The sequence below is a fragment of the Pseudomonas sp. NPDC089741 genome (assembly GCF_044748825.1).
In the GTDB taxonomy this organism is placed as follows: Bacteria; Pseudomonadota; Gammaproteobacteria; order Pseudomonadales; family Pseudomonadaceae; genus Aquipseudomonas; species Aquipseudomonas helmanticensis.
In genome coordinates this window covers 1-56,373 of record NZ_JBIVGT010000014.1, presented here as the reverse complement: position 1 = coordinate 56,373, position 56,373 = coordinate 1, and the positions used below count along the sequence as shown (strand labels likewise).

Genomic DNA, 56,373 nt, shown 5'->3' with positions numbered 1-56,373 from the left:
TGACGGCGATCTTCGCCAAAGTCGGCATCGAAAACGTCAATTCCGACTTCGCCACGCTGTTGCGCACCATCGTGGTACTGGTCAGCCTGGCCTTGATTTTGTACGCCACGGGCCAATATCAGTCATTGGGATCGATCTCCGCCAAGAGCTACCTGTTCCTGTTGTTGTCCGGACTGGGCACGGGCGCGTCGTGGCTGTGCTATTTCCGCGCGCTGAAAGTCGGCCCTGCTTCGCTGGTCGCACCGGTAGACAAGCTCAGCGTGGTGCTGGTGGCGGTGCTTGGCGTGATCCTGCTGGGTGAGAAACTCGACCTGCGGCAATGGGGCGGCATCGGCCTGATCACGGCCGGTGTGGTGATGCTGGCGTTTCGTCGCTAAGGCGAATTCGCACTGAACCTGTCCCACTTTCCTACAGCCAAAAGTACACAGCCTTATTGCCTCGACGAAGCTGAACGCAACCTGTCAGGCAAAAGCCCGAAACACTCTCTCGCTAGCCAGTAACACTTCAGCTGTGCAACATGGCGCGCGTGTCTCCACAAACGGGAATTCCCTTTATGAAACGTTTTCTTAGCATCGCCATGGCGTTGTGCATCGGCCTGACGATGAGCCTCGACGCCAACGCCAAGCGCTTTGGTGGTGGCAAAAGCGCCGGCGCTGCGCCGACGCACCAGACCAGCCAGATGGCTCCTTCCTCTCCAGGCATGGGCGGCGCTGCTGCGACCGCTGGTGCTGCCGGTGCCGCAGGCGCTGCGGCCAAGGCCGGCGGTGCTTCGAAATGGCTCGGCCCTCTGGCCGGCATCGCCGCTGGTGGCCTGCTTGCTTCGATGTTCATGGGCGGCGGCTTCCAGGGCATGCAGATCTTCGACATCCTGATCATGGCCGTGATCGCGTTCGTGATCTTCCGCTTCATCGCCGCTCGTCGACGCAAGCAGCAGGAGCAGTTCGCTCCGGCCGGCGCGCCGATGCAGCGTGAAGTGTTCGAGCAGAAGCCTGCGGCCATGGGTTCGATCTTCGGTGGTTCGGCGGCACCTGTTGCCGCCCGTCCGGTGATCAACGCACCGGCCTGGTTCAACGAGCAGAGCTTCCTTGAAGCCGCACGCAGCCACTTCCAGTCGCTGCAGCAGCACTGGGACGCCAACGAAATGGACAAGATCGCCGAGTTCGTCACCCCGCAAATGCTCGAGTTCCTCAAGCGTGAGCGTGCGGATCTGGGCGACGCGTTCCAATCGACCTACATCGACAACCTCCAGGTGCAACTGGATGGCGTCGATGACCGTGCCGACAAGACCATTGCCACCCTGACCTTCAACGGTGTGTCGAAGTCCTCGCGCTTCGACCAGGGCGAAGCGTTCAGCGAAAGCTGGAACATGGAACGTCCGCAGGGCGAGAACCAGCCTTGGCTGGTCGCCGGTATCCGCCAGAACGGCTGATCCCCTCGCGCGCTTAACTTGCTGTAATAAAAACCCCAGCCTCGGCTGGGGTTTTCTATTTCGCGGTTGCATCTATAGCGAGCTACTGTATAAACCGGCCCATATAAACCGCGCCATTCAAGCAAGAGGATCCCGGACGTGGAAGAAATCATCGAACAACTGCGTGAAGCCAACGAACCCGTGCCGGTTCCTTTGGAATTGCCTGACGAAGACCAACTGGTGGAAGTCGAAGAAGAACTCTTCATCAACATCCCGTTCGTCTTCAAAGAGTTTTTGCTGACCGTCAGCGACGTGGTTTACGGCAGCCTGGAGCCGGTGACCGTCACCGACCCGCAATCGCACACCTATCTGCCCGATGTCGCGGCCAATGCCTGGGACATCGGTGTACCGCGTGATCTGATTCCGATCTGTCAGGACGGCGAGAACTACTACTGCGTCGAAGAAGACGGCACCGTGGTGCTGTGGTCGGGCGAAGAAGAGCTGATCACCGAAGAATCCTGGGAATCGGTCTGGCACTGGGCGCGGGACGTCTGGCTGGAAAGCTGATCAGCCAGCCGCCCCGGCCGGTCAATGCCCCGACGACTCCTTGTGGTTGTCGAGGGTTTCCAGCAGCGCCACCTGCATCCGCGTGTGCACGCGGATGAACCAGCGCCAGAGCAGCGCCGCCACGGCGGCCGCCACCACGGCGATCAGCACCAGCAACTTGTTGGTCGGCAGAATACTGGCCGACAAGGCTGCCAGCAGCAGGAAAATCACCAGCAGCGAGAGAATCGGGATCACTTCGGAGATCACCCGACGCACTCGCTGCGTGTGCCGCCCGGCCATCTCCGGCTTCACGCCCATCTCTGCCAAGAGCATCGACAGCGCCTTGAGCTTTCGATAAGCGGCAATCAGGAACGGCAACGACAACAGCAACGCCCCGCCCCAGATCAACGCCTTCTGCCAGCTCGGATCGCTGATCCAGTCCTGCAGCCACAGCGAGATGCGTTCAGCGAAATAGGCCCCGGCGAAGAAGATCGCGATCACCAGCGCCAGGTTGACCCCGACCTGCAACAAGATCTTGCGGATGATCGACGCGAGCATCGCACCCTCGCCTTGCGGCTGAATGCTGCGCAGCCATTCGCCATACATGCCGAACACGCGACCGAGAGGCTTGGGCACGGCCGCTGACAACCTGATCGACAGCGGATCCGCCGCGCGAATCAGGTACGGCGTCAGCAGCGTGGTGATCACCGACACGGCCACGGCGACCGGATAAAGAAAGTTGCTGGTGACCTGCAGGGTCATGCCCAACGCGGCGATGATGAAGGAAAATTCGCCAATCTGTGACAGCCCCATCCCCACGCGCAGTGAGGTGCGTCCGTCATTGCCGGCGATAAAGGCCCCGAGGCCGCAGGACAACATCTTGCCGAGCACCACGGCGACGGTGATCACCGCGATCGGCCACGCGTATTCAAGAAGAATCATCGGGTCGAGCATCAGGCCGATGGCCACGAAGAAGATCGCACTGAACAGGTCGCGAACCGGCTCGATCAGCCGCTCGATTTTCAGCAACTGCCGCGACTCGGCCATGATCGCGCCGATCAGGAAGGCACCGAGAACCATGCTGTATTCGAGTTTGACCACCAGCAGGCAGAAGCCGAAACACAGGCCGAGCACGGTGATCAGCAGCATTTCGTTACTTTCGAATTTGGCCACGTAAGCCAACAAGCGCGGCACCAGCAGAATGCCGATGACCAGCGCGACGATCATGAACAGCGACAGCTTGCCGACCGTGGAAAATACCTCGCCGGAGCTGACCGTGCCGCTGACGGCGATGCTCGAGAGTAGCGCGATGATGCCGATGCCGAGGATGTCTTCGACGATCAGCACGCCGAAGATCAACTGCGCAAAGCGCTCATTTTTCATCTTCAGGTCATTGAGTGCTTTGACGATGATGGTGGTCGAGGAGATCGCCAGAATCGCGCCGAGGAACAGCGAGTCCATGGTGTTCCAGTCGAACCAGCGGCCAATTTCGTAGCCGATCCAGATCATCAGGACGATCTCGAGGAACGCCGCGATAAACGCCGTGGCGCCGACTTTGAACAGCTTGCGCAGGCTGAACTCAAGGCCCAGGCAGAACATCAGGAAAATCACCCCCAGCTCGGCGAGGGTCTTGATGGTTTCTTCGTCGTGGATCAAGCCGAACGGCGGTGTGTGCGGGCCGATGATGAAGCCGGCGACGATATAGCCGAGCACTACTGGCTGCTTGAAACGGTGAAACAACACGGTCACCACGCCTGCGACCAACATGATCACTGCCAGGTCCTGAATAAAACTGATGGCATGCATGGCGTGGGCTCCTTGAATGACGAGGCTCGCAGTCAGACGTCAGAAAAGTCTGAGCGAGCGAAGTAAAAATCCGCTTTTCGTGTGGGAATTGCCCTTGGGAGGGGCTTTTGCAGGTTAACACCGCGACTTGTGGCTGGAAGGCGGTGCAATATATGGAAACAGATCGATCGAGGCGTGACGGCGGCCAGTCGCCCGGCGTCCCGATAACGGTACTTTTGAAAAGTGACCAGGCACCCGCAGAGGTGCTTCCAGAAATCAGCCTTGATCCGTGAGAACGTTATGGAACCCGGAAACGCCCAGCTGTCGATGACGGTACTGATGACCCCCGACATGGCCAACTTCTCTGGCAATGTCCACGGCGGCACCCTGCTCAAATACCTCGACGAAGTGGCCTACGCCTGCGCGAGCCGTTATGCCGGCCGTTACGTGGTGACCCTGTCGGTGGATCAGGTGATTTTCCGCGAGCCGATCCATGTCGGCGAACTGGTGACTTTCCTCGCGTCGGTCAACTACACCGGCAATACCTCAATGGAAGTCGGCATCAAAGTCGTCACCGAAAATATCCGCGAACGCTCGGTGCGCCACACCAACAGCTGTTTCTTCACGATGGTGGCGGTAGATGACCAGCGCAAGCCGGCCGCCGTGCCGCCGCTGCAGCCGCAGAACAGTGAGGACAAGCGTCGCTATATGCAGGCGCAGCAACGTCGGCAGATTCGCCAAGAGCTGGAGAAGCGCTATCAGGAGATCAAGGGCGACGCCTGAGATCAAAAGCGAAAGATCGCAGCCTTCGGCAGCTCCTACAGGATTTTGCATTCCCATGCAGGAGCTGCCGCAGGCTGCGATCTTTTTTGAACGATAACGCGATTACAGACTTATCGCTGTAGCCTCGAACTTCACCCGCGGATGCGCAATCCGGTCCTGCGCGCGCACCAGCTGCAACTCATAACTGGCGCACGCCTGAGTCTCCAGCAGCACTTCATGCACCGCCGCCGCAGTGAATTCGAACGCCGCCACCAGGCTATCGCCCAGCAACACCCGCGCCAGGAACAGGCCGGACGTCAGATCGCCCACGCCCACCGGCTGACGCGGAAATGCCAGCAGCGGACGGCGCAGATGCCAGCTGCCTTCAGCCGTCACCAACAACATCTCGAAGCCATCCGCCGGTTTGCCCGGGTAATCCAGATGTTTGACCAACACCGCTTTCGGCCCACGCGCCAGCAACGCCCGCGCCATGGCCAGGCAATCGAACAACGACTGCGGCTTGCGTCCGGAAAAGCTGTCCAGCTCCAACTGGTTCGGACACATGATGTCCGCCACGGCCGCCGCCTCTTCCAGGAGGAAATCGCTGACCTCGGTCGGCACGCTGCAACCCTTCTCCGGATGGCCCATCACCGGATCACACAGATACAAGGCTTTCGGATTGACCGACTTGATGCGCGCGACGCCACTGAGAATCGCCCGGCCCTGCGCCGCGCTGCCAAGGTAACCGGACAGCACCGCATCGCAGTTGCCCAGCTCGCCAATCGCCGCGATGCCTTCGACCAGTTCGGGAATCTGCTGGGGCGCCAACACTTCGCCGGCCCACTGACCGTACTGCGTGTGATTAGAAAACTGCACGGTGTTCAGCGGCCAGACGTTGACCCCGACCCGCTGCATCGGAAAAACCGCAGCGCTGTTGCCGGCGTGGCCGAACACGACGTGGGACTGAATGGCGAGCAGATGAGGCGTACGTTTCATTCGGGACATTCCGTAAAACGATTGAAATTCAAGCCGCGCAGTATGCGACGAAACGCAGCCTGTACGACAGACCGGCGACGCAGTTAAGCTGGCACTATCTTTTGGAGTTTGATGTTGATGCTGACCCTCGAAAACATCTTCGTGCTGATGCTGTTCGCCGCTGCCGGGGCGTGGCTATGGCACAACCACGGCTTGCGCGAGCGAGCGCTGGAGCGGGTCAAACAGCATTGCCTGAACGTGCGTGTCGAGCTGCTCGATGGCAACGTTGCACTGAAGAAGATCGGTTTCATCAAGGACGCCAACGGGCGCCGACGACTGGCACGGGTGTACAACTTCGAATTCACCGTGACCGGCGAAACCCGGCATAACGGCACCATCACCCAGTTCGGCGCACACAGTGCGCAGATCGAGCTGGCGCCCTACCCGGCGCCGTTCGACGATACGCCACCGGTGGTTGAGGTGCACAGGCCACGGGCGGAAGTCATCGAGTTGAGTCAGTGGCGGCAGGAACATACGAAGTGGAAGCCCTGAAAAAGCAAAAGATCGCAGCCTTCGGCAGCTCCCACAGGGAATCCCATGTAGGAGCTGCCGCAGGCTGCGATCTTTTGATCTAATCCTCCCGACACCCCGACAACCCCCGCTGCAACTCATCGATGTTTTGCGCATCGACAAAGATCAGCTCGATCCGAGAATCCTTTCGCCATTCACTGGCCAGCCAAACCAACTCCGCACTATCCAGCGCATTCGCCGAAACCCAGCCATCCACGCTGTGTATAACCAGCTTCGCCCGCTGCCAAGTGAGGCTGCTCAGCCAGTCAGCAATGCGCTGCTTGTCGAACCTTTGCCCCGGATGCCAACGCCAACCAATGCTCCAGCCACCCTCCTGCGCCTGATTCAAGCAAATCGGCAACGTCGGATCACTCCAGACGGCTGGCATTTGTCCCAACCCTTTGGGCACAACCAGGTTATCCACACCGTTGAGCGCTATTGCAGCCAGACCCGGGAGTTCGCTCAGGGGTAGTTGCGCCTGCTGCGTCCAGATCAGTCGGACTGGAGGCAACCGACTGGTGATGTTTTGTCGAGCCTCTTCGTCAAGGTGTTCCGCCTTGTTCAGCAGCAGCAAACCTGCACTGAGCAACGCTTCCTGCTGCGCTGCCGGCAACGCTTTCCCCGCTGCAAGAGCCTGAGCATCCAGCACCAGCACACACGGCTGCACTGCTAACACACCCAACCACGGCGCCTCATTCAACTGTTTCAGCAATTGCGCCGGGTGCCCAAGCCCGGACGGCTCGATGAACAGCCGATCAGGCCTGGCCTTGCGCAACAAACGCCCGAGGCCAATCTGAAACGGTGCGCCATTGACGCAGCACAAACAGCCGCCGGCCACTTCGCCCAGTGCGATACCATCGGCATCGCTGGTCAGCAGCGCGGCGTCGAGGCCGATCTGACCGAACTCGTTGATCAGCACCGCCCAGCGCTCGCCGTCCGGTCGCTGCGCCATGAGCTGGCGAATCAGGCTGGTCTTGCCGGCGCCCAAAGGGCCAGCAATGACATGGGTAGGAATGTTCTGCAACATGGCCAGGAGCTTTCTTGGGAGATTCAAAGATGCGTTGGTTGGGATGGTCGTTGCTGTTGGCTTCGCTGTCGAGTGAAGTGTGGGCTCAGGCCTGCGTGGTGCACAGTCAGGGTGAACGGCTCGACGTAAAAGTCTGCCAGCAGAACCGCAATATCCCGCAGAAACTGTTCAGCGACGGTTTCTGCCAGCCGACCCTGGCCGGACAAAAAGTTGAGGTGCAGTACGTCGATCAGTGCCCGAGCGGTGCATTTGGCGTGTGCAGCAACGCGCAAGTCGCCAATATGCCTTATCGCCAGGACATCCACTATTACGGCGTCGCCACCGACGCGGCGTATTTGAAGCCGTATTGCGAAGGCCAGAGCCAAGGTTCGTGGCTCAAGCCTTGAGACGTCTATAGGCGTTAGCCGAGCCAGTCCAGGGTGAGTATCAGTCGACGTTCGCCTGCCGCCGGTTGCGGCGAGCGATGGATCAGACCGAAGCCTTCATTACCATGCCATTTCTCGCCTTTCAATAGAGCGACGTCGCCACTGTCGAGTTGCTCGATTTTCGCATACGGCTCGGCGTTGGCCTGCCCCAATTGCTGGCGGTCCATCGCACCTTCCTTGAGCCATTGGCTGCCAACGCCGGCGTACGTGGTGATCAGCCGCACCGGCACATGATCGACGTGAAAACGCGGGCACATGGCCTTATCGAGCACTCGCAGACGCAGGCCGATTCGCTTGGCTCCGAGTAAGCAGGCGAAGGCGCTGACCAGCCATTTCAAGTCGGCGATAAAACCTTCATAACCCGCGAGATCTCTGAACCCGCAAGCCAACCCGGTCAGATCAGGCTCGGCGTCTTCCTCCGGCAACTCCAGACACAATGATTCTGCCAAAGGCTCGTTCAGCGACAGCAGCAACTTGGCGAAATCGCTGATGTGCAATGGCAGTTGACGCTGCCAGACAGCCAGGTTGGTGTCGTCATGCAGAATTCGTGTCAGCGCTTTCGGCGTAGGGCCTTGATGCTGATGACGGGTGCGGTTTTGCTGCAGTTTGAGGGCGAGCATCAGGCAGCCTCTTCATGCCAAGGGCCGAACGGATCCGGCAGCGATCGCCAGCCCTCGACACCCTGGGTCATTTCGTCATCGGTGAGCAGGCAGGCATCCAGTTCATTGGAAAGTTGTAGGAAATCGATGTTCTGCCCGATGAATACCAACTCCTGACGACAATCTCCTACGCTCGGCGCCCAGTTTTCCATGATGGCCGCGGTGCTTTCCTGATCCTCTGGCCACTGGTTTTTCGGCACGAAACGCCACCAGCGACCAGCAAAACCGTGACGCATCAAACCGCCGGCCTGCGACCAGCTACCGGCGTCTGTAGGTTTGCTCGCCAACCAGAAAAAACCTTTGGAGCGGAGCAATTTGCCGTTCAGCCACGGACGGTCGATGAAGTTGAAGAAGCGTTGCGGGTGAAACGGTCGGCGCGCGCGATAGGCCGTCGATGCGATGCCGTATTCGTCGGTTTCCGGCACATGTTCACCGCGTAACTCTTGCAGCCAGCCCGGTGCCTGGGCGGCTTTATCGAAGTCGAATCGCCCGGTGTTAAGGATCTTCTCCAATGGCACCTCGCCCATCACCATCGGGATGATTTCGGCGTGGGCATTAAGGCGTTTGAGGATGGCGATCAACTCCTCACGTTCGGGCTGGCTAATCAGGTCGATCTTGCTGATCAACAGTACGTCAGCGAACTCGATTTGTTCGATCAACAGATCGGTGATCGAACGTTCGTCTTCCTCGCCGAGGATTTCGCCACGGGACGCGAGGCTTTCGGCCGCCTGGTAGTCCGGTAGAAAATTCACCCCGTCGACCACAGTGACCATGGTGTCGAGCCGAGCGATGTCAGAGAGACTCTGCCCGTGCTCATCGCGGAAGGTGAAGGTTTCTGCGACCGGTAGCGGCTCGGAGATTCCGGTGGACTCGATCAGCAAATAATCGAAGCGGCCCTCTCGAGCGAGTTTGCTGACTTCCTCAAGCAAGTCTTCACGTAACGTACAGCAGATACAGCCGTTGCTCATCTCGACAATTTTTTCTTCTGCGCGATTAAGGCTGACATCACGCTGGACTTCGCTGCCATCGATGTTGATCTCGCTCATATCATTGACGATGACTGCTACGCGCAAACCCTTGCGATTACGTAGTACGTAATTTAAAAGCGTACTTTTTCCAGCACCAAGAAATCCTGAAAGTACGGTGACGGGCAATTCGGCTGACATTGGATAATCCTCATGGAACGCAGCCGATTGACGCTTTTGTCAGCGCATGGCGTTTTGGTGCTTCATGCGAGGGGTTCGCTGAAGATAAACGCTTGAAATCGGCCCGCTTAGGCTCAGTTTCTATTTATGTTATAGTATAACAATATAAATAGACCAGCCCCACTCTTGTCCTGAGCGACAAAGAGCAGGAAGCTGACTTTCTGCAATACTTGGAAAACCCCATGAGAAACGCGTTGAAATGCACGTTGTTGAGCCTTGGTTTTTTGGTCGTCGGGCATGCCTCAGCGCAGTTACCAGCGCTCGCGAGCTGCACTCGTAGTGCGAATCTGCTGGCGTGCGTCGATGCCGATGGCAACGCTTACAGCGTCAACACTGTCGGCAGCACGCTGTATCTGCGTGGATTTGAAAGAAATGGCCAGCGTTATTGGGCACAGACCAACAGCCGTTTCGGGCAGCTGACGTTTTTCACTGGCATCGCTTCTGATGGAGAAGCCTGGGTGGGATACACCCGGCGTGTCGGCTGGACGACCATCAATCGCTTCTCCAGCTCTGGTGGAAGCAGTGCAAAGTTCACTTGCAGCCGGATTACTGGCTGCTAGACCTGCGCTTTGCGCTGTTCTTGCTGCCAGGCAAGGTAGCTGTCGATCGGCGGATTCTTTTCAAAGTAGCGCTTTAAACCTTCGAATAAACCGTTCGCTACCGCTTGTTGATGTCGCGCCGTCACTAGCCGCTGACTGTCGCGCGCATTGGAAATGAAGCCTGTTTCCACCAGGATCGAGGGCACATCTGGCGATTTCAGCACTGCAAAACCCGCCTGTTCCACGCGCTTCTGATGCAGCGTGGTGATGCCGGCAAGGCTGCCCAGCACCGTGCTGCCGAGCTGCAAACTGGCGGCAATCGTCGCATTCATCGACATGTCGAGAATCACCCCGGCGAGCATCGGATCCTTATCCTTCAGATTAAGCAGACTGGTGGCGCCGAGCAGATCCGCACCATTCTCTCGCTGCGCCATGAAACGAGCCGTCGCCGAGGTTGCACCACCTTCAGACAGGCAATACACCGAGGCGCCAGAAGCCGTCAGCCGTGGTGCCGCATCGGCATGCACCGAGATAAACATGTCGGCTTTGTGCTGACGGGCGATCTCTACGCGCTTGCGTAATGGAACGAAAAAATCGTCGTTACGCACCAGCTTCACATCAAAGCCGTTCTCTTTTTTCAGGCGTTTGGCGAGTAATTGAGCGATGGACAGCACCACATCTTTTTCACGCTCACCCTTGGCGCCGACTGCTCCGGGATCCTTTCCGCCATGCCCTGGATCCACTACTACGATGATGTCGCGTTTCGGATGCGTGCTAATTTTGGGTGTTTCACGTGGAACCATTGGCACCATTGACGCCGTTTTCGCACTGACCAAATCCATCACCAGACGATGACTCTGGCCATCTTGAGGCGCTAAAAGAAAGCTGTTCAGCAGTACCGGGCCGTTCAGATCGAGAACGATACGCGTATCACCTCGACCAAAAAGTCCGGATCGAATCGAACGGATCACCGTTCCACTCAACGCCAATTGGCTGAAGTCACCGCTCAAATCTGCACCCGCCACATCAATAATCAGTCGATCTGGAGCACTGAGAGCGAAGGTTTTGTAGCGCACCGGCCCACTTAAATCGAAGACCAATCGCAGCTTCTCATCAGACCGCCAGAGTCGCGCGCTGCGAATCTGCGTGGCCGAAGCACTGAAAGGAAGGGCGAAGGCCGCGCTGGCCAGAATCAGATTAAGCAGATGGCGTCTGTGCATATGAAAGCCTGTTCATGAAAAAGGCGTCGTGATTTGTATTGTTATAATGTAACATCTAATTTAATCAACACGATGGTTCCGAACATGAATTCGCTGACACTTCCGGATATCGCCGCGCAGTCGGCTCGCCAAGCCTTGCCACTCGAATGGGTGGGGATGCGCGGCATCGCTTTACCAATCTTGTTGGAAGGTCAACGCTTGAGTGCGAAGGCGGATGCCGGGGTGAGTCTTGATGACGGCGAGGCTCGTGGGATTCATATGTCGCGGCTCTATCTGGCTCTGGAAGCGCTCGAACAAGAGAGCCTTTCTCCTGCCCTGATGCACCAGGTTCTAACGCGTTTTCTGCAAAGCCACGAAGGGTTGTCCAACCGGGCCTATCTGAATATCCACACCGATTTGCTGTTGAAACGTCCCGCGCTGATCAGTCCATTGGCCGGTTGGAAGTCCTATCCGGCAACGATTTCAGCAAGCCTGAAGAACAAGATGTTCCACGTGGAACTTAAAATTGAAGTGCCCTACTCCTCAACATGCCCCTGCTCCGCAGCGTTAGCACGACAGTTGATCCAGCAACAATTCATCGACGACTTCGCCAACAAAGCCCTCCAGCACGCAGACGTTTTGGCATGGCTCGGCTCCAGCCAAGGCATCGTCGCCACACCGCACAGCCAACGCAGCACGGCACAACTGCATCTTCACCTCGACGAGTTCGTTGATGAATTGCCCCTTAGTGTCATCATCAACGACGCCGAAACCGCCCTCGGTACCGCCGTGCAAACCGCAGTAAAACGTGCAGACGAACAAGCCTTTGCCCTCGCCAACGGCCAAAACCTGATGTTTTGTGAAGACGCCGCGCGCCGACTGAATCTCGCTCTTCGCCGAACACCTGGCGTTAACCAGTTCCACCTCCGCGTGATTCACGCTGAAAGTTTGCATGCCCATGACGCCGTCGCCGAAAGCCACTGGCAGCGTGAGCAAGCATGATCCGCTGCCAATCCCTGAGTTGGGGCGCTCCCGGCCAACCGCTGACCGCACCGCTGAATCTAGAACTTGATAACGGCAGCCTGACAGCGATCATCGGTGCCAACGGCTGTGGCAAGAGCAGCCTGCTAAAAGTCATTGCCGGATTGCAGAAGCCTTTGGCGGGTAACGTCGCCCTCAGTGTTCCACGTCAAAGCGGACTGTCCTTCCTCCCCCAACAACAGCACCTCGACCGTCAGTTCCCCATCAGCCTGGAAGAACTGATCGCGGCAGGATTTTGGGGCCGCCGACTTTCAACCCAGCTGCGCGCGCAACGCCTCAAAGATGCACTGGAAAACTGGCACCTGAGCGGACTGGAAAAGCGTCCACTCATGGCCCTCTCTGGCGGTGAATTACAGCGCGCCCTACTCGCCCGATTGAGCCTGACCGACGCCCCCGTCCTACTCCTCGACGAACCCCACGCCGCGCTCGATGAACTGGGTCAACAGCTACTTTGGCAACACCTGCATGCCTGGCATGGCGAAGGTCGAACGCTGGTCGTGGTTTGCCATGACCTCGCCGCCGTACGCCAGCACATCCCGCAGACTTTGCTGATCAAAAACAGCCAGTGCGTATTCGGCACCAGCGCTGAGCTGATCCAGCAAACACCTCATACACAGGTGGCCTGATGCTCACCGTCGCCCACTTATGGCAACCGTTCAATGAGTTCGTGTTCATGCGCAGGGCCTTGCTCGGCGGTCTGGTATTGGCCTGCAGCACAGCACCACTCGGTGTGTTTTTGATCCTGCGACGGATGAGTCTGATCGGTGACGCGGTGGCCCACGGCATCCTCCCCGGCGCGGCTTTAGGCTTCTGGTTTGCTGGGCTGAGTTTGCCCGCACTGACACTGGGAGGTTTGGGCGCGGGTCTGAGCATGGCCGGCCTCGCGGCCTGGATTACCCGTCGTACCGGCCTGCGCGAGGACGCCAGCCTCGCCGCGATTTATCCAATCTCGCTCGCCAGTGGCGTGCTGATTCTCGGCGTCGCCGGCAAACGCCTCGATTTGCTTCACCTGTTGTTCGGCTCGGCTTTGGCGGTCGACGGCCCGACCCTCACCGGCATGTTGTGGGTCTCTGGATTCAGCCTGATCGCCATGGCGTTGATCTACCAACCGCTGTTGCTCGACACCCTCGACCCGCTGTTCCTGAGAACCGTCAGTCGTCTCGGACCACTCGCCCACGGCGTATTCCTGACCCTGGTGGTGCTCAACCTGGTGATCGGCTTTCAGGCCATCGGTGCGCTGATGGTGGTCGGACTGATGATGCTCCCCGCCGCAGCGTCGCGATTCTGGAGTCGCCGTCTGCCGATCCTGATTGCCACCGCCGCCGTGATCGGCTGCCTCTCGGTGTGGTTCGGTTTGTTGCTGTCGTTCTATTACTCGCTGCCAAGCGGCCCGGCCATCGTGCTGGTCGCAGGCGTCGGTTACCTGTTGTCGGTGGTGTTCGGGCCGGTTCACGGTCTGCTACGCCGCCCGCCTTTGCTCACATCCCAATGAGGTGTCTCCCGATGCGCGCTCTACTCGTGTTGTTCAGCTTGCTGCTGTCGATGTCGTTATCGGCAGCGGAGAAATTGCCGGTGGTGACCAGTTTCAGCATCCTCGCCGACATGGTCCATCAGGTCGGTGGCGAGCATATCCAGATCACCAACATGGTCGGCCCCGACGCCGATGCACACACCTACGAGCCGACACCGGATGACGCCAAAGCGCTACTCAACGCCAAGTTGATCATCAAGAACGGCCTCGGTTTCGAGCCGTGGCTGGATCGACTGGTGACCAGCACCGAGACCAAAGCGACCGTCATCAGTGCCAGTCACGGCGTGATTCCGCGCTCGCTGGATGAAGACGGCGAAACCGTTCCCGATCCGCACGCCTGGCACAATCTGGCGAACACCGAGTTGTACATCGCCAACATCACCAAGGCGTTGATCGCTGCCGACCCGGCGAACAAAACCGACTACGAACGCAACAGCAAAACCTATTTGAAGCAGATCTACGCCCTGCTCACCGAAGCCAAAACCAAACTCGGTTCACTGCCACCGGGCAATCGCAAGATCGTTACCAGCCACGATGCTTTCGGTTATCTCGGTCAGGCCTACGGCATCGACTTTATGGCGCCACAGGGTTTGTCCACTGAGCGCGAGCCGTCGGCCGCCGAAGTTGCCGCGCTGATTACCCAGATCCGTCAGGCCAAGGTCAAAGCGGTGTTCATGGAAAACATCAAGGATGCGCGCTTGCTCAAGCAGATCGCCGACGAAAGCGGCGCGCACATCGGTGGCACGTTGTACTCCGATGCCCTCGCTGCGAGCGGCGCGGCCAGCACTTTCACCGGCCTGTTCGAATACAACCTCAACACCCTTTACGACGCGCTGAGCCGACCATGATCCGCAAAAATCCTTCAGGTGATTTACCGCAGATCGCCGAGTCGGCCTACGTCGATAAAACGGCAATCATCTGCGGCAAAGTGGTGATCGGCGAGAACGTCTTCGTTGGTCCTTATGCGGTGATCCGTGCCGACGAAGTGGACGCCTCGGGTGAGATGGAGCCGATCACCATCGGCGCCAATTCGAACATCCAGGACGGCGTGGTGATCCACTCGAAATCCGGCGCGGCGGTGACCATCGGCGAATTCAGTTCCATCGCCCACCGCTCGATCGTGCATGGCCCGTGCATGGTTGGCGACCGCGTATTCATCGGTTTCAACAGCGTGTTGTTTAACTGCGTGGTCGGCAACGGCTGCGTGGTGCGGCACAACTCGGTGGTCGATGGGCGGGATTTGCCCGACGCCTTCTACGTGCCCTCCACCACGCGCATCGGCCCGAATACCGACCTCTCGTTATTTCCGCCAGTGAGCGTCAGCGCCTCGGAGTTTTCCGAGGATGTGGCGCGCACCAACGTCGATCTGGTGCGCGGCTACAAAGCCTTGCAGAACGAGTTCTGAACCATGAGCAGCGTGCTGATTCGCAACGCCAGACTGGTTAACGAGGGACGCGAGTTTGATGCTGATCTGTTGGTCGGCAACGGCCGCATCGTCAAGATTGCGCGCAGCATCGACGACGAAAACGCCACGGTAGAAATCGACGCGAACGGCCAGTGGCTGCTACCGGGAATGATCGATGATCAGGTGCACTTCCGTGAACCCGGTGCGCCGACCAAGGGTAGTCTCTATACCGAGTCTCGCGCGGCTGTCGCCGGCGGCATCACCAGCTTCATGGACATGCCCAACACCAATCCGGCCACCCTCACCCTCGAAGCGCTGGCAGATAAAAAGCGTCGGGCGGCGCTCACCTCGGTGGCCAATTATGGTTTTCACTTTGGCGTGAGCCGGGACAATCTCGACACGGTCGCCGCACTCAATCCGTCTGAAGTGGCAGGAGTGAAAGTGTTCATGGGCGCGTCCACCGGCAACATGCTGGTCGATGATCCGCTGATCCTCGAGCGACTGTTCGCCGAGGTGCCGACGATCCTGTTGGCCCACTGCGAACACACGCCAAGTATCGACGCCAATGCGGCCAACTTGCGTGAACTGTTCGGGGAGCAAATCCCGCCCGCCGCTCACCCCCTTATTCGCAATGCCGAGGCGTGTTATCGATCCTCTTCACTGGCGGTGGAACTGGCGAAACGTCACGGTACACGTCTGCATGTTTTGCACCTGACCACGGCGCGTGAACTGGCGTTGTTCGAGGACAAACTGTTAGCGCAGAAACGCATCACCGCTGAAGTCTGTCTGCATCATTTGTTGTTCGATGATCAGGATTACCCAAGCCTCGGCAACCTGATCAAGTGCAACCCGGCGATCAAGACCCAGGCCGATCGCGATGCGTTACGCGAAGCAGTGAACAGCAATCGGCTCGACGTGATCGGCAGCGATCACGCGCCGCACACGTGGGCAGAAAAACAGCAGCCTTACGCGCGGGCTCCTTCGGGATTGCCATTGGTGCAGCATGCGTTTCCGGCATTGATGGAACTGGTCGCGGATGGCGTTCTGCCGATATCCACGCTGGTGGCGAAGACCAGCCATCGCGTCGCGGATCTGTTCGCGATTCCGGATCGTGGGTATTTACGAGAGGGGTATTGGGCGGATCTGGTATTGGTTAAGCCGCAGGCACTGGCAGTAAATCGGCAACCGATTCTGTCGCAGTGCGGATGGACGCCGTTTGCCGGGCGCAGCTTTCGCCATCAAGTGAGTACGACGATTGTCTCGGGGCAGATTGCCTGGCGCGAGGGACGGGTGAACGAGGGATGTCGGGGTCTGGCGCTACGATTCATGCGCTGATTCAAAAACCCTATAGGAGCCGACGAGTGAAACGAGGCTGCGATCTTTTGATCTTGTTTTTGACAATCAAGATCAAAGGATCGCAGCGTGCCGCAGCTCCTACAGGGGTCGCATTAAGCGCGGGGTTTCACAGCGCCGCAATCCTGGCCCAGCCACACCGCGCGGGTTTCCAGGCTGCCCTTCTGGTTGATCCCGATCGCGTTGAATGTGCCGTTGGCCACCGTGGTGAACTCGCGATCACTGAGGAACGTCGCCACACCGGTGCCCTGCGCTTTCGGGCAACTGAAGCGGAATTTCCACTGGTTGCCAGTGCGGTCGGTGATCTGCTGCTTGCAGCCCGACTGCGGGTCAGCCAGCGGAATATCATTGGTCGCGACCTGCTCCGGGGTCAGGCAGGCACGAATGCCTTTGCCGCCGATGTTGATCCCGTTCTTCTCCAGCGCTGCGCGCTGTTGCGGCGTCATCTGCCCTTGCAGCTGGCCGAGGATCGATTGCACATCCATCGGCTGGTCATCGACCTTGACGTTGCTCGATGTCATTTCCCACAGCCCCGGCTGCAGCATCTGCGCCTGCGCAACCACCGGCAATGCCAAACCCAGGCCCAGCGCCAAACCCAGCAGACGAACGTTCATCGAAAAACTCCTGATCAGTAGTGGCCGTTAGACGTCGGCCGATTGCTTCGGTTCATGCACCAATTAAATAGCGACATTCACCACAGAACATGGTCTTTTAAGCATTGAATCTTCCGGAGCAAGGCTGCCCCATGGATTATTTTGGACCGCACATTTTCGGTTATCTGATCGCCTTGATACACACCCTCGGTTTGATCGCCGCGATTCACGCGGTGCTCACCGTGCGCACGGCTCAAGGCTCGATCGCCTGGGCATTGTCGCTGATCTTCATTCCCTACCTCACGCTTATTCCGTATCTGGTGTTCGGCCGCAGCACCTTCGATGGTTACATCAAGGCGCGGCGTCAGGCCAACGAACAGATGCGCCAGGCGATCTCCGAACTGAACTGGCGCCCATGGGTGGAAGAAGCACTGACGGCACGGGCGTCGAACGCCTACGCGTCATTGCGGGCGATGCCCAAACTCGGTCGCATGCCGTGCCTGGCGAACAATGAAGTGCAGTTGCTGGTAAACGGTACAGCCACTTTCGACTCGATCTTTGATGCTATCGATCAGGCCAAAGAGGCCGTGCTGATCCAGTTTTTCATCATCCACGATGACCGGCTCGGCCAGCGCCTGCGCGATCTGCTGCTAAAGAAAGCCGCCGAAGGCGTGGCGATTCACCTGCTTTACGATCGCATCGGTAGCCACGCTCTGCCCCACAGTTACGTACAGGCGCTGCGCGATGCTGGTGTCGAGGTCAAAGCCTTCGCCACGCGCAGCGGCTGGCTCAATCGCTTTCAGGTCAACTTCCGTAACCACCGCAAAATCGTTGTTGTCGATGGCGTGGTCGGGTTCGTCGGCGGGCACAACGTTGGCGATGAATACATGGGCGAAAAACCACCCCTGGCGCCGTGGCGCGATACCCACGTCAAAGTACGCGGCCCGGTGGTGGCGTGCATGCAGGAATCCTTTGCCGAAGACTGGTTCTGGGCCGCACGCACCCTGCCGCCGCTGATCCTGCCGGATGAATACCCCGAAGACGGCGTGCTCTGCCAACTGCTCGCCAGCGGCCCGGCCGATGCCTACGAAACCTGCTCGCTGTTCTTCGTCGAAGCGATCCATGCGGCGACCGAACGGGTGTGGATCACCAGTCCGTATTTCATTCCCGATGAAGCGGTTTTCGCAGCGTTAAGACTAGCGGTGTTGCGCGGTGTCGATGTGCGTTTGCTGCTGCCTTCGCGCCCCGATCACCGCATCGTCTACGCCGCTTCCAGCCTGTATGCCTTTGAAGCCGTCCGCGCCGGCGTGCGGGTGTTCCGCTACCGGCCCGGTTTCCTGCATCAGAAAGTCGTGTTGATCGACAGCGAGATCAGCGCGATCGGCAGCGCCAATCTGGACAACCGCTCGTTCCGGCTGAATTTCGAAGTGATGTTGCTGACCGTCGACAGTGCCTTTGCCGCTACCGTGGAACAGATGCTCAACGATGACTTTGCGCTGGCCGACGAAGTCGCCAAAGAAGAAAGCCGGGAGATCCACCGCCTGCAACAAGTCGGCATGCGGATCGCCCGGCTGATTTCGCCGATCCTATGAATCCCTCTCTCAAAGGAGAGGGAATAGGTTCAAGGGTTATAGATGTCGTCGCGCGTCCATGGCAGTTCATGACTGCCATCCGGATGCGTTTTCACAGCAAGAATCTGGTGCAGATTGATCCAGCCGCGCGCAAACGCATAAGCACAACCGGCCAGATACAGACGCCAGATACGCAGCGCTTGATCCGGGACCAGCTTGCCCGCCGCCTCAAGGTTGTCCTCAAGCCGCTCGCTCCAGTGATCGAGCGTGCGAGCGTAATGCAGGCGCAGGCTTTCGACGTCGACAACCTCCAGCCCTGCTTCGCTGATCTCGGCGGAGATCATCGCCAGGTGCGGCAACTCGCCATTGGGGAACACGTACTTTTCGATAAAGTCGCCAGCACCGCGTCCCACCGGACGGCCATCGGTGTGTTTGGCGGTGATGCCGTGGTTCATCACCAGACCGCCCTCCTTCACCGCGCCGAACAGGGTTTTGCAGTACTCGGCCAGATTGGCGTGGCCGACGTGCTCGAACATGCCAACGCTGACCACTTTGTCGAAACGCCCGTCCTGGGGCAGATCGCGGTAGTCGAGCAGTTGCAGTTCGATCTGATGCTCCAGGCCCTCGGCCTTCACGCGCTCGCGCGCCAGTTCCAGTTGTTCTTTGCTCAGCGTGATGCCAAAGACTTTCGCGCCGAATTCGCGTGCGGCAAAACGTGCCAGACCACCCCAGCCGCAGCCGACATCCAGCAAGTATTCGCCCGGCTGCAAACGCAGCTTGCGGCATAAATGGCGGAATTTGGCTTGCTGCGCCTGCTCCAGGGTTTCGCTACCCGTTTCGAAATACGCGCAGGAATACGCCATGTCGCTGTCCAGCCAGAGCTGGTAAAACGCGTTGGACAGGTCGTAGTGGTAGGAGATGGCTTTGGCGTCGGTTTCCTTGTCGTGCAAGGTGCGCACAGGATGACTGTCGTCATCGTCGCCGAGCAACGCATTACTCAATTCGTCGCAGACCCGGATGACCTCGCTGATCGAGCCCTCCAGTTCGAGCTTGCCTTCAACGAATGCCGCTCCCAGCGCATCAAGGCTTGGGTGGGTGAACTGGGTAACCATCAGCGGGTCCTTGACCACGATGGTGACGCTGGGCGCCGGCCCCAGATTGAACTCATGGCCGTCCCAGAGCCGCAGTCGAAGCGGTAGCTGCAGATTCTGTAAGGCCGGTGGAAGTTGCGCGAGCATGGAAAATCCCCCTTGTTTCAGACCGTCAGATCTGAGGGTAGACCATCCTTGAAAAATAGCAGGCTATCGATTTAATTAGCCAAATCTATCGTTGCAGACGCTCCAGCAAGCCTTCCTCAACCCACTGTTTCAGCCAGGTAACAGCTTGAAGTGGTGCGCCCTCACCATAAATGACTGCCAGCGCAGCGCACAGTTCGGAGAATTTCCAGCCGTCGTGCAACAAGCCACTCAGCGCGTCGGCTTCCGCAGGTTCAAGGCTTCGGTAGTTGCAGATCAGGTTGTTACGCCAGATCAGGCAGACCTGAGGGATTTCCAGCGTGGTACTGCCAGGAAATTCAGATTGCTCTTTCAGCGACCGCCACAGAGAAAGGCTATTGAAGCGGCACATCTGCCACTGCAACGATGGGCTCGGTTTGACTTGTAGCTCGGGCCACTCTTCAGGGGCGAGTGTCGCCATTGTTGCAATCGTCAGCGGTTCACCGGCGGGCGCATCAAAGGCCAGGGTGAATGCCCATTCCATCGCTGCCAATTCGGCCAAGGGGGCACTCTGCTGCGGGATCAAATGCTCGCGGATAAAACTTTCGAAGCCTCTACCCAGCCAGCGCAGGCTGTAATGAGTTGAAGGGTTTTCGCGGATGTACGCGGTGGCGAGCCGCTCGAATTCTTCATCGCCCATCCAGTGCAGGATGCTCGGAAAGTCATCACGCAGCACTTCCAGCAACCGCGCCTTGTAGGCGTTGTGATAGATCGCCAGCCCAGTGTCGATATCCAGTGTCGGGCCACCGATCAGGCTGTCACTCAACGCCATATTGGCATTGGCACCGTCATCGAGCAGAAACGCTTCGAACGCCAGTTGCCATTCTTTCAGGCGCATTGTTGCCTCCTGGCCAGGACCTGGTCGCCCAGTTCACGCGCGGTGTGCAATTCATCGAGCAATTCTTCGAAGGGCGGAAAATGATCATCGCGCTCGAGCAACGTGGCCACCGGGCCGAAGTGTTCTAAGGTGCGTCGATACAGCGCCCAGACCGGATCGCTCACCGGATGGTCATGGGTGTCGATCACGTAGTCGCCATAGTCGCTGTGCCCGGCGAGGTGCAACTGGCGGACTTTATCGACAGGCAGATGCTCGATGAAGGCCCACGGATCGAAACCGTGATTGCGTGAACTGACGTAGACGTTGTTCACGTCCAGCAGCAACTCGCAGCCGCTCTCCCGGCTCAGAGCGGCAAGAAATTCCCACTCGGTGAAATCATCCGACGCGGCGCGCACATAACTGGAGACGTTCTCCAGCACCAGTGGCCGCTGTAACACGTCCTGCACTTGCGCGACTCGCCCGGCGATGTACACAAGGCTTTCGGCGGTGTACGGCAGTGGCAGCAGATCATGCAACTGATGCGCGTTGCCACGGCTCCAGCACAAGTGGTCGGAGATCCATGCCGGTTTGACCCGGTCAGCAAGTTGCTTGAGTTGTTTGAGATAGTCCGGATCGAGGGCATGCGGCCCACCGATGGACAAGGACACTCCGTGCATCACCAACGGATAGCGCTCGGCGATGGCGTCGAGGTAATACAGGGCCTTGCCGCCCTGCACCATGAAATTTTCCGAGACCACTTCAAACCAGTCGACGTGCGGCGACTGTTCGAGGATCTGCTGGTAATAGGCACTACGCAAGCCGAGGCCGTAACCAAGGAAAGGATGAACAGCAGGCATGAGCGGACTCCTGATAAAAGTGGCCGCAGTGGCGTTAACCACTGCGGCGGCACTTGCCGGTCAGTTATTCGCCGACCTTGCCACCTGCTTTGTCGCAAGCCGTCTGAGTCATCGCCTTGAAGCCCTGGCCTTTGCACGAACCCATGCCTTTGCAGGCGTGGTCTTTGGTCTTGCAGTCGTTCTGGCCTTTGCAGGCATTCACGCCGTAGCAGTGAACATTGGCATCGGCAGCCATTGCGTTGGTCGCGACACCGGCAAACATCGTGGCGGCGGCCAAAGCGAGAGCGGCACCAGCAGCAGCGGTCTTGATAGTCATTTTTCTTATCCTCGGTAATCGTCAGGGGGTGTCGGCTGGAAGGTTGTTCAGTCCCGACATAGCACTAGAGAGGGCGACCCTGACGGCGTTACAGAAGTGTGAAAAATAGTTTCAGGTTTCTTCCTTGAGCTTCAACAGCGGCTCCTGAAAACGCAGCAAACGTCCGGCGTTGCCGAGTACCAGCAAGGTGCTGAGGTTATGCAGCAACGCAGCAATCATCGCCCCGGCAGCGCCGAGCCAGCCGAATGCAGCGAACACCACGATCACCAGCGTCCAGCCCAGACCGATGATCACGTTGACCTGCAAGGTTCGCCGGCATTGACGACTCAGCCGCACACAGGTGCCGAGTCGGCGCAGGTCACTGCCGATCAGCACGATGTCGGCCGAGGCCAGTGCGATGTCGGCACCGCCAACGCCCATCGCCACGCCGACCACACCGGCCTTGAGTGCCAGCGAATCGTTGATGCCATCGCCGACCACCATTGGCCGGAAACCATTGTCGATTTCCTTGAGCACGCGATTGAGTTTGTCCTCGGGCAAGGCTTGCGCTTCAACCTCGTGCAAGCCGACATCTCGCGCCAGGGCCTGGGCCACGCTCTGACGATCACCGGTCAGCAACAGTTGCCGTCCGAGCCCCAGTTCACGCAACTCATTGAGGGCAAAGCGGGCTTCCGGTTTGACGCTGTCGGCGAGCAACAGCCAGGCGAGGAATTCACCGTTCAGCGCCAGGCCGGCAATCGGACCGTCGTGCTCAGGCACGGCTGTCGTGGCGATGCCCAGGTGGCCAAACAACTCCGGTCGGCCCAATGCCGCCTCGCCCTGCTCGGTCATGGCGACCACACCCAGGCCTTGGCGCTCATGAATATCCTTGAGTGACCAACACGCGTCCTGACTGACCAGCCCCGCCAGAGCCCGGCTGACCGGGTGACTGCTCGCCGCGCCGAGACTGGCCGCCAACGCCATGACCGTCGATGAATCGGCGCACGGACTGTTGATCGACTGCAAACGCAAGGTGCCATATGTCAAAGTGCCGGTCTTGTCGACCACCAGCGAGGTGAGGTCGGCCAGTTCTTCGAGGAATGCCGAACTGCGGATAAGAATGCCGTGCCGCGCCGCCACCGCCACACCGGCAATCGCCGTCGCCGGGGCGGACAACACCAATGCGCACGGACAGGCCGCGACCAACACGGCAAGCATCGCTTGCGCATCATTGGTGATAAACCAGGTCACTGCCGCGAGCAGCAACACCAACACCATGTAACTGCCGGCATAACGCTCGAGCAAACGGGTAATTGGCGGCTTCGAACGTTCGGCGTTTTGCATCAGGGCAATGACTTTGCCCAGTGTCGATTCATCGCCCGTGCGGGTCACTTCGATGCGCAGCAGACCATCGAGGTTGATTGCACCACCGAACACTGTCATGCCGACGCCCGCTTCCACCGGCACCGATTCACCGGTAATCGAGGCCGTATCGAGGCTGGCCTGTCCGGACAGTACCCGACCGTCCGCCGGCACCCGATCTCCGGCTCGCACCTCAACCCTGTCGCCGGATTTCAGCGTGCCATTATCCACTTCGATGATCGAACCATCCGCCTGAACCTTACGCGCGTGGCTGCGGGTCAGTTGGGCGAGGGCATGAATCGCTTCCTGCGAACCAATCACGCTGCGCTCTTCCAGCACATGGCCAAAGATCATGATGATCGGCAGCAACGCCGCAGTCAGCAGATCGCCGGTCGCCCACGCCCCAAGCATTGCCAAGGCGATCAACTGATCGGTAATCCCGTGCAGACTCGGGTAACGCAGGCTGTACCACGCCGAACGCATTACCGGGACAGCCACCAATAAAGAGGCAAAACCCAGCAGTAACTGACTGACGCCGGTTTGTTCCGGCATCATCCAGCGCCAAATCAAGCCGAGGCTCAGCAGACCCAGTGCGAGCATGGCCAAGGTCAATTGACGCGCCGCACGGCGTTGTTCGGCCGAGGACAACAGGCTCGGTGCAGCAGTGGTCGCGCTCATTTACTGGCTCCCTGAATGATCAGGCGGGAATCGTCTTTCGGGTCGACCGTGGTCACCGATCCGGACTGACCGAGAATCTTCGGCATGCGCTCGCGGTACAGACGCAGGAGCATTTGCGGGTCGGTGGCGCTGGCCAGACTCGATACGGTGGCGGTGTCGGCAGAAGCTTTCGCCAGGCGTTCGCCGGCCTGTGCATGGGCGACCTGCAACGTTCGGTCAGCTAGTTCGTTGGCGGTTTGAGTGAGTTTCTCGGCGTCAGTGCGTGCGTTGGCCACGGCTTTGTCGGCTTGCTGACTGGCGGTCAAGACCGCGTTGAAAGCGCTGACCGCTGGGTCCGGCAAACTCGATTGCACATCGACTCGCGCTACTTCAATGCCGATGCCCTGGCCGCTCGCCTTCAAGTTCGCCAAACGTTGGTTGATGCCTTGCACCAGATCACCACGGAGTTTTTCACGACGCTCGGCAGCCTGATTATCGGCACCGATCAGTTCCGGTCGGGCGACCAGAATGGTGTCCAGATCCCGCGCGGCTGTCAGTACCACAGCACTGCGTGTCACCAGACGATCGAGTGCCGGCAAGACATGTTCTCCTTGCAGGACAAAATCATACGGGTCGGTGACTTTGTAAAACACGCGGACATCCAGTTGCACCACACCGGCGTCACCGGTCAATAAATAACCAGAGCCGGCCAATGCATCGCTCAAGGGTGTCGCGAACGAGGCGACCCGATCAGCCTTGAGCGCCTCATCCGTGCGCAGCAGGTTTTCCACACGGCGCTCGATGACCCGATCCGCCGCTGGCAACAAAACCACTTGCTCGAATGGCTGGGGCCACGCCAACAACAGACCGGCATTCTGAATGCGATCCAGCGCGCCAAAGTGCAAAACCACCGCGCGATTCTGCGGGTCGATCTGCCGCACATTGGAGAACGCCCAAGCCAATGCGGCCAGTACCGTCACCGCGTACAAGGCAAAAAACGCCAAACGTCCCGCTTGAATCCATGGGCTATTGAGCGAATGTGTTCCACGTGGAACTTCTTCACTCATGGCTGCGATCCGCTTTTGCTGTCGAGCGTTGGCGGGCCATCGACCAGCACGCGGAATGGTGCGGCATCCGTACGCAGAATCAGTTTGGTGTCGGGCGTGACGATGGTGCCGAGCGTATCCAGCGAGCGCAGCAAGTTGTAGAGCTGTGGCGAACTGGCGTAAGCACGACCGTAGATCTGCGCCGCTTCGACGCGAGATTGCGCTTCGATATCGGCGGCTTTCACCGTCGCATCGGCTTGCACAATTCGCGCATCGCGTTCGGCGGCAGAACGGATCTGCGCCGCTTCTCGCTTGCCGATCGCCGTACGTTCCGTGGCAATTGTTTCGCGCTCGGCACGCATCCGATCGACCGTCGCGGTCAGCGTCACCGACGGCAAGGTTAAACGTTCGATACCAATCTGCACCACGCGCACGCCGTAAGTGGCGAGCAACTGCTGATCAATCTGCTGACGCAATTGCGCTTCGAAATCGCCAATGCGCACCTGACTGGCGTCAGTATTGACCAGACTCGCCAGATCAAAACTGCTCGCGGTGGTTTCCAGCGCCGAGCCGACGAAGGTGCGAATCTGTCGTGCCGCTTCGTCAGGCTGATTCTGCACCGCGCGCATGAAGCGCTGCACATTGTCCGGATCGCCCTGCACCTGCCAAGCCACATACGCCTGCACAATGATGCGCAAACCGTCACGCGTACCGACATCCTGCAAGCCGCTGGAGGTGGTGCGCAGACGCAGATCGACCGGGATCGCAGCCTCGAACGGCGCCGGCCAGCGCCAGCTCAAACCCGGTTCGAGCAACACTCGCGACGGGTTACCAAAACGGGTGATGACCGTGGCCTCGCCGGAGCGCACTTGCACCAGGCTCGCCGCAGCAATGGCAAATACCACCAGCAACGCCGCCCAGCCCATGCGTCGCCACGGGAACGGCCCCGCCTCTTCCGGCGCGCCGTGGTGATGATGACCATGATGATGGTGATGCCCGCCGCGACCATGATCGTGGCCGCTGTGATCATGCGGTTCGTGAATATGCGACTGGCTCAATGGCTAACTCCTGGTTGAGCGGTGGTGCGCGCGGGCGTCGGGTCAGCCGGCAGCGTGAACGTACGCAGGTCGATGGTCGGCGCGTTGCTGCCGCCGAGGCGGTGGTCGAGTATCAGCAATTTGGCTTTACTCAGACCTTGGCTGAGCTGACCGAGGTATTGCTCCAGCACAAATGCCTGACCGGCACTGGCATAGGCTTTTTGTTCGGCAGCGAATTTCAGGTCCGCAGCCTGCGCCGCTGCGTTGATTTCACGCGCATTGGCGCTGGCCTGATCGCGCGCAAGGCTGGCCTGCAGTTGCGCCTGATTACTCGCTTCAGCGGCGGCGCCGCGCTCCCGCGAGATCAACGCCTGCGCGCCAATCTGCGCCGCTTGCACACTGTGGTAGGCATTGGCGGCGCCGGCCGGTGGATGAATGGCTTCGACCACCGTGGCAAGAATTTCCACTCCGCTGTCGAGCTTTTGCAGATCATCCTGCACCGCGCGACCGATTTCATCGGCCAGCCCTACCCTGTCCGCTCCAAGCAAACCGTCCAGTGTGCGCGAGGCAAAATCGTGCACCAGAATCCGGCTGGCGGTGCTGCGAATCAGCGTCGGAACATCGGCGCTGTTGTAGGTCGCGGCCAGCGCTGCCTGATCGCTCAGACCAATGCGATAGACGAACCGCACGTCCATGTTGACGATCTGAAAGCTCTGCTGCTCGCCCCGACTGCTGGCGATGACCTGGGATTTATCATTGACGTGGCTAGCGTCCCACAACCGATTGGCCGTCATCGGCGCCGGCCCCTCAGCGGGATCGGCTTGCAGAGGCGTCGGGTTTTCACCGACGCTGGTTGCCAGCTCATGCACTACACCGTTTTCGACGCTCAGCACCCGCCCAAGAGGCCACGGTAAACCGCTATGTAAGCCCGGACCGAAGACCTCCACAGGTTTGCCGAAACGCTCGTAGATGCCACGGCCTTGCAGCGGGATTTCATGAATACCGGTGAGCAACCAGCCAACCACCGCGACCAGCGCCAGCACCGGTAGAAAGGCACGACGCATGTAACTGAAAGCCCAGATCTGCCGCAGATCGATGCCGAAACGGTTGTGCAATTCGTGCTGCAACGCGAGTAGCGGCTGCGGCGGCCAACGCAACATGTCGGCAAAAAAACTGCGCGCCAGCAGCGGCGGTTCGAGCTGTTCGCGATGCGGGCTAAAAACCGAAAGAACGGCACGCAATAGCAGCTCGATCGCGACCAATCCCGGCAAAATACCCATCAGCACAGCAACGCGAACCGGCCACACGGAGTTTTCGCCGGCAAACAACAAACACACCGCACCCAACACCAGACTGATGATCGAGACACGCGTCAATTGTGCCAACGAACCGGCTTCTGGCCATTGCGCAGGATTTTCCTGGGCCAGTTGCCGCTCCAGCACCAACAGACCGAACGCCAACAGCAACGCCAGCGTCGCGCCCACCGTAGCGGACAGTCCGACAGCGGCGGCCGGCAATGCCAGATTCCACGCCTGCTCGATGCCAAGTAGCACCACCAACGCCCACCCGCCCAACCATAACGTCGCTGCACCAATCTGCCCGAGCAGATGCAGGCCACGCTGACTAAGGCGATCGAGCAGGCGCTCATACCAGCCATCGGCTGCGGGAGGCCCGTCAACCACCAGCGGGGTTAACGCCTGAGGATTCATCACCCCTGCGCGCCAGCGCGTCACCCACCAAGCCGATTGCAGGCCTGCGACCAACACCAGCAATGCTGCGCTCTGATTGACCAAAAGCGGCAACCACAGTGATTGCGGTGCGAATAACCCGACAAAAAACGCCAGCACCCAGCCCGCACCCGCCAATGCACCCAAGCCGATCGCCCAACGCCGCAATCGTCTGCCCTGCGTGGCCGCCTGTTGAAAGCGCGGCAGTCCGGTCACTTGCGTGCCATCAACCTCCAGATCGACTTGCATATCACCCCAACATCATTGGCTCGCTGTTCATATCGTTACGATATAACGAAAAGCGTGAAATATTCGTACACAATTGCGCTTATTCAATGGCGCCCAACCTGTCGCTTGCCTGAAGCCTTGACCGAAATGTCCACAAACGCACATTTTGCGTTCGAAATTTTAGAACAAGGTCGACTGGATCAAGGGCTGGGGCCACATCGATGGCCCGGGAAAGGTTAACCACGAGACCGTAGGCTTTGCCAAAGTCCTCGCCGACGAGCGCACGGACGAAGTACTCGGCGTGCACCTGGTGGGCCCGAGCGTGAGCGAAATGATTGGCGAGTTCTGTGTGGCGACGGCGTTCAGTGCTTCGGCCGAGGACATTGCGCTGACCTGTCATCCGCATCCGACACGGTCGGAGGCGTTGCGGCAGGCGGCGATGAATGTCGAGGGGATGAAATGCGTACCCCTGTAGGAGCTGCCGAAGGCTGCGATCTTTGCTCTTCAGGCAGGCAGATGCCCAAGCGGCAATGCCCCCGGCGTCTTCACCGTATGAATCGCAAAGTTGCTGCGAATATCACTCACGCCTGGCAGTTTCAGCAGACAACCGCTGAGAAAACGGTCATACGCGCGCAGATCGGGCACCACCACTTGCAGCAGAAAGTCCGATTCACCGGACACCAGAAACGCTGAAATCACCTCCGGCAACGCCGTCACCGCCCGGTAGAACGCTTCCGCCTGCTCGTCGTTATGGCGCTCGACCTTGACCCCGACAAACACCGTCAGCCCCAGCCCCACTTCATCGCGATCCAGATTGGCCTGATAGCCACGGATCACCCCCGCTTCTTCCAGCATGCGCACGCGGCGCAGACATGGCGATGCCGACAAACCGATCTCATCCGCCAGCTCGACATTGCTCAGGCGTCCGTTACGTTGCAGCGCGGCAAGAATCTTCCGGTCAAAGGCGTCGAGTTTCATGCTTGGCAGATCCTGATGGTTGAAACACAAAAAGAAGCAGGTTATGCCAATACCGAGCTTTTTTGAAGCCAACTACGCAAGCACCTGCCCCACCCTTGCGCCCTAGACTTGGACCACCGAATCGACAACGAAAGGGCGGCAACATGGCAAGTCTCTGGCTGTTTTTCCTGGCGCTGGCAGTGGTTTATCTATTGCCCGGACCGGACATGATCCTGCTACTGCAAACCGGCGCACGTCAGGGTCGCGGAGCCGCATTGGCCACCGCGATCGGCCTGGGGATTGCTCGGGGTTGCCATGTCGCGTTGGCGGCGCTGGGGCTGGCGGCGCTGTTCAAGGCGGCACCGTGGACATTCGAAGTGGTACGGCTGGCAGGCGCCGCGTATCTGCTGTGGATCGGCATTCAATGCCTGCGCAGCACGCTGCTGCCGAACCTCAACGCCAGCGACATTGCCGACAGCCATGGACAGTGGCGCGAAGCGATTCGTCGCGGTTTGCTGACCAACCTGCTCAATCCCAAGGCACTGCTGTTCTGCTCGGTGCTGCTACCGCAATTCATCGTCAATGATGGCGCGCCAGTGCTGAGCCAGTTCGCCCTGTTAGGTGGCTTGCTGGTCGGCGTCGGGCTGCTGTTCGACAGCGCCTACGCGCTGACCGGTGCCGCGCTGGGCCGTTGGCTGCATCACAGTCCAACGGCCCAGCGCGTTCAACAATGGCTGTTCGGCAGCCTGTTGATCGGCTTTGCGCTACGCCTGACTTTCGTCCAGCAGGCCTAGCCTTTACGGTTCTTGCGTTGGCGACGAGTGATCAACAGCAATGCCGCCGCCGTCACCAGCACAATCGCGCCAATCTGCACCGGCCATTTGTACGGCCGCAGCGTCGTGCGCACAGCGTCCGTGACCTGGGTGACGTAACGTTTGTCGGCGTTTTCGAAATCCGGGTACGGACATTGATTGCCGAAGTCCACCGCCCACGGCACGAACGCGCCTTCCTTGACGTAACGCTGATACAGCGTGCTCTGCTCGTCCAGGCTACTGTTCCAGCCGGCGGCGTTGCACAGCACAGCGGCAAATGCCTGGCTGGTATGCGGCAGGCTGTCGGCGGCGCGACTGGCCAGGGCCGTGGCCACAAAACGATAGTGATAACGCTGATCCGGCTGCGCCTCACTGGCCTTCTGACGCTGTACTTCGGCTTCGGAAACCAGCGGGCCGACCTTGAGTTCCGTGGTTTCCAGCGAGTAGTTGCCGCCGAAGGTGGCGTAGTCCGGTGCCATCTCGTAGCCAAGAATGTCCATGCCCCACTCGCGCGCCGTCCACGCCGCGTTATACAACGCACTGGCACGTTTGGTCGGCCACCACGCGGAATCGGCTTTCAACCGTTGCTCGCCATAGAGTCGGGCCTTGTTCTGCAAATCGGGATTGTCGAAATAAGCGACCGCTTCGGCGTAATGCCCCTCACGCAGCAGGCGACGACCGAGCAGGTTGCGCAGGCTGGCGGCGACCGGCAAGGGAACGTAGTTGTCGCGCTCCTGCTGGGTCAACGCCGGCGGTGCCGGGACATTTTCATCGACGTACTGCTTGAGCTCGGCAAGCGTCAACACACGCTCAGCGACGGTCGCCGCATCGAACCAATAAGTGCTATTGCTGCGATACAACTGCACGAACGCTTGCAGGTATTCGCCGCGCTGCAACGCCAGGATCGCACTTTCACCCTCGACCCGGCATTTCGGCTGAAGGCTTTCATAGGCCCAGTCCGGCGTGCGCCGATAACCCCAGTCTTCTTTCTGCGGGAAGGCTTGCGCGGCTTTCGAATAGGCTGCGGCGGCAGCATTTCTATCGCCGTCGCGCACCGCCAGTTTCGCTCGCAACCACCACGCGAGCCCGCCTTCACCGGCGTTTTCAAGGAAGGCCTTGGCGCCAGCATAATCGCCTTGTTGATAACTCATGGCTGCCAGGCGATCAGCGTTTTCGAGGCTGCCCCGCGTGCTGTTTTGCAGCAGCTTCACCAGTTTTTTCTCGTTCGGCGGCTCATCGCCAAACGACCAGCCCTGGCGACTGACCAGCGAGGCCGTGACCAGTTGTTGCACCGATTTGTGCTGCAGCAACTCCGCCAGTTCGGCTTCGGGCAACTCCGCCAATTCGTTCATCAATTGCTTGAGCGAGGTGTAACCCACCGCCGAGCCATGCAGGTTTTGCGCTTCGTACAGTTCGATGGCGCCGCTCCAGTCGCCGGCCGTGCGCACCGCCCGCGCCTCTTCGCCGAGACTGGCAACCCCCAGCTCCAGCGGATCGCTGAAACCGTCGATGCTCAACTGCCGGGTTTGGCGGAAAGCCTCACGCGATCGCTCCAGCGCCGCGACCGTATCCGCGCCTTCGCTGCTCATGGCAAACCAGCTACGCCCCAGCGAATACGCCGCCCAGGTGCTGCGCAATGGACGCTGATCCGCCGGCAGCGCCAGCAGCTTGTTGAAATATTCGACCGCGAGTTGCTGCTCGCCAGTGGCAAACGCCACCGCACCGGCCACGTACAAACGGATTTCCGCCGGCAGGCTAGCGCCCTGCACGTCGACCTGACGTGCATCGGTCAGCCCGCGCAGTTGCTTGACCAGCGCTTGCTGTTCGACGCTCAAACCGGCCTGTTCGGCCTTTTCCCGAGCCTCGACGGCGGCGTTTTCCTCGCCGTACAGGTCGTCCGGATTGTGCGTCGCAGCGGTGACACTGTTCAGCCCGGCGATGGCTTTGCCGAGACGACTGAGTTCAAAGTGGAAGCTGCCCTCAGGCAGATCTGCCAGGGTTTGCCCGCGATTGTCGAGCAGGCGCATCGGGAAGTCCGGGCCGCAGGCCAGCGCCGAACCGAGCGGCAAGCAGAGGCTCAGGCAGAGCAGATGGCGGGGCCAGTTACGGGTCAACATGCGAACCTCCTTGATCAATATGTGCGCAACGCGCCCAACCGATGGCGCGTTGTCCGCCCGCCGGCAAGCGGCCGTCGCGCAGGCGGGTGAAGGTAAGCAGATCCGCGCTTTGTTGCAACGCATAACCGGCGAGCGCGTCGGCGCCTTCACAGCGTTGCGCCTTCAAGGTGATTTGCGCGGGCCAGGCACTGTCGAGGTTGCCGGGGTTGTCGAGTTTGATGTCGTAGAGACCGTTGTGTTCGCTGAACGTCACGCCGAGCTGACCATTCAACGCATCGCCCCGAGCCACAGCGCCCAACGTGGTCAGGCTCCAGGCGCGGCGGTCGTTGGCCAGCGGCAAGCGAAACCAGATCAACCCAGCGAGATGTGCCGGTGGGTCGTCGCGCAAGGTTTTGCCGAGTTGGCTCAGTTGCAGCGGATCAGCCAGCAACTCCCGACGCTCGCCGCCTCGTTCAAGCTGCACTTCGCTTTCCACCACCGGCGCCCCGCCGTCGTCCGCCAACAACGCCACGCCATAGGCTGGCAGCGCGAGATAGAACGGCTTGTCGGTAACGCGCGCCCAGTCTTTCGCCCACTGCAACGCCTGCGCAGGATCAAACAAACCTCGGCGTGGATCGCTGACGGCATGGACTTGCAACACGCTGCTGTCGACAGTTTGCAGAAGCGCCGGCAGCTGCGAACTGTCGAGCCAGGCTGGCAATGCTGTAATGCTCAGCGGCAGGCTCGTCGGCAATGCCGAACGCAGATGCTTGAGGAACTCGGCATAGTCCGGCAGACGCGCGTTACCGGCATCGTGGTCGATCTCGACGCCACTCAGCGTCAGGCCTTGCGCCTGCCACTCTGTGAGCAGCTGAAGAATCTGCGCGGTGGCTTGATCCTGATCCAGCGACTTCAGCTGACCGTCGAGACGAATCACCGCAATCAGTGGGCGGCCATCGGCTTGCAACAACCGTGAATCGATCCGCGTCCGGCTCCACCCTGCATTCGGGAAGGCTTGCAGCGCGAGCACGCGCAATGTCGAGAAGTCATCATGGCTACCGCTCAACGCCGCCTCATGGGCCGGCGTCCATTGGCGTTGCCAGATATAGAGTTGTTGGTCGAGGGCAGGCGGGTCGCGCTGCTCGCAACCCAAGAGCAAGACGCCCAGGAACAGACCCACAATAAACCGCATACCTTCCCAATCCCTGACACCACGAGACCGCAAGGTTACACAAAAACCCTGTAGGAGCTGTCGAGTGAAACGAGGCTGCGATCTTTTGATCCGGTTTTTTACAATCCAGATCAAAAGATCGCAGCGTGCCGCAGCGCCTACAGGGATGCCGTGGGTTTGCGGGCGATGATCACCTGGCTTTTGGCGACAACGGCATCCAGCGCCTGCTTGATCTGCGCGCCACGCGGCGAGTCCAGTACCGTTTTCCAGGTATCGGCCCAGTGATTGAGTAACGGGTGATCGGGGTTGCTGAAGTCGACCTTGGCTTCCCAGAACAGCAACATCCACATCGACCAGTAAAAACCGTACTGACTGTGGCTTATGACCTCCAGCCCCGCTTCGCTGACCATCGCCTTGAACTGCTCTTCGCTGATGATGCGAATGTGGTTGGGCTTCTGGAAGTACTCCGCCGCAGCGATGTCTTTCTGCAGGTCTTCGGAGCTTGGATGCGGCACGCTCAGCAAGTACAGCGCCCCAGGTTTGCCGACGCGCACCAGTTCGGCGAGAAACTGCGCCGGATCGTCGACGTGTTCGATGACTTCGGTAGAGACCACGCGAGTCGCCGTGGCATCGGCAATCGGCAGCGGATTGCAATCGGTGACATGGCATTCGATGTCCCGCGCCGGGGTATCGCTGAGGCGCTGACGGGTGGCTTCGACCTTGGCGCCATCGATGTCGGCAATGATGATCTTCGCCCCGCGCATGCCGCAGAAGTGCACGTTGCCACCGTCACCGCAGCCGACGTCGAGCAGCGTGTCGTCGGCACTCACCGGAAAACCTTTGAACAGCTCGCCGGTTTCCTGATTGAACCAGCCACTGAGCATCGCATCGTGCAGGCCAAGCATGTACGGGTCGGTTTTCTCGGCGGTCGCCGCAACAGGCTGCGCAGGGGCGGGTGCCGGCGTGCCCGCCGTGAGTTTCTTCAAAAGGCTCAGCATGAGGTGGCTCCAGAGGATGGGACGGCGGTTGGCGAGGTACCGAGGCGCTTGACCAGCGCGGTACCGCGATTGCGCATAGGCATTTCGATGAAGCGGTAATTGAGTTCACTGAGCAGCACGATCAGCCCGAACGCCAGCAACAGCGTGACGATCGGATGTCCGGCCGGGCTTGGCAGGCCGGCGCTTTGCAACCGGAAGATCAACTCACGCACCAGTTGATAGGCCGGAATGTGGATCAGATAAATACCGTAGGAACGACTGCCCACCCAGGCCAGCAAACGCTGAACGCCACCGGCCGGCATCAGGTAATTGCGATTGTACGAAGCGATCCACACCAACAGCGCGCTGAGCACAGCGATCGAACCGATGCGGTAGTTGGCAAAAGTGAAACGGTCGGTGGCCATGAAGCTCAACAGCGCTGCGATCACGAGCAACGCCGCAACCCCGGCCCACGGTCGACGCAAGAACGTCGGCTGCCAGCGCTGATAACCAGGTTGCGCACTCCACATCGCCAGCAACACGCCGAGTGCCAGCGCATCGGTTCGCACCACCATCAGCAGCGGCGTGCGCAAAGTGAATAGCTGCACCGCGACCAGCGCCAGCAAAGCCCAGACCAGATGCTTGCGGCACAGCACGATCAGCAGCGGGAACAGCAGGTAAAACTGCTCCTCCAGCGACAGACTCCAATAGACGAAACTGCTGCCGTATTCGTAATGAAAGAAGCTGTCGGCAAAGCGGAAGTTGGCGTACTGGAAGACGCCCGCCAACGTCGCTTGCAGGTTGGCGGACAGCGTGCCGAACGCTCCTGAGCGATTCAGGAACAGGCACGCCAGCAACATCAGCGCCAGCCATAACCATGCCGACGGCAACAGTCGAAATGCCCGGCGCAGCCAGAAGTTGCGCGTCTGCTGCCAGTAGTCCTGGCGAGTCGTACAGCCTTGCAGCGCCGGGATCAGGCTGCGGGCGATGACAAATCCGGAGATGGCGAAGAACAGATCGACGCCCCACCACGGTTGCGCCCAGCCATGGATTTTTTCCAGCAGCGGCACCGGATCGGTGAACAGACTGCCTTGCAGGTGATGAAACAGCACACCCAGCACGGCAATCGCGCGCAGGACTTCAATGTCCATGATCCGTTTGCTGTTCATGCTTGAGGGGTTTCCACGGTGGCGGTGTGGCGCTCGAACAACTGCGCGAAGAACGCCTGCAAGCGCTGCTCGGCCACGGCCTGACTGCAGAAACCCTGCAGGCTGCTGACGGCGTGCGCCGCCATCTGTGCGTAACGCGCCGGATGATTTTTGGCCACGTCGTAACTGGCCTCATAGGCCTGGCACAACGATGCCCAATTGGTCGCGTAACGCAGCGTGCGGAACGCCTTGCGCGGATCGTGTGGCCACGCCGTGAGTTCGTCGGTGGACTCGATCAGGAACGCGTTGTCGGCGCTCAGGTAATCGATCATTGCCGTGGTGCGCGGAGCCACGGCAGGCTTGCCGCAGGACATGAACTCCATCAGCGGCAGGCATTGGCCTTCGCCGTAGGAGGTGTTGACCACGTAACGTGTGGCCTGCACCAGTTGCTCGTAATCGGCATCGGCGAGATAGCCGTAGATCAGCACGATGCGGCAACGATAGGACTGGTTTTTGTACAGGTGATGGAGGATATCGCCGAGCGCTTCTTCGGCATCATGGTGCGTGAGCTTGAGCACCAGCGTGGCGTCGTCGACCTCGCGAAAACTCACGCAGAAGGCACTGAGCATGTCTTCCCAGTTCTTGCGCCCATCGCCAGGGTTGAACACCGAGGTATACACCACGCCGTCGAGCCGCAGTTCCTGCTCGGTCACTGGCGCGGCAAAATCAATGCCCTTGCCACTGCGCAAATGCTTGGGGCCGAACGCATTGAGATCGAGTGTTCGACTGTCGGCAACCAGGCCTTTGATTCTCAGGCGAAACGACTCGGGCGATGCTTGCCCCTGCGATTGCGCGCCGCGTGCAGCGAAGCGGTCCCAGACCGGCGCAGGCACCGCGACGATCGGGTAATCGGCGTCCATCGCCTCACGCACGGCGTTGACCGTGTAACTGGAATGGGTGATCGCTGCGCCGCACGCGTGCAGCACGCTGCGCCAGTCGTTGCGCGGTTCACCGGCAAACGCTTCGTTGGGGATGGTGCTGAATTCCCAGGCAAACACCGGCAGCGTCGGGCAGGCCAGATGCACCGGCGTGCGATGCGGTGGCGAGAACGACAGAAAGACACACGGCTCGCCGCGGCTCAGGCATTCCAGGTACAGCGCATCGACTTCACGCTGCGGATCAGCCACTTCCACCACGCGCCCGAGACGCTCGAGCACCGGCCGATACTCCTTGAGCACGAAGTAATAGCTGTACTCCGAACGCCCGAGATTCTGCGCGATGGTGTGCTGGTTGGTTTCCGAATGAATGATGATCAGCATGAGGCGTTATCCGTCACTGGCGCGGCATCCGTGGTCTGCGGCACCAGGCCGAAAAAATCCGCCATGCGCTTTTGCACCGGGGCAAAACCACAGTAGTCGTGCATGCGCTGGATGGCAGCAGCCGACATGCGCTGATATTCCGGGGTTGGCGCCTTGGCCGTGCGGTAGCTGTGTTCGTAGGCGTTTTTCAGCGAGCCCCAATCCGGACGGTATCGCAGGGTGCGATAGATGATGCGGGTGTCCTGCGGCCAGATGGTCAGCTCTTCGCTGGACTTGACCATGAATGCCACTGAATCATCGATGTAGTCTTCCATCGCTGTGTGATCCGGCGCGATCACTGGTTTGCCGCTGGACATGAACTCCATCAACGGCAGGCACAGGCCTTCGCAGCGCGAGGCATTGACGTAGAAACTCGCGGCGGCATAGAGCCTGGCGTACTGCGCGTCGTCGAGGTAACCGTGCATCACCACCACCCGGCAGGCGAACGGCGTGAGCTGCGCGAGCAAGGTCATCAACTCGCTGTAGTAGGACGCCAGATCGTTCTGGGTAATTTTCAGCACCAGCGTCGCGTCGTACGTTTCACGAAACGCCCAGCAGAAAGCCGTGATCAGTTGATGCCAGTTCTTGCGGCCATCCTTGGGATTGAACACGGTGACGTAGACCACGCCGTCAACGCGGGTTTCGACCACCGAGGTGGTGTCCGGCAGATCCAGCGGAGGCGGTTCGATCAGCGGCAGCGGTTGAGGGCCACAGATTGCCGGCAGGCGTTTTTCGAGCCAGCCGTGCAGGTTGTCCGCGAACAGATCGCGAAGACCTTCCCAATACCAGTTGTGCAGAAATTTGACCCGCGACACCGGCTCGGCTTGCTGACGCCCGAGATCCAGCGCCCACAGCCGCAAGTAATGCCGGGCAATGATCAGGCGCCGCTTGAAGGTCAGCGGTGGCGGGCGGGCGGCTTCGAGTTCGGCGGCCAGTGCGGCCTCTTCTTCAGCGCTCAGCGGCGCCGGGATCAGCGCATCGGCGGACAGGCCCAGCGTGCGCGTATCGAAAATGCAGCCCTTGATCGCCAGCGCGGCGCCCGGATTGACCGGCACCGGCAAATGCTGCTGACGGATTGCCGCGAAGTTTTCCCACAGCGGCGTCGGCAGCACCAACACCGGAAAGTCTTCGCCCATGGCGCGGCGAATGGCGCGCGCGGTATGGCTCGACAGGGTGATCACCCGGCCCTGCCGCGCGAGCATCTGCGTCCAGTCCTGGCGCGGATCGTTGTCCCACTGCTCATCGGGGATCGAATCGAACTCCCACGCCACCACGCACATCGTCGGGCATTGCAGATCGACCGGGGTTTTCTGCGGCGGGGTGAACGACAGGAAGACACTGTCTTCACCGGCGGCGAGCAGTTGGCGGTAAAGCGCGTCGACCTCGGCGGTGGACGACACCACATGCACTCGTCCAAGGCTTTCCAGCACCGGGCGATAAGCCTTGAGCACGAAGTAATAGCTGTATTCCGGACGCCCCAGGCTCTGGCTGATGGAGCTGTCGTTGACGTCCGAGTAAAGAATGAAATTCATGGCATCCCACGATGAAACTGCCGTCCTGGCACCTTCATGCTATGACGTCTCAGCTTCGGATCGAGTCGGTCGTACCGTTCTCGCCCTGAGTCATTGAGCACGTCTTCGTTCTTGTTTTAGTGGTCGGTTTCACCCTGTGTCGCGGTCCCGCAATCAACGTCCGGGTTTTCGCGACGAGGGGCATTCTAAACACATCCGCTGAGGATTCGTGAACCGCCGGGCGAGAATAAATCGGGCTACGCTGACGAGAACTGACCAGTCACGGTTGGACCTGTTGAAATTGCTGCGCAATTGGCACAGATTGGCAACCAAACAACTACAACAACGACTTCGCCTGTCGTCCTATCGGTTTTTTCTACCGGTCTGACAGACTTCCCCTTAAAGCCTGTGGGAAAGTGGCGCAAGTTCAAGACCAAGGGGTCGCTGTTTGAAAAAGCGTCTGTTCGTCACGGGTCTCAGTGGATTCGTGGGACAACATATTCAGTCTCGTCTGGCATCGCCTGATTCGTCGTGGGAGCTGCTGCCTGCCGCTGCACCCTACGACCTGACAGATCCGGACAGCCTCCTCGACCTGTGGCCGCAACTGCCCGACGCCGTCATTCATCTGGCCGGGCAGACGTTTGTCCCGCAAGCCTTTCGTGACCCGGCGGGCACCCTCGAAATCAATCTGCTCGGCACCCTCAATCTGCTGCAAGCGCTCAAGGCGCGCGGCTTTCAGGGCACGTTCCTGTACGTCAGCTCGGGCGATGTCTACGGCCAGGTCGGCGAAAACCATCTGCCGATCACCGAGCAACAACCGCCCTGCCCCCGCAACCCTTACGCCGTGAGCAAACTCTCTGCCGAGTTTCTCAGCCTGCAATGGGGCCTGAGCGAAGGCTGGCCGGTGCTGGTGGCGCGCCCGTTCAATCACATCGGCAGCGGGCAGAAAGACAGCTTTGTCATCGCCAGCGCCGCCCGCCAGATCTGCCGCATCAAACAAGGTTTGCAGGCGCCGCAACTGGAGGTTGGCGACATCGACGTGACGCGCGACTTCCTCGATGTCGGCGATGTCATCTCGGCGTACTTCACGTTGCTGGAAAAAGGCACACCGGGACAGGTTTACAACATTTGCTCGGGGCACGAGCAAAGCATCCGCAGCCTGATCGAACAACTGGGCGATCTGGCTGAGGTCGAGATGCAACTGGTTCAGGATCCGGCGCGCATGCGACGCGCCGATCAGCGTCGCGTTTGCGGCAGCCACGCAAGACTGGCGAAAACCACCGGATGGGCGCCAGAAATCACCACACAACAATCCCTGCGGGCGATCCTGTCCGACTGGGAGATGCGAGTACGACAAGAATGACAAAAAGTGCACTGATCACAGGGATCACCGGCCAGGACGGCGCGTATCTGGCCAAGTTGCTGCTCGACAAGGGCTACAAGGTTCACGGCCTCGTGGCGCGGCGCAGCAGCGATTCGCGCTGGCGTCTGCGCGAGATGGGCGTCGAAGCTGACATCGTCTACCTCGACGGGGACATGGCCGATGCCTGCTCGGTACAGCGCGCAGTCATCAAGTCGGCGCCGGACGAGGTCTATAACCTTGCCGCGCAAAGCTTCGTCGCCGCCTCGTGGGATCAACCGGTGACCACCGGTATCGTCGACGGCCTCGGCGTTACGCACTTGCTCGAAGCGATCCGCCAGTTCAGCCCGCACACGCGTTTCTATCAGGCTTCGACCAGTGAAATGTTCGGCCTGATCCAGGCCGAGCAACAGGACGAGAACACCCCGTTCTACCCGCGCAGCCCTTACGGCGTGGCCAAGCTGTACGGCCACTGGATCACCGTCAACTACCGCGAAAGTTTCAACCTGCACGCCAGCAGCGGCATTCTCTTCAACCACGAATCGCCACTGCGCGGCATCGAATTCGTCACCCGCAAGGTCACCGACGCTGCCGCCCGCATCAAGCAAGGCAAACAGCAGGAGCTGGCGCTGGGCAACATCGACGCCAAACGCGACTGGGGTTTTGCCGGCGATTACGTCGAAGCCATGTGGCTGATGCTGCAACAGGACAAGCCTGACGATTTCGTCGTCGCCACCGGTGTCACCACCACGGTGCGCGAGATGTGCCGTATTGCCTTCGATCACGTCGGCCTCAACTACCGCGACTACGTGAAGATCGACCCGGCGTTTTTCCGCCCGGCCGAAGTCGAAGTGCTGCTCGGCAATCCGGCCAAGGCTCAGCGCGTGCTGGGCTGGAAACCGAAAACCGACCTGGATACCTTGATCCGCATGATGATGGATGCGGACATGAAACGCGTCGCCAAGGAGTAGGCCATGCTGATCCCCGTGATTTTGTCCGGCGGTGCCGGCACCCGTTTGTGGCCGGTGTCCCGCGAGGGCCATCCGAAGCCGTTCATGACCCTGCCCGACGGTCAGTCGCTGCTCGGCAAGACCTACCAGCGTGCTGCCGCGCTGCTGGACGGCTGGGGCGACATTGTCACGGTGACCAACCGCGAATATTACTTCCAGAGCAAGGATCACTATTGCGCCGCCCATGTCTCGCGGCATCGCGGGCACTTCCTGCTGGAGCCGACCGGGCGCAACACGGCGCCTGCGATTGCTGCAGCGGCGTTGTCGCTGCAAGCGCTGCACGGTGATGACGCGATCATGGTGGTGATGCCGGCCGACCATTTGATCGTCAATCAGGACGCACTGAAAACCGCCGTGGAACACGCGGTGAATCTGGCGAAGGACGGTTATCTGGTGACTTTCGGTGTGATCCCGACCGCGCCGGAAACCGGTTTCGGCTACATCGAGACCGGCGCGCCGCTGGACGCCAAAGGCGCGGCCAAAGTGCAGCGCTTCGTCGAAAAACCCGACCTGCAAACCGCCACGCATTACCTGGAAAGCGGCAACTTCCTGTGGAATTCGGGGATGTTCTGCTTCACCACCGCAGCGGTGATTGCCGAACTGCAACTGCACGCCCCCGAACTGCTCGAACAGACCCGCGCGTGCATGAACGCCAGTGCGCCCATCGAAACCGTCGGCTGCCTGCAACAGGAACTGTCGCCGGCGCTGTTTGCTGAAATCACCGACATCTCCATCGACTATGCGTTGATGGAGCGTTCGGAAAAAGTCGTCGTGGTACCGGCCGGTTTCGATTGGAGCGATATCGGTTCATGGGGCGCCGTTGCCGCGCTGGTGCCGGCCGATGCCGACAACAACCGCGCCAGCGGCGAGGCGATCTTCATCGACAGCCATAACAACTTCGTCCAGAGCGACGGTCGCCTGGTGGCGACGGTGGGTGTGGATAACCTCATCGTGGTCGACACCGCCGACGCGGTGCTGGTGGCGCATGCCGACCGCGCGCAAGACGTGCGCCGGGTGGCCAAGCAACTCAAGGACAAGTCCCACGAAGCCTATCGGCTGCATCGTACGGTCAGCCGTCCGTGGGGTACCTACACCGTTCTGGAAGAAGGCCCGCGCTTCAAGATCAAGCGCATCGTGGTCAAACCTGGCGGCAAACTGTCCCTGCAAATGCACCATCACCGCAACGAACACTGGGTGGTTGTCGAAGGGATGGCCAAGGTCACCAACAACGGCACCGGCACGCATCTGGTGGCCAAGAACGAATCGACGTTCATCGCCGCCGGCCACAAGCACCGCCTGGAAAACCCCGGCGTGATCGATCTGGTGATCATCGAAGTGCAGAGCGGCGAATACCTGGGAGAGGACGATATAGTCCGCTTCGAAGACCATTACGGCAGGACCGATTGAATGCTGCTTTCCCTGTATCGCTCGTTGCGCAGCTACCGTGGATTCATCCTCGGCAGCGTGCAACGAGAGTTTCAAGCGCGTTACCGCAATTCGCTGTTCGGTGCCCTGTGGCCGATCTTCAATCCGTTGTCGATGATCGTCGTGTATACGGTGATTTTCTCGCACATCATGCGCGCGCGTCTGCCCGGTGTGGACGACAGCATGGCCTACAGCGTCTATCTCTGCGCCGGCCTGCTGGCCTGGGGACTGTTCTCGGAAATCACCTTGCGCAGCCAGACGATGTTTCTCGACAACGCCAATCTGCTGAAGAAAATCAGCTTCCCGCGGATCTGCCTGCCGGTGATCGTGCTGATCAATGCCGGGATCAACTTCGCCATCATCATCGCGCTGTTTCTGGGTTTCCTGCTGGTAACCGGGCGCTGGCCAGGCATGGCCTTGCTGGCGCTGTTGCCGCTGATTGCGCTGCAAATGATGTTTTGCGCCGGACTGGGCATGGTGCTCGGTGTGCTCAACGTGTTTTTCCGCGATGTCGGTCAGCTGTTCGCGATCTGCCTGCAATTCTGGTTCTGGCTGACGCCGATCGTCTATCCGATCAGCATCCTGCCGGAATGGGTGCAACGCCTGTTGCAACTCAACCCGCTGACCAACCTGTTCAGCAGTTATCAGAACCTGTTCCTCTATGGGCAATGGCCAGTGTGGAGTTCGCTGTTGCCGATCTTCATCACCGGCAGCGTTTTCTGTCTGCTCGGGCTGCGGCTGTTTCGTCAACGCGTCGGCGAAATGGTGGATGAACTCTGATGGGGCATATTCGTGTCACCGGCCTGAGCAAGGCCTACAAGCAATACCCTAACCGCTGGGCGCGGCTGGCCGAGTGGCTGATCCCCTTCTCGCCGATCCGTCATCATCAGCACTGGGTGCTGCGCGATGTCGAATTCGAGATCGCACCCGGCGAAGCGGTGGGCATTGTCGGCGCCAACGGTGCCGGCAAAAGCACCTTGTTGAAGATGATCACCGGCACCACCCAGCCGACTGCGGGCAAGATCGAAATCGAAGGTCGGGTCGCGGCGCTGCTGGAACTGGGCATGGGTTTTCATCCCGACTTCACCGGCCGCCAGAACGCGGTGATGGCCGGGCAGCTACTGGGCATGCAGCTCGAAGAAATCGAAGCGTTGATGCCCGAAATAGAATATTTCGCCGAGATTGGCGACGCCATCGATCACCCGGTACGCACCTATTCCAGCGGCATGCAGATGCGTCTGGCGTTCAGTGTGGCGACCGCCCGGCGTCCGGACATTCTGATCGTCGACGAAGCGCTGTCGGTGGGCGACGCCTACTTTCAGCACAAGAGTTTCGAGCGCATCCGCAGCTTCCGCAAGGCCGGCACCACGCTGTTGATCGTGTCCCACGACCGCTCGGCAATTCAGTCGATCTGCGACTCGGCGATCCTGCTCAAGGATGGCCACATGGCCATGTACGGTAAACCCGAAGCCGTGCTCGATTACTACAACGCCCTGATGGCCGAGCGTGAAGGCCAGGTCGTGCGCCAGGAAACGCTCGCCGGGGGCGAAGTGCAGACCGTCTCGGGTACCGGTGAAGCGGCGATTCTCGGCGTGCGCATGCTCGACGAACACGATCGCAGCATCGACGCCGCCGAAGTCGGCCAGCCGGTGGTGCTGGAAGTGCAGGTCGAAGTGCGCAAGGACATCGAACGCCTGGTGCTGGGCTTCATCCTCAAGGATCGCCTGGGGCAGATGATGTATGGCATCAACACCCACCGTCAGGGCAAGGCGCTGACCGATCTGCACGCCGGTGAACGCTTTACCTATCGCTTCGCCTTCATCATGGGCCTGGGCAAAGGCAACTATTCGGTGTCGCTGAGCCTGTCGCGCCTGGATTCGCACCTGGATCGCAACTTCGAATGGCGCGACTACGGCCTGGTGTTCCACGTGATCAACAATCGGCACGAGGATTTCGTCGGCTGTTCCTGGCTGAATGCGCAGACCACGATCACTCGCGAAACCGCGGCCACACCTGTCGAGCGCACGCCATGACTCGCTTGCTGGTGGAATGCACCCACGTGTTCAAGCACCCGAAAGTCAACTCGGGAATCCAGCGCGTGGTGCGCAATGTCATCAAACAGTTGCCGCCGAGCGCCGAAGGCGTCGAATGCATGCCGGTGATCCTGCTCAATGGCCAACTCTATCGCGTACAGCGCCTGGCGCCGCTCGACACCCCGCTGTTCAATGCCCTGGCGACGTTCGGCGAACGCCTGCAACGCCTCGCGCATCGATTCTGGCAAGGGCACCAGCGCCTCGACACCCGGAGCAGCTCGAAACTGCTGCGACGCGGGCTGTATGTTGCCTATCGCCTGACGTCATTCGGTTTGTTCGGTTTACCGCTGCGGCTGATTGGCGCCATCAACCACACGCAACTGCTCAAGCGCTGCTCACCGCTGCAACATCAGCCCGGTGATCAACTGGTGCTGCTGGATTCCTCCTGGCACTCGGATTTTTTTGCCCACGTCGAACGACTCAAGCGCGATGGCGTTGGCATCATCGCGGTGATCTACGACCTGATCCCGCTGACTCATCCGCAGTTCTACGACACGCGCCTGGTGCAGGTTTTCAGCGAGTGGTTCGACTGGGTCAGCCGCACTGCCGATGGTTTTATGGCGATCTCCGCGACCGTGCGTGATCAGGTGCGTGAGGAACTGCAACAGCGAATCGGCTCCGCGCAGGCTGACAAGCGCTGGCTGGATTTTTTCCACCTCGGCTCCGAGCTGGACTTGCACAGCAACGAGGCAACGGTCGAACCGCGCCTGCGCGAAATGTTCGCCACAGCCGAGCCGGTGTTCCTGATGGTCAGCACCATTGAGCCACGCAAGAACCACGGCTATCTGCTCGACGCCTTTGAGCGCGCCTGGGCTGCAGGCTCAAATGCCCGCCTGTGCATCGCCGGGCGTGTCGGCTGGAAGTGCGAGGTCCTGCTTGAGCGGGTGCGCGCTCACCCGCAGCTGAATCAGCGGCTGTTCATGTTCAACGACCTGAGCGATACCAGCCTCGAACACGCCTACGCCCACTCCAAGGCACTGGTTTTCCCCTCGTTCGTCGAAGGCTTCGGCCTGCCACTGGTGGAGGCCATGCAGCGCGGTCTGCCGGCAATGGCCAGCGATATCGCAGTGTTCCGCGAAATCGGCGGTGAGTTCATGGCGTACTTCGATCTGCAAGCGCCGCAAAGCCTTGCCGATCTGATCGCAGCCTTCGAAAGCAGCGGCCAGTTCCCCGCCGCCCGCGATGTCGCGGACTGGACCTGGATCGGCTGGCGCGAAGCCAGCGAGCAACTGGCCGAACGCAGTGTGCGTCATGTCCTGGAAGCGCCAGCGGCGCCAGCGAGGCAGCATGCGCATTGCCCTTAACGCCCGGATTCTGCAAGCACCGCGCACCGGCATCGGCCACTACGTCGCGGAGCTGGTCAACGCTTTGCGCTGCGAAACCGATGTCGAGGTCAGCTTGTTCCATGGCTGGGGCTGGAGTTCGGCATTGCCGGAAGCGGCCATGCCCGGTTACTCGCGCCTGACGCCACTGCTGCGGCAAATCCCCGGGGCTTATCAGGCCCGGCGCTGGCTGGAGCAGAAACGTTTCGATCAGGGCAGCACGCAAGGTATCGACCTGTACCACGAGCCGAGCCTGTGGCCGCTGGCGTTCAACGGCCCGACCGTGATCACCCTGCACGACCTCACGCACCTGCATTTTCCCGAAACCCAGCCGCCGGCGCGGCTCAAGGAAATCGAGCGGCGCCTGGCCTCTGGCGTACAGCAGGCGCGGCTGATCCTGACCGACTCTCAGGCGATTGCCGACGAAGCCCAGGACTATTTTGGTCTGCCCGCCGAGCGCTTTGTCGTAGCGCCATTGGGCGTGGCCGAACGTTTCCATCCGCGCGAACCGCACGCCATCGACGCAGTACTCAAAGCGCATGCCGTGGGCTTTCGAGAATACTTTCTGTGTGTCGGCACCCTCGAGCCGCGCAAGAATCTCTGTCTGGCCCTGCGTGCGCACGCCCTGTTACCGGAAGCCGTGCGCCAGCGCTTTCCGTTGCTGATCGTCGGCATGGCGGGCTGGGAGCGCGAACAGTTCAGCGAACCGCTGCGCCAAGCCCTGGCGAGCGGGCATGTGTGTCTGCTCGGTTATCTGCCGGACGAACAGGTAGCACAACTGCTGGCCGGCGCCCGAGCACTGATTTTTCCTTCGCTGTATGAAGGTTTTGGCTTGCCGGTACTCGAGGCGATGGCCAGTGGCACACCGGTAGTCATCACCCGCTCCTCGGCGATGCCGGAAGTCGCGGGCGCTGCCGGCAACTATATTGAAGCTGACGATGCAGACGGCTTGCGTGATGCAATGAGCCGGTTGATCGACGATCAAGCACATTGGCAGGCATGCCGAGAAGCCGGATTGCAGCAGGCACGGCTTTTTTCCTGGGAGCGTTGTGCACAGGCCACGGCCGGTGCCTACCGCCAGGCCATGGGAGGTTGAAATGCGCGTACTTCATTTTTTCAAGACTTACCTGCCTGATTCGGTCGGCGGCATCGAACAAGTGATTTTCCAGCTGTGCGAGAGCGGCGCCAAACATGGCATCGACGGCCAGGTGCTGACGCTCAGCGCCGACCCGACGCCGCCGGTGGTGAAACTCGGTCAGCACGAAGTGCACCGCGCCAAACTCGACATTCAATTCGCCTCCACCGGGTTCTCCTGGAGCGTGTTCAAGCAGTTTCGCGAAATGGCCGCCGAGGCCGACGTGGTCAACTACCACTTCCCGTGGCCGTTCATGGACCTGGTGCATTTCGCCAGCGCAACGAACAAGCCCAGTGTCGTCACCTACCACTCGGACATCATTCGCCAGAAGCACCTGCTCAAACTCTATCGTCCGCTGATGAACCGTTTCCTCGCCAGCGCCGACCGCATCGTCGCGGCTTCGCCGAACTACCTGCACACCAGCGATGTTCTGCAGCAGTTTCAGGACAAGACCCGGGTGATTCCGTATGGATTGAACAAAGCAGGTTATCCACAGGCCGATAGCGAGAGGATGAACCGTTGGCGCCAACAGCTTGGGGATAAGTTTTTTCTGTTTGTCGGCGTGATGCGTTACTACAAAGGCCTGCACATTCTGCTCGAAGCGCTGAAAGACGTGGATTACCCGGTGGTGATCGTCGGCGCCGGCCCGCTCGAGCAGGAACTGCATGCCCAAGCGGCAGCGCTGGGGCTGCGCAATATCCATTTCCTCGGGCGCTTGGGTGATGAAGACAAAGTCGCCTTGCTGCAACTGAGCTACGCCATCGTTTTCCCTTCGCACCTGCGCTCGGAAGCGTTCGGTATTTCGCTGCTTGAAGGCGCGATGTACGGCAAGCCGATGATCTCCAGTGAGATCGGTACGGGCACCAGCTACATCAATATCCACAACGAAACCGGGCTGGTGGTGCCGCCGAGTAATCCCCAGGCGTTTTGCGAGGCAATGCGTACCCTTTGGGAAGATCCGGTGCGTGCTGCTGCAATGGGAGTGAAGGCTGAGGCACGATATCGGCAGTTATTCACCGCCGACGAGATGGGCCGCAAGTGGACAGAGCTGTATCAGGAATTGCTTGAAGAGAAATCCCTGTCCTACGCCTGATCAGGCTGAACCACATCCCCCTGCAGGAGCTGCCGCAGGCTGCGATCTTTTGATTTTGATTCTATAAACGCAAGATCAAAAGATCGCAGCCTTCGGCAGCTCCTACAGGGGCTCGTTACAGGTCCAAGACCAAGGGTTGGCTGCTTTGTGCCGGAACTGCGCAGCAAATCAGCACGTGGCCTGCTTCCGGAATGTCCGCCGGGGGCTGTGGATAATTTACTGCGCCGCTGACCAGCCTTGTTTTGCAGGTGCCGCATGAGCCACCGCGGCAACTGAACTCCGGACGCAATCCACGGCTTTCCGCCAGCTCCAGCAGGCTACCGCCATCGGGTTGCCAACGCGCTTCTTTTGCCGAGCGCTCGAACACCACAGGCACCGAAGTAGTCGCTGCGGGCGGTTGTTCGATGACGATGGCGTCTGGGTCGGCTTGGCGTTTCAGTGTTGACGGGCCAAAGGTTTCTGCATGAATCTGCGCGTCGCGCACATCCAGTTCGCGCAGGCTGTCGTACAGCCCTTGGGTAAAACCACCGGGGCCGCAAAGGACGAAATCGAGCTGGTCGAAATCCTCGGCATCCAGCAGGTTCCTCAGCACTGTGCTGTCGATACGCCCATGCAAATCGAAATCCTCACCCTCTTGCAGATCGGCTTCTGGCTGGCTCAGCAAACGCAGCACCCGTACCGCATCGCCAGCCGTTTCCAGCAAACGGTCCAGCTCTTTGCGAAACGGCTGATCAGCCAGGCTGCGCGAACTCTGCAACAACAGCGTCGGACGAATCCCCCGCGTGCGTAGGCCTTGGTACACCACTTCGCGCAGCATCGACAGCAACGGCGTTATTCCCACGCCAGCCGCCAATAGCACCAACGGGCGGTGCTCCAGCGGCGCCACAGTGAAATGCCCTTGTGGAGCCCGCGCTTCCAGCACATCGCCAACGCGGATCTGCTCATGCAGATGCGATGAAATCAAACCTTCGCGTTTGACGCTGATCCGGTAGAAGCCGTCCGATGGCGCACTCGACAGGCTGTAAGTGCGGATATGCACCTCGCCATCGATCGTGAAGCGTAGCGGTAAATGCTGACCAGCGAGAAACACCGGCAAACCGGCGCCATCTGTTGGCTCCAGATAAATTGAACGGATGCTGCGACTTTCCGCTTCTATCTTCGCCACCCGCAGCGGCCGCCATTGGTTGCCCAGCGCCTGCGCCTGCAAACGCGCAGCCGCCTCGGCCCAATTGCCGGTCAACAGACTGGTCGGCGACATGCCGTCGAAGCGCCAGCGCAACGCCAATGCTGCCGGGCGCCGCACCAGTTTCTCCACTTCGAAAGTCCACAACCGCTCAGCGCCTTGAAACGCCTCGATCTGCGGGTCTTCGAGAAGAATCTCGGTACGCCCGCTGAGTTGCAACAGATCGCCTGTGGAAAAGTCGATGAACAGCAAGCCAGCCTTGGGATTCAGCAGCAGATTGCCCAACGTGTTGAAGTGCAGGTTGCCGGCGAAATCGGGGATGGTCAGACGGTTGCCTTCCACCCGTACGAAACCGGGCTGACCGCCTCGATGGGAAACATCCACCGCACGCTGGCTATCGACATCCACGTAACTGGCGACGAAAAAGGTATCGGCGCCAGCGATCAACGCGCTCGCGGCATCATCCAGAATATCCAGATGCTCAGCCGGGCGCGTCTGTGGATCAGTCAGTGCTACACGCTGGAACTGACGCAACTGAATGTATTGCGGGCAGTTGCCAAACGCCTGATCCACGCTCACCTCGAATCCTTGAGCGCCCAGATTGCCGACATGGCCATTGAGGCGATTGCGCCGGCGAGAGTGCAACTCGATGCCGAGCAAACCGATCGGCTCGCCATTGCGCAATTGCGCCGGGTCATCGGCCGCGACCTGACTGGCGAAATGCAGGTGTTCGGGATCCGGCGATTGGGCAAACCCTGGCGCGCCTTCGAGCACACTGGCCCACGGCCGCCCATGCGCATCGACTGCGCCGTACAGCAGGAAAGGCAGTTGCTGATAGAACTCACGGTGCTGATCGGGCATCCAGGTGCGAATCACCTTGCGCCCGAAGGCTTCCATGCGTTCGGCAACGCCGACATGGGCCTGTAACTGCTGTTCGCCAGCGTGCCACGGTGAACCTTCCATCACGACCTCTCCCCTGCACCACTGGCGCAGCGTGGATTGCGATTATCAGACTGCGGTTTGCAGACCGGCGACGGTGCGCGGCATGCCGACAAAACCCGGCAGGGCTTCGACGCGGGCCAGCCAGGCGCGAACGTTGCCGTACTCTTCCAGCGACACGTTGCCTTCCGGCGCGTGAGCGATGTAACTGTAGGCGGAAACGTCGGCAATGGTCGGTTCTTCGCCGGCCAGATAAGGAGTTTTGCCGAGTTCGACGTCCATCACTTTCAACAGATTGTGCGCGCGGGTGATGGCTTCATCAGCATTGAGTTGCGCGCCAAATACGGTGACCAAGCGTGCGGCAGCAGGACCGAAAGCAATCGGCCCGGCAGCGGCGGACAACCAGCGCTGCACATGGGCGGCACCCACCGGGTCAGCCGGCAACCAACGACCGTTGCCGTATTTTTGCGCCAGGTACACCAGAATCGCGTTGGAATCGGCCAGCACCACGCCGCCGTCATCAATCGCCGGCACTTGGCCGAAGCTGTTGATCGCCAGATAGGCGGGCTGCTTGTGCTCACCTTTGGCCAGATCGACAAAGATCAGCTCGGTCGGCAATTGCAGCAGGGACAGCATCAACTCGACGCGATGAGCATGGCCAGAGCGTGGGAAGTTGTAGAGTTTGATCGCTTGCATGGTCGACTCCGCTGAACAGGGGCGCCACTGCGGGGATGAGAGCGCCGATGCAGACCATCATCCCCCCGTTGCGGGGGGAACAGAATCACCACCAAACGCAATCAATTATTTCATCTGGTGCAATAACGCCTCATTTTTCAACGCCGGATGTTCGCGCAAAGCCCCTACCGTGAAATCCACAAAACTGCGGATCCGAGCCGGGGCCTTGCGTCCGCCCTGATACACCACGTGAATCGGCAAGGGCGGCAGTTCAAACTCGGCGAGGACGATTTCAAGTTCACCGGAGGCAATCTTGCTCGCCACTTGATAGGACAACACCCGCGTCAAACCCAAGCCCATGCAGGCTGCGGTAATGGCTGCCTGATTGGCGGTGACGATCAAGCGCGGTTCGGGACGCACGCTGAGCGGTTCGCCCGCATCGAGAAACGGCCATGTGCGTTGCTGGCCAATCGCTGAGGTCGCCACGACGGGCGCACCGGCCAACGCTTGGGGATGAACCGGCCGACCGTACTTGGCGAAGTAGTCCGGCGAACCGCAGATGACACGACGTACCTCTCCCACTCGGATCGCATGCTGATTGCTATCCGCCAAGTCACCGATGCGCACCGCAACATCAATGCCCTCTTCCACCATATTGACGATGCGATCGACCAGCACCGCGTTGATCGTGACATCCGGATACTGCGCCAGATAACCCGCCATCACTGGCGTCACAAACAAATCACCAAACAATACCGGCGCCGTCACCGTCAATTGCCCACGCGGCTGGGCATGACTGCCCGCCGCAGAATCCTCGGCCTCCTGCACCTCGGCGAGAATCCTCCGACAATCTTCCAGATAACGCTGCCCCGCTTCACTCAAATGCACACTGCGCGTGGTCCGGATCAGCAACTGCGTGCCGATCCGCAACTCCAGCGCCGCCACTGCCCGCGTGACGCTGGCGGCGGACCGACCCAAGCGACGAGCAGCGGCGGAGAAGCCTTGCTCTTGGGCGACGGTGGTGAAGATGTGCATTTCCTGGAAGCGATCCATCGGGGTCGACCCTCACTTGAAAATCAAAAGATCGCAGCCTGCGGCAGCGCCTACAGGTGAAATACGATTCCCGTGTAGGAGCTGCCGCAGGCTGCGATCTTTTTCGGCTGACTCAGTTGTGGATAACTTATTCCACCGTCACCGACTTCGCCAGGTTACGCGGCTGATCGACGTCCGTGCCTTTCAGCACCGCAACGTAGTACGACAGTAACTGCAGCGGAATCGTGTAGAGGATCGGCGAGAGGATGTCGTGGATGTGCGGCATTTGCACTACGTGAGTGCCTTCGCCGTTGGTCATCCCGGCTTTCTCGTCGGCGAACACGATCAGCTCGCCGCCACGAGCGCGGACTTCCTGCAGGTTGGATTTGAGTTTTTCCAGCAGCTCGTTGTTCGGTGCGACGGTAACCACTGGCATGTCGTTATCCACCAGCGCCAGCGGGCCGTGTTTCAGTTCGCCGGCCGGGTAAGCTTCGGCGTGGATGTAGGAGATTTCCTTGAGCTTCAAGGCACCTTCCATCGCCACCGGGAATTGCGCGCCACGGCCAAGGAACAAGGTGTGGTTCTTTTCAGCGAACAGTTCGGCGATTTTTTCCACCGTGCTATCCATCGCCAGCGCTTCGCCGAGGCGGGTTGGCAGGCGACGCAGTTCTTCGACCAGTGTGGCTTCAACGCCTTTGGCAAGGCTGCCGCGCACTTGGCCCAACGACAGGGTCAACAGCAGCAGGCCGACCAGTTGCGTGGTGAAGGCTTTGGTCGAGGCCACGCCGATTTCGCGACCGGCCTGGGTCAGCAGGGTCAGGTCGGATTCGCGCACCAGCGAACTGATGCCGACGTTGCAGATCGCCAGGCTGGCGAGGAAGCCCAACTCTTTGGCGTTGCGCAGTGCGGCTAGGGTGTCGGCGGTTTCACCGGACTGCGAGATGGTTACGAACAGGGTGTCTGGCTGCACCACCACTTTGCGGTAGCGGAATTCGCTGGCGACTTCGACCTGGCACGGAATGCCGGCCAGTTCTTCGAGCCAGTAACGGGCGACCATACCCGCGTGATAGCTGGTGCCGCAGGCGACGATCTGCACGTTGCGCACTTTGGCGAACAGCTCGGCCGCTTGTGGACCGAATGCTTGAACCAGTACTTGATCGTTGCTCAAACGACCTTCGAGGGTGCGCTGGACAACGGCCGGTTGCTCGTGGATTTCCTTGAGCATGTAGTGGCGATATTCGCCCTTGTCGGCGGCTTCGGCACCGTCGCTGTACTGCACGGTCTGGCGCTCGACGGCTTTACCGTTGACGTCCCAGATCTGCACGTTATCGCGACGAATTTCGGCGATATCGCCTTCTTCCAGGTACATGAAGCGGTCAGTGACCTGGCGCAGGGCCAACTGGTCGGAGGCGAGAAAATTCTCGCCCAGACCCAGACCAATCACCAGCGGACTGCCACTGCGCGCGGCGACCAGACGATCCGGTTGTTTGGCATTGATCACGGCAAGACCGTAAGCGCCGTGCAGTTCTTTAACAGTGGCTTTGAGCGCAACGCTCAGATCAGGTTGATCCTTGAGCTTGTGGTTGAGCAGGTGGGCGATGACTTCTGTGTCAGTGTCGGAGGTGAACACGTAACCCAGCGCTTTCAGTTGTTCACGCAGGGCTTCGTGGTTTTCGATGATGCCGTTGTGCACCACGGCGATGTCGCCGGAGAAATGCGGGTGGGCATTGCGTTCGCACGGCGCACCGTGGGTGGCCCAACGGGTGTGGGCGATACCGAGGCGGCCAACCAGCGGGTGTTCGGCCAGTGCGACTTCGAGTTCGCTGACTTTGCCCGGGCGACGCATGCGCTCAAGGGTTTCGTCGTTGGTGTAAACCGCGACACCGGCGCTGTCATAGCCACGGTATTCAAGGCGTTTGAGGCCTTCGAGCAGGATGGCGGTGATATTACGTTCAGCAACTGCGCCGACAATTCCACACATGCTTATTTCTCCTGACTGACAGCCGCGCAAATCACGGTGATACCGCGGGCCTGGATCTGATCGCGTGCATCGATAGGCAGGCGATCATCGGTAATTAGGGTATGGACGCTGCTCCACGGCAGCTCCAGGTTGGGAATCTTGCGGCCGATCTTGTCGGCCTCGACCATGACAATGACTTCTCGCGCCACATCAGCCATGACCCGGCTTAAACCGAGCAGTTCGTTGAAGGTCGTGGTACCGCGTACAAGATCGATACCATCGGCACCGATAAACAACTGGTCGAAGTCGTAAGAGCGTAGTACCTGCTCGGCGACCTGGCCCTGAAAGGATTCCGAATGCGGATCCCAGGTGCCACCGGTCATCAACAGCACCGGTTCGTGCTCAAGCTCGCTCAAGGCGTTGGCGACATGCAGGGAATTGGTCATCACCACCAGACCCGGCTGCTGGCCAAGTTCAGGGATCATCGCGGCGGTGGTGCTGCCGCTGTCGATGATGATGCGCGCGTGCTCGCGGATGCGTTTCACCGCCGCGCGGGCAATCGCCTGTTTGTACTTGGAAACGCTTTGCGCGGTTTCAGCGACCAGTTCCTGCGGCATGGTAATTGCGCCGCCGTAACGGCGTAGCAACAGTCCATGGCTCTCCAGCGCGGCAAGATCCTTGCGAATCGTAACTTCGGAGGTTTCGAAGCGCTTGGCCAATTCGTCCACACTGACTTCACCCTGCTCGTTGAGCAAGGCAAGGATGTTGTGACGGCGCTGCGGCGTATTGCGTTTCGACATGGCGGCTTAAGTTTCGATTCGAAAGATAACGGAAGCAATCAAAACCTATCGGCCCCAAATCGTCAAGCATCAGGCAGACTTTTTTAAAACGTCACAAACAAAAATGTGGGAGCGGGCTTGCTCGCGAAAGCGTCGTCTCAGGCACTGAATGTGTGACTGATATATCGCATTCGCGAGCAAGCCCGCTCCCACATTGGATTTTTGTGGCTAAGTGAGACTGTGGATAACTCAGCCCTTCTTGATCTTCTCCGGCCTCTTCCAGCCATCGATATTCTTCTGCCGCGCACGCCCAACCGCCAACTGCGCGTTATCCACATTCTGCGTAATGGTCGACCCCGCCGCCGTGGTCGCACCGGCAGAGATATCCACAGGCGCTACCAACGAGTTGTTGGAGCCGATGAACACATCCGCGCCCAACACGGTTTTCCACTTGTTGGCGCCATCGTAGTTGCAGGTGATGGTGCCAGCGCCGATGTTGGTGCGCGCGCCGATTTCGGCATCGCCCAGGTAGGTCAGGTGACCGGCCTTTGCGCCTTCGCCCATGTGGGCATTTTTCAGTTCAACAAAGTTACCCACATGCGCCCGCGCTTCGAGCACGGTGCCAGGACGCAGGCGCGCAAATGGGCCGGCATCGCTGCCCTCGCCGAGAACAGCGCCTTCAATATGACTGTTGGCCTTGATCACCACGCCTCTACGCAAGGTGCTGTCCTTGATCACACAGTTCGGGCCGATCTCCACGTCGTCTTCGATAACAACGTTACCTTCGAGGATGACGTTGATATCGATCAGCACGTCGCGACCTACGGTGACTTCGCCACGCACATCGAAGCGCGCCGGGTCACGCAGGGTCACGCCTTGCGCCATCAAACGACGGCCAGCGCGCAACTGGTAATGACGCTCCAGCTCGGACAGTTGCTTGCGGTCATTGGCGCCCTGCACTTCCATTGCATCATGCGGTTGTTCGGTGGCAACCACCAGACCGTCACTGACCGCCATTTCGATCACGTCGGTCAGGTAGTACTCGCCCTGAGCGTTGTTGTTGGACAGGCGGCTCATCCAGTCGGCCAGACGATTGGCCGGGACAGCGAGAATGCCGGTGTTGCCTTCGGTAATCGCGCGTTGTGCTTCGCTGGCATCTTTATGCTCAACGATTGCCGTGACCTTGCCTCCGGCATCGCGAACGATGCGGCCATAGCCGGTCGGGTCATCCAGCTCAACGGTGAGCAGGCCCATTTGCCCGGGAACGACTTGTTTGAGCAGACGTTGCAGGGTTTCGACTTCGATCAATGGCACGTCGCCGTAGAGGATCAGCACAGTGTCGGCAGTAATGAACGGCACAGCCTGAGCAGTGGCGTGGCCGGTACCGAGTTGCTTGTCCTGCAGGACGAAATTCAGGTCATCAGCCGCCAGACGTTCGCGCACCACGTCGGCACCGTGGCCGATGACCACGTGAATGCGTTGCGGATCGAGTTGCCGGGCGCTGTGGATAACATGGCCCAGCATGGAATTGCCGGCAATCGGGTGCAACACCTTCGGCAATGCCGAACGCATACGAGTGCCTTGACCGGCCGCGAGGATAACGATTTCAAGAGACATGACTGGCTACCAATCCTGGGTGGTCAGCAACTGCGACCGGGTTTTTGGAATTCGGAAAAGAAAAAAGGGTAGCCGAGGCTACCCTTTTTTATCAATCGCACAACAAGTGGCTGACGGATTAACCGCCAAACTTCTTGCGGATCTGCTGGACGGTGCGCAGCTGAGCTGCTGCCTCGGCCAGACGTGCTGACGCAGCGCTGTAGTCGAAATCAGCGCCTTTTTCATGCAGAGCATGCTCGGCAGCTTTGAGAGCTGCTTGAGCCTGAGCTTCATCCAGATCGGCGGCACGTTGCACGGTATCGGCAAGCACCTTGACCATGTTCGGCTGAACCTCGAGGAAACCACCGGAGATGTAGAACACCTCAGGCTCCCCGCCTTGCTTGATCAGGCGGATCGGACCCGGCTTGAGATTAGTGATCAGCGGCGCGTGACCCAGAGCGATACCAAGATCACCCAGTGCACCGTGCGCAATCACCATCTCGACCAGGCCGGAAAAGATTTCCCCTTCCGCGCTGACGATATCGCAATGGACTGTCATAGCCATCTGATTGCCTCAACCTAAATTAGCGCCCGTTGCCGGGCGCCGGGATTACAGTTTCTTGGCTTTCTCGATCGCTTCTTCGATGCCGCCAACCATGTAGAACGCTTGTTCTGGCAGGTGGTCGTAGTCACCGTTGAGGATGCCTTTGAAGCCAGCAATGGTGTCTTTCAGGGACACGGCTGTACCCGAAGCACCGGTGAAGACTTCAGCGACGAAGAACGGCGGCGACAAGAACCGCTGGATCTTACGAGCACGGGTTACCAACTGCTTGACTGCTTCCGACAG

General features: G+C 59.9%; 52 protein-coding genes and 2 pseudogenes (1 of these 54 only partly in view). 24 read left to right on the top strand and 30 right to left on the bottom strand.

From position 1 onward, the window contains the following. The 3 genes from ACIPZE_RS15685 to ACIPZE_RS15675 form a co-directional block, all read left to right on the top strand. Window positions 1–377 carry the 3' portion of an EamA family transporter gene (locus ACIPZE_RS15685; protein ID WP_016984014.1) on the top strand. The gene continues 64 nt to the left of window position 1, outside the view, so only the last 377 of its 441 coding nucleotides appear in the window; the start codon falls outside the window, past its left edge; it ends in the stop codon at window positions 375–377. 176 nt (window positions 378–553) lie between these two features. Continuing rightward, window positions 554–1,429 carry a Tim44 domain-containing protein gene (locus ACIPZE_RS15680; RefSeq protein ID WP_283438270.1) on the top strand — a complete coding sequence of 292 codons (876 nt, stop codon included), beginning with the start codon at window positions 554–556 and terminating at the stop codon, window positions 1,427–1,429. A gap of 138 nt (window positions 1,430–1,567) precedes the next feature. Then, window positions 1,568–1,975, top strand: a complete 408-nt coding sequence (locus ACIPZE_RS15675) for an SMI1/KNR4 family protein (RefSeq protein WP_008078852.1) — start codon at window positions 1,568–1,570, stop codon at window positions 1,973–1,975. Window positions 1,976–1,996: 21 nt separating this feature from the next. On the opposite strand, the gene ACIPZE_RS15670 is transcribed toward ACIPZE_RS15675, so the two are convergent. Further along, the gene (locus ACIPZE_RS15670; protein WP_283438269.1) at window positions 1,997–3,760 is read right to left on the bottom strand and encodes a cation:proton antiporter; all 1,764 of its coding nucleotides are present in this window, start codon (window positions 3,758–3,760) and stop codon (window positions 1,997–1,999) included. Window positions 3,761–4,039: 279 nt separating this feature from the next. Here ACIPZE_RS15670 and ACIPZE_RS15665 point away from each other — a divergent pair, with 279 nt between their 5' ends. Continuing rightward, a complete protein-coding gene (locus ACIPZE_RS15665) occupies window positions 4,040–4,522 on the top strand; it encodes an acyl-CoA thioesterase (protein ID WP_003229693.1) in 483 nt (160 codons plus the stop codon). Window positions 4,523–4,624: 102 nt separating this feature from the next. On the opposite strand, the gene pdxY is transcribed toward ACIPZE_RS15665, so the two are convergent. Next, a complete protein-coding gene (gene pdxY, locus ACIPZE_RS15660) occupies window positions 4,625–5,497 on the bottom strand; it encodes a pyridoxal kinase PdxY (RefSeq protein WP_129386783.1) in 873 nt (290 codons plus the stop codon). 117 nt (window positions 5,498–5,614) lie between these two features. Here pdxY and ACIPZE_RS15655 point away from each other — a divergent pair, with 117 nt between their 5' ends. Beyond that, window positions 5,615–6,028: a DUF3301 domain-containing protein gene (locus ACIPZE_RS15655; protein WP_129386786.1), complete on the top strand. Its 414-nt coding sequence runs from the start codon at window positions 5,615–5,617 to the stop codon at window positions 6,026–6,028. Window positions 6,029–6,107: 79 nt separating this feature from the next. On the opposite strand, the gene ACIPZE_RS15650 is transcribed toward ACIPZE_RS15655, so the two are convergent. Beyond that, window positions 6,108–7,073 (bottom strand): CobW family GTP-binding protein, encoded by a 966-nt coding sequence (locus ACIPZE_RS15650; RefSeq protein WP_400773713.1) that lies wholly within the window; start codon window positions 7,071–7,073, stop codon window positions 6,108–6,110. Window positions 7,074–7,102: 29 nt separating this feature from the next. Between ACIPZE_RS15650 and ACIPZE_RS15645 the strand changes: the two genes are divergently transcribed. Beyond that, complete coding sequence (locus tag ACIPZE_RS15645) at window positions 7,103–7,459, top strand: NADH:ubiquinone oxidoreductase (RefSeq protein WP_129386792.1); 357 nt, start codon at window positions 7,103–7,105, stop codon at window positions 7,457–7,459. Window positions 7,460–7,473: 14 nt separating this feature from the next. On the opposite strand, the gene ACIPZE_RS15640 is transcribed toward ACIPZE_RS15645, so the two are convergent. Both ACIPZE_RS15640 and zigA read right to left on the bottom strand, forming a co-directional pair. Beyond that, window positions 7,474–8,118, bottom strand: a complete 645-nt coding sequence (locus ACIPZE_RS15640) for a DUF1826 domain-containing protein (protein WP_400773711.1) — start codon at window positions 8,116–8,118, stop codon at window positions 7,474–7,476. Then, a complete protein-coding gene (zigA, locus tag ACIPZE_RS15635; protein ID WP_400773708.1) occupies window positions 8,118–9,323 on the bottom strand; it encodes a zinc metallochaperone GTPase ZigA in 1,206 nt (401 codons plus the stop codon). Before zigA ends, ACIPZE_RS15640 begins: the two co-directional genes overlap by 1 nt. 221 nt (window positions 9,324–9,544) lie before the next feature. On the opposite strand from zigA, the gene ACIPZE_RS15630 reads away from it, so the two are divergent. Further along, complete coding sequence (locus ACIPZE_RS15630) at window positions 9,545–9,922, top strand: glutamine synthetase (protein WP_283438265.1); 378 nt, start codon at window positions 9,545–9,547, stop codon at window positions 9,920–9,922. On the opposite strand, the gene ACIPZE_RS15625 is transcribed toward ACIPZE_RS15630, so the two are convergent. Then, window positions 9,919–11,121: an N-acetylmuramoyl-L-alanine amidase gene (locus ACIPZE_RS15625; RefSeq protein WP_400773707.1), complete on the bottom strand. Its 1,203-nt coding sequence runs from the start codon at window positions 11,119–11,121 to the stop codon at window positions 9,919–9,921. The two genes, ACIPZE_RS15630 and ACIPZE_RS15625, sit on opposite strands and share 4 nt — an antisense overlap. 84 nt (window positions 11,122–11,205) lie before the next feature. Between ACIPZE_RS15625 and folE2 the strand changes: the two genes are divergently transcribed. From folE2 to ACIPZE_RS15595, 6 genes are read left to right on the top strand one after another with little or no spacing between them, the layout of a single operon-like run. Continuing rightward, a complete protein-coding gene (folE2, locus tag ACIPZE_RS15620; protein ID WP_283438263.1) occupies window positions 11,206–12,102 on the top strand; it encodes a GTP cyclohydrolase FolE2 in 897 nt (298 codons plus the stop codon). Continuing rightward, window positions 12,099–12,767 (top strand): metal ABC transporter ATP-binding protein, encoded by a 669-nt coding sequence (locus ACIPZE_RS15615; protein ID WP_283438262.1) that lies wholly within the window; start codon window positions 12,099–12,101, stop codon window positions 12,765–12,767. Before folE2 ends, ACIPZE_RS15615 begins: the two co-directional genes overlap by 4 nt. Next, on the top strand, window positions 12,767–13,633 hold the full coding sequence (locus ACIPZE_RS15610) for a metal ABC transporter permease (protein ID WP_129386812.1): 867 nt from the start codon (window positions 12,767–12,769) through the stop codon (window positions 13,631–13,633). The genes ACIPZE_RS15615 and ACIPZE_RS15610 overlap by 1 nt, the downstream gene beginning before the upstream one ends. Window positions 13,634–13,644: 11 nt before the next feature. Beyond that, window positions 13,645–14,520 (top strand): metal ABC transporter substrate-binding protein, encoded by an 876-nt coding sequence (locus ACIPZE_RS15605; protein ID WP_400773704.1) that lies wholly within the window; start codon window positions 13,645–13,647, stop codon window positions 14,518–14,520. After that, a complete protein-coding gene (locus tag ACIPZE_RS15600) occupies window positions 14,517–15,077 on the top strand; it encodes a carbonate dehydratase (protein ID WP_283438260.1) in 561 nt (186 codons plus the stop codon). Before ACIPZE_RS15605 ends, ACIPZE_RS15600 begins: the two co-directional genes overlap by 4 nt. A 3-nt stretch (window positions 15,078–15,080) precedes the next feature. Continuing rightward, window positions 15,081–16,412: a dihydroorotase gene (locus ACIPZE_RS15595; RefSeq protein ID WP_283438259.1), complete on the top strand. Its 1,332-nt coding sequence runs from the start codon at window positions 15,081–15,083 to the stop codon at window positions 16,410–16,412. Between the two features lie 113 nt (window positions 16,413–16,525). Here the strand turns inward: ACIPZE_RS15595 and ACIPZE_RS15590 are convergent, their stop codons facing one another. Next, complete coding sequence (locus tag ACIPZE_RS15590) at window positions 16,526–17,044, bottom strand: DUF3617 domain-containing protein (RefSeq protein WP_034152149.1); 519 nt, start codon at window positions 17,042–17,044, stop codon at window positions 16,526–16,528. 131 nt (window positions 17,045–17,175) lie between these two features. Here ACIPZE_RS15590 and cls point away from each other — a divergent pair, with 131 nt between their 5' ends. Continuing rightward, on the top strand, window positions 17,176–18,615 hold the full coding sequence (gene cls, locus ACIPZE_RS15585) for a cardiolipin synthase (RefSeq protein ID WP_283438258.1): 1,440 nt from the start codon (window positions 17,176–17,178) through the stop codon (window positions 18,613–18,615). Window positions 18,616–18,644: 29 nt separating this feature from the next. On the opposite strand, the gene cfaB is transcribed toward cls, so the two are convergent. From cfaB to hflK (ACIPZE_RS15545), 8 genes are all read right to left on the bottom strand, one after another. Continuing rightward, entirely contained in the window at window positions 18,645–19,832 is a 1,188-nt protein-coding gene (gene cfaB / locus ACIPZE_RS15580; protein WP_283438257.1) for a C17 cyclopropane fatty acid synthase CfaB, read from the bottom strand. A gap of 85 nt (window positions 19,833–19,917) precedes the next feature. Continuing rightward, complete coding sequence (locus tag ACIPZE_RS15575) at window positions 19,918–20,706, bottom strand: DNA-binding domain-containing protein (RefSeq protein ID WP_283438256.1); 789 nt, start codon at window positions 20,704–20,706, stop codon at window positions 19,918–19,920. Beyond that, window positions 20,697–21,542, bottom strand: a complete 846-nt coding sequence (locus tag ACIPZE_RS15570; RefSeq protein ID WP_283438255.1) for a DUF692 domain-containing protein — start codon at window positions 21,540–21,542, stop codon at window positions 20,697–20,699. Before ACIPZE_RS15570 ends, ACIPZE_RS15575 begins: the two co-directional genes overlap by 10 nt. Before the next feature lie 64 nt (window positions 21,543–21,606). After that, window positions 21,607–21,858, bottom strand: coding sequence for a hypothetical protein (locus tag ACIPZE_RS15565; RefSeq protein ID WP_283438254.1), 252 nt, complete (start codon window positions 21,856–21,858; stop codon window positions 21,607–21,609). 111 nt (window positions 21,859–21,969) lie between these two features. Then, a complete protein-coding gene (locus tag ACIPZE_RS15560) occupies window positions 21,970–23,877 on the bottom strand; it encodes a heavy metal translocating P-type ATPase (protein WP_400773698.1) in 1,908 nt (635 codons plus the stop codon). Then, the gene (gene hflK / locus ACIPZE_RS15555; RefSeq protein ID WP_283438252.1) at window positions 23,874–24,923 is read right to left on the bottom strand and encodes a protease modulator HflK; all 1,050 of its coding nucleotides are present in this window, start codon (window positions 24,921–24,923) and stop codon (window positions 23,874–23,876) included. The genes ACIPZE_RS15560 and hflK (ACIPZE_RS15555) overlap by 4 nt, the downstream gene beginning before the upstream one ends. Further along, window positions 24,920–25,945, bottom strand: a complete 1,026-nt coding sequence (gene hflC / locus ACIPZE_RS15550) for a protease modulator HflC (protein ID WP_400773786.1) — start codon at window positions 25,943–25,945, stop codon at window positions 24,920–24,922. Before hflC ends, hflK (ACIPZE_RS15555) begins: the two co-directional genes overlap by 4 nt. Window positions 25,946–25,956: 11 nt before the next feature. Then, window positions 25,957–27,915 carry a protease modulator HflK gene (gene hflK / locus ACIPZE_RS15545; RefSeq protein WP_400773695.1) on the bottom strand — a complete coding sequence of 653 codons (1,959 nt, stop codon included), beginning with the start codon at window positions 27,913–27,915 and terminating at the stop codon, window positions 25,957–25,959. 211 nt (window positions 27,916–28,126) lie between these two features. On the opposite strand from hflK (ACIPZE_RS15545), the pseudogene ACIPZE_RS15540 reads away from it, so the two are divergent. Then, window positions 28,127–28,369, top strand: a pseudogene (locus ACIPZE_RS15540) (dihydrolipoyl dehydrogenase); the annotation flags it as partial. A gap of 29 nt (window positions 28,370–28,398) precedes the next feature. On the opposite strand, the gene ACIPZE_RS15535 reads toward ACIPZE_RS15540, so the two are convergent. Next, window positions 28,399–28,872 (bottom strand): Lrp/AsnC family transcriptional regulator, encoded by a 474-nt coding sequence (locus tag ACIPZE_RS15535; protein ID WP_007912013.1) that lies wholly within the window; start codon window positions 28,870–28,872, stop codon window positions 28,399–28,401. 143 nt (window positions 28,873–29,015) lie between these two features. Between ACIPZE_RS15535 and ACIPZE_RS15530 the strand changes: the two genes are divergently transcribed. Next, complete coding sequence (locus ACIPZE_RS15530) at window positions 29,016–29,645, top strand: LysE family translocator (protein WP_129386856.1); 630 nt, start codon at window positions 29,016–29,018, stop codon at window positions 29,643–29,645. On the opposite strand, the gene ACIPZE_RS15525 is transcribed toward ACIPZE_RS15530, so the two are convergent. The 6 genes from ACIPZE_RS15525 to ACIPZE_RS15500 form a co-directional block, all read right to left on the bottom strand. Then, window positions 29,642–31,780, bottom strand: coding sequence for a hypothetical protein (locus ACIPZE_RS15525; protein ID WP_400773692.1), 2,139 nt, complete (start codon window positions 31,778–31,780; stop codon window positions 29,642–29,644). The two genes, ACIPZE_RS15530 and ACIPZE_RS15525, sit on opposite strands and share 4 nt — an antisense overlap. Further along, window positions 31,767–32,951, bottom strand: coding sequence for a DUF3142 domain-containing protein (locus ACIPZE_RS15520; RefSeq protein ID WP_400773689.1), 1,185 nt, complete (start codon window positions 32,949–32,951; stop codon window positions 31,767–31,769). The genes ACIPZE_RS15525 and ACIPZE_RS15520 overlap by 14 nt, the downstream gene beginning before the upstream one ends. Window positions 32,952–33,088: 137 nt before the next feature. Next, window positions 33,089–33,928, bottom strand: coding sequence for a class I SAM-dependent methyltransferase (locus ACIPZE_RS15515; protein WP_129386865.1), 840 nt, complete (start codon window positions 33,926–33,928; stop codon window positions 33,089–33,091). Further along, complete coding sequence (locus tag ACIPZE_RS15510; protein WP_283438247.1) at window positions 33,922–35,076, bottom strand: acyltransferase; 1,155 nt, start codon at window positions 35,074–35,076, stop codon at window positions 33,922–33,924. The genes ACIPZE_RS15515 and ACIPZE_RS15510 overlap by 7 nt, the downstream gene beginning before the upstream one ends. After that, the gene (locus tag ACIPZE_RS15505; RefSeq protein WP_400773687.1) at window positions 35,073–36,374 is read right to left on the bottom strand and encodes a glycosyltransferase; all 1,302 of its coding nucleotides are present in this window, start codon (window positions 36,372–36,374) and stop codon (window positions 35,073–35,075) included. The genes ACIPZE_RS15510 and ACIPZE_RS15505 overlap by 4 nt, the downstream gene beginning before the upstream one ends. Continuing rightward, window positions 36,368–37,945, bottom strand: a complete 1,578-nt coding sequence (locus ACIPZE_RS15500) for a glycosyltransferase (protein ID WP_400773686.1) — start codon at window positions 37,943–37,945, stop codon at window positions 36,368–36,370. The genes ACIPZE_RS15505 and ACIPZE_RS15500 overlap by 7 nt, the downstream gene beginning before the upstream one ends. A 427-nt stretch (window positions 37,946–38,372) precedes the next feature. On the opposite strand from ACIPZE_RS15500, the gene ACIPZE_RS15495 reads away from it, so the two are divergent. Genes ACIPZE_RS15495 through ACIPZE_RS15460 form a run of 8 tightly spaced genes read left to right on the top strand, consistent with a single transcriptional unit; the run spans window position 38,373 to window position 47,362 of the window. Continuing rightward, entirely contained in the window at window positions 38,373–39,287 is a 915-nt protein-coding gene (locus ACIPZE_RS15495; RefSeq protein WP_400773685.1) for a GDP-mannose 4,6-dehydratase, read from the top strand. Next, complete coding sequence (gmd, locus tag ACIPZE_RS15490; protein ID WP_011336673.1) at window positions 39,284–40,255, top strand: GDP-mannose 4,6-dehydratase; 972 nt, start codon at window positions 39,284–39,286, stop codon at window positions 40,253–40,255. Before ACIPZE_RS15495 ends, gmd begins: the two co-directional genes overlap by 4 nt. Window positions 40,256–40,258: 3 nt before the next feature. Further along, a complete protein-coding gene (locus tag ACIPZE_RS15485; protein ID WP_400773684.1) occupies window positions 40,259–41,701 on the top strand; it encodes a mannose-1-phosphate guanylyltransferase/mannose-6-phosphate isomerase in 1,443 nt (480 codons plus the stop codon). Beyond that, the gene (locus tag ACIPZE_RS15480; RefSeq protein WP_129386881.1) at window positions 41,702–42,499 is read left to right on the top strand and encodes an ABC transporter permease; all 798 of its coding nucleotides are present in this window, start codon (window positions 41,702–41,704) and stop codon (window positions 42,497–42,499) included. It begins immediately after the preceding gene. Next, window positions 42,499–43,752, top strand: a complete 1,254-nt coding sequence (locus ACIPZE_RS15475) for an ABC transporter ATP-binding protein (protein ID WP_400773682.1) — start codon at window positions 42,499–42,501, stop codon at window positions 43,750–43,752. Before ACIPZE_RS15480 ends, ACIPZE_RS15475 begins: the two co-directional genes overlap by 1 nt. Next, entirely contained in the window at window positions 43,749–45,116 is a 1,368-nt protein-coding gene (locus tag ACIPZE_RS15470) for a glycosyltransferase family 4 protein (protein WP_400773681.1), read from the top strand. The genes ACIPZE_RS15475 and ACIPZE_RS15470 overlap by 4 nt, the downstream gene beginning before the upstream one ends. Further along, the gene (locus ACIPZE_RS15465; RefSeq protein WP_283438240.1) at window positions 45,100–46,230 is read left to right on the top strand and encodes a glycosyltransferase family 1 protein; all 1,131 of its coding nucleotides are present in this window, start codon (window positions 45,100–45,102) and stop codon (window positions 46,228–46,230) included. Before ACIPZE_RS15470 ends, ACIPZE_RS15465 begins: the two co-directional genes overlap by 17 nt. Window position 46,231: 1 nt before the next feature. Further along, a complete protein-coding gene (locus ACIPZE_RS15460) occupies window positions 46,232–47,362 on the top strand; it encodes a glycosyltransferase family 4 protein (protein WP_400773679.1) in 1,131 nt (376 codons plus the stop codon). A gap of 115 nt (window positions 47,363–47,477) precedes the next feature. Here ACIPZE_RS15460 and ACIPZE_RS15455 read toward each other — a convergent pair whose 3' ends face one another. The 8 genes and pseudogenes from ACIPZE_RS15455 to ACIPZE_RS15420 form a co-directional block, all read right to left on the bottom strand. After that, the gene (locus ACIPZE_RS15455; RefSeq protein ID WP_400773676.1) at window positions 47,478–49,508 is read right to left on the bottom strand and encodes a pyridoxamine 5'-phosphate oxidase family protein; all 2,031 of its coding nucleotides are present in this window, start codon (window positions 49,506–49,508) and stop codon (window positions 47,478–47,480) included. 45 nt (window positions 49,509–49,553) lie between these two features. Beyond that, complete coding sequence (locus tag ACIPZE_RS15450; protein ID WP_283438237.1) at window positions 49,554–50,180, bottom strand: glutathione S-transferase family protein; 627 nt, start codon at window positions 50,178–50,180, stop codon at window positions 49,554–49,556. Window positions 50,181–50,285: 105 nt separating this feature from the next. Then, window positions 50,286–51,212: a LysR family transcriptional regulator gene (locus ACIPZE_RS15445; protein WP_400773674.1), complete on the bottom strand. Its 927-nt coding sequence runs from the start codon at window positions 51,210–51,212 to the stop codon at window positions 50,286–50,288. Between the two features lie 127 nt (window positions 51,213–51,339). After that, window positions 51,340–53,172, bottom strand: coding sequence for a glutamine--fructose-6-phosphate transaminase (isomerizing) (gene glmS, locus ACIPZE_RS15440; RefSeq protein WP_283438235.1), 1,833 nt, complete (start codon window positions 53,170–53,172; stop codon window positions 51,340–51,342). 2 nt (window positions 53,173–53,174) lie between these two features. After that, a complete protein-coding gene (locus ACIPZE_RS15435) occupies window positions 53,175–53,951 on the bottom strand; it encodes a DeoR/GlpR family DNA-binding transcription regulator (RefSeq protein WP_283438234.1) in 777 nt (258 codons plus the stop codon). A gap of 228 nt (window positions 53,952–54,179) precedes the next feature. Then, complete coding sequence (gene glmU, locus ACIPZE_RS15430) at window positions 54,180–55,547, bottom strand: bifunctional UDP-N-acetylglucosamine diphosphorylase/glucosamine-1-phosphate N-acetyltransferase GlmU (protein ID WP_283438233.1); 1,368 nt, start codon at window positions 55,545–55,547, stop codon at window positions 54,180–54,182. 118 nt (window positions 55,548–55,665) lie between these two features. After that, complete coding sequence (locus ACIPZE_RS15425; RefSeq protein ID WP_007911962.1) at window positions 55,666–56,091, bottom strand: F0F1 ATP synthase subunit epsilon; 426 nt, start codon at window positions 56,089–56,091, stop codon at window positions 55,666–55,668. A gap of 45 nt (window positions 56,092–56,136) precedes the next feature. Then, a pseudogene (locus ACIPZE_RS15420) lies at window positions 56,137–56,373 on the bottom strand (F0F1 ATP synthase subunit beta); the annotation flags it as partial.

Excerpts from the sequence above, each read along its gene's own strand:
- ACIPZE_RS15605 (WP_400773704.1), top strand. The coding sequence starts at position 13,645 with ATGCGCGCTCTACTCGTGTTGTTCAGCTTGCTGCTGTCGATGTCGTTA.
- ACIPZE_RS15630 (WP_283438265.1), top strand. The coding sequence starts at position 9,545 with ATGAGAAACGCGTTGAAATGCACGTTGTTGAGCCTTGGTTTTTTGGTC.
- ACIPZE_RS15650 (WP_400773713.1), bottom strand. The coding sequence starts at position 7,073 with ATGTTGCAGAACATTCCTACCCATGTCATTGCTGGCCCTTTGGGCGCC.
- ACIPZE_RS15460 (WP_400773679.1), top strand. The coding sequence starts at position 46,232 with ATGCGCGTACTTCATTTTTTCAAGACTTACCTGCCTGATTCGGTCGGC.
- ACIPZE_RS15665 (WP_003229693.1), top strand. The coding sequence starts at position 4,040 with ATGGAACCCGGAAACGCCCAGCTGTCGATGACGGTACTGATGACCCCC.
- ACIPZE_RS15435 (WP_283438234.1), bottom strand. The coding sequence starts at position 53,951 with ATGTCGAAACGCAATACGCCGCAGCGCCGTCACAACATCCTTGCCTTG.
- ACIPZE_RS15610 (WP_129386812.1), top strand. The coding sequence starts at position 12,767 with ATGCTCACCGTCGCCCACTTATGGCAACCGTTCAATGAGTTCGTGTTC.
- ACIPZE_RS15560 (WP_400773698.1), bottom strand. The coding sequence starts at position 23,877 with ATGAGCGCGACCACTGCTGCACCGAGCCTGTTGTCCTCGGCCGAACAA.
- ACIPZE_RS15425 (WP_007911962.1), bottom strand. The coding sequence starts at position 56,091 with ATGGCTATGACAGTCCATTGCGATATCGTCAGCGCGGAAGGGGAAATC.
- ACIPZE_RS15475 (WP_400773682.1), top strand. The coding sequence starts at position 42,499 with ATGGGGCATATTCGTGTCACCGGCCTGAGCAAGGCCTACAAGCAATAC.
- ACIPZE_RS15515 (WP_129386865.1), bottom strand. The coding sequence starts at position 33,928 with ATGCTGAGCCTTTTGAAGAAACTCACGGCGGGCACGCCGGCACCCGCC.
- ACIPZE_RS15535 (WP_007912013.1), bottom strand. The coding sequence starts at position 28,872 with ATGAAACTCGACGCCTTTGACCGGAAGATTCTTGCCGCGCTGCAACGT.
- glmU (WP_283438233.1), bottom strand. The coding sequence starts at position 55,547 with ATGTCTCTTGAAATCGTTATCCTCGCGGCCGGTCAAGGCACTCGTATG.
- ACIPZE_RS15570 (WP_283438255.1), bottom strand. The coding sequence starts at position 21,542 with ATGCCTGCTGTTCATCCTTTCCTTGGTTACGGCCTCGGCTTGCGTAGT.
- ACIPZE_RS15575 (WP_283438256.1), bottom strand. The coding sequence starts at position 20,706 with ATGCGCCTGAAAGAATGGCAACTGGCGTTCGAAGCGTTTCTGCTCGAT.
- ACIPZE_RS15530 (WP_129386856.1), top strand. The coding sequence starts at position 29,016 with ATGGCAAGTCTCTGGCTGTTTTTCCTGGCGCTGGCAGTGGTTTATCTA.
- pdxY (WP_129386783.1), bottom strand. The coding sequence starts at position 5,497 with ATGAAACGTACGCCTCATCTGCTCGCCATTCAGTCCCACGTCGTGTTC.
- ACIPZE_RS15465 (WP_283438240.1), top strand. The coding sequence starts at position 45,100 with ATGCGCATTGCCCTTAACGCCCGGATTCTGCAAGCACCGCGCACCGGC.
- ACIPZE_RS15445 (WP_400773674.1), bottom strand. The coding sequence starts at position 51,212 with ATGGATCGCTTCCAGGAAATGCACATCTTCACCACCGTCGCCCAAGAG.
- ACIPZE_RS15470 (WP_400773681.1), top strand. The coding sequence starts at position 43,749 with ATGACTCGCTTGCTGGTGGAATGCACCCACGTGTTCAAGCACCCGAAA.
- ACIPZE_RS15670 (WP_283438269.1), bottom strand. The coding sequence starts at position 3,760 with ATGCATGCCATCAGTTTTATTCAGGACCTGGCAGTGATCATGTTGGTC.
- ACIPZE_RS15480 (WP_129386881.1), top strand. The coding sequence starts at position 41,702 with ATGCTGCTTTCCCTGTATCGCTCGTTGCGCAGCTACCGTGGATTCATC.
- ACIPZE_RS15450 (WP_283438237.1), bottom strand. The coding sequence starts at position 50,180 with ATGCAAGCGATCAAACTCTACAACTTCCCACGCTCTGGCCATGCTCAT.
- cls (WP_283438258.1), top strand. The coding sequence starts at position 17,176 with ATGGATTATTTTGGACCGCACATTTTCGGTTATCTGATCGCCTTGATA.
- ACIPZE_RS15485 (WP_400773684.1), top strand. The coding sequence starts at position 40,259 with ATGCTGATCCCCGTGATTTTGTCCGGCGGTGCCGGCACCCGTTTGTGG.
- glmS (WP_283438235.1), bottom strand. The coding sequence starts at position 53,172 with ATGTGTGGAATTGTCGGCGCAGTTGCTGAACGTAATATCACCGCCATC.
- ACIPZE_RS15510 (WP_283438247.1), bottom strand. The coding sequence starts at position 35,076 with ATGAACAGCAAACGGATCATGGACATTGAAGTCCTGCGCGCGATTGCC.
- ACIPZE_RS15600 (WP_283438260.1), top strand. The coding sequence starts at position 14,517 with ATGATCCGCAAAAATCCTTCAGGTGATTTACCGCAGATCGCCGAGTCG.
- folE2 (WP_283438263.1), top strand. The coding sequence starts at position 11,206 with ATGAATTCGCTGACACTTCCGGATATCGCCGCGCAGTCGGCTCGCCAA.
- ACIPZE_RS15565 (WP_283438254.1), bottom strand. The coding sequence starts at position 21,858 with ATGACTATCAAGACCGCTGCTGCTGGTGCCGCTCTCGCTTTGGCCGCC.
- ACIPZE_RS15615 (WP_283438262.1), top strand. The coding sequence starts at position 12,099 with ATGATCCGCTGCCAATCCCTGAGTTGGGGCGCTCCCGGCCAACCGCTG.
- ACIPZE_RS15590 (WP_034152149.1), bottom strand. The coding sequence starts at position 17,044 with ATGAACGTTCGTCTGCTGGGTTTGGCGCTGGGCCTGGGTTTGGCATTG.
- ACIPZE_RS15645 (WP_129386792.1), top strand. The coding sequence starts at position 7,103 with ATGCGTTGGTTGGGATGGTCGTTGCTGTTGGCTTCGCTGTCGAGTGAA.
- hflK (WP_283438252.1), bottom strand. The coding sequence starts at position 24,923 with ATGAGTGAAGAAGTTCCACGTGGAACACATTCGCTCAATAGCCCATGG.
- gmd (WP_011336673.1), top strand. The coding sequence starts at position 39,284 with ATGACAAAAAGTGCACTGATCACAGGGATCACCGGCCAGGACGGCGCG.
- ACIPZE_RS15455 (WP_400773676.1), bottom strand. The coding sequence starts at position 49,508 with ATGGAAGGTTCACCGTGGCACGCTGGCGAACAGCAGTTACAGGCCCAT.
- cfaB (WP_283438257.1), bottom strand. The coding sequence starts at position 19,832 with ATGCTCGCGCAACTTCCACCGGCCTTACAGAATCTGCAGCTACCGCTT.
- hflK (WP_400773695.1), bottom strand. The coding sequence starts at position 27,915 with ATGCAAGTCGATCTGGAGGTTGATGGCACGCAAGTGACCGGACTGCCG.
- ACIPZE_RS15625 (WP_400773707.1), bottom strand. The coding sequence starts at position 11,121 with ATGCACAGACGCCATCTGCTTAATCTGATTCTGGCCAGCGCGGCCTTC.
- ACIPZE_RS15500 (WP_400773686.1), bottom strand. The coding sequence starts at position 37,945 with ATGAATTTCATTCTTTACTCGGACGTCAACGACAGCTCCATCAGCCAG.
- ACIPZE_RS15640 (WP_400773711.1), bottom strand. The coding sequence starts at position 8,118 with ATGCTCGCCCTCAAACTGCAGCAAAACCGCACCCGTCATCAGCATCAA.
- ACIPZE_RS15595 (WP_283438259.1), top strand. The coding sequence starts at position 15,081 with ATGAGCAGCGTGCTGATTCGCAACGCCAGACTGGTTAACGAGGGACGC.
- ACIPZE_RS15520 (WP_400773689.1), bottom strand. The coding sequence starts at position 32,951 with ATGCGGTTTATTGTGGGTCTGTTCCTGGGCGTCTTGCTCTTGGGTTGC.
- ACIPZE_RS15680 (WP_283438270.1), top strand. The coding sequence starts at position 554 with ATGAAACGTTTTCTTAGCATCGCCATGGCGTTGTGCATCGGCCTGACG.
- ACIPZE_RS15505 (WP_400773687.1), bottom strand. The coding sequence starts at position 36,374 with ATGCTGATCATCATTCATTCGGAAACCAACCAGCACACCATCGCGCAG.
- ACIPZE_RS15655 (WP_129386786.1), top strand. The coding sequence starts at position 5,615 with ATGCTGACCCTCGAAAACATCTTCGTGCTGATGCTGTTCGCCGCTGCC.
- zigA (WP_400773708.1), bottom strand. The coding sequence starts at position 9,323 with ATGTCAGCCGAATTGCCCGTCACCGTACTTTCAGGATTTCTTGGTGCT.
- ACIPZE_RS15525 (WP_400773692.1), bottom strand. The coding sequence starts at position 31,780 with ATGTTGACCCGTAACTGGCCCCGCCATCTGCTCTGCCTGAGCCTCTGC.